Here is a 57,671-nt window from a genome sequence, read left to right as displayed (position 1 = left end):
TCGCTGACGCCGTCGTCCGCGGTCGCGCTCACGCTGCGCGCCGTCGGCGGGCTGACCACCCGCCAGATCGCCCGGGCCTACCTGGTGCCCGAGGCGACCATGGCGCAGCGCATCAGCCGGGCCAAACGCACCGTCTCCGGCGTGCGGTTCGATCAGCCCGGCGATGTCGCCACCGTGCTGCGCGTCCTCTACCTCGTCTTCAACGAGGGCTACTCCGGCGACGTCGACCTGGCCGCCGAGGCCATCCGGCTCACCCGGCAGCTCGCGGCCCGGGTCGACCACCCCGAGGCGGCGGGGCTGCTCGCCCTCATGCTGCTCCACCACGCCCGGCGCGCAGCCCGGACCGCGCCCGACGGGAGCCTGGTGCCGCTCGCCGAGCAGGACCGAGGCCGGTGGGACACCGGAACGATCGCCGAGGGCATCGGGATCCTTCAGGCCGCCCTCGCCCGTGACCGGCTGGGAGAGTTCCAGGCCCAGGCCGCCATCGCGGCACTCCACGCCGACGCGCCCACCGCCGCGGAGACCGACTGGGTGCAGATCGTCGAGTGGTACGACGAACTCGCGCGCCTGACCGACAGTCCGGTCGTCCGGCTCAATCGCGCGGTGGCCGTCGGTGAGGCCGACGGAGCGCGCGCCGGCCTGGCGGCGCTCGCGCCGCTGGACGATTCACTGCCCCGCCACACCGCGGCGGCGGCGTACCTCCATGAGCGCGACGGAGACCTGGCCACGGCGGCGCGTCTGTACGCCGAGGCGGCCCGCAAGGCTGTCGACCTCGCCGAGCGCGATCACCTGACGCGCCAGGCCGCCCGGCTCAACGCCCGTCGGCGTCGCTGACGGGGTATGCACGGACCCTCGCGGCACTGGTGCGGCCCCGCGGCCGACCCCGCCCGTGCTGAAGTGCCCGGATCGTGGAGTGCGTTCAGGCGGTGGGCGGTTCGGGGACGCGCATGGCGAGGATGGCCATGTCGTCGGAGGCCGGTTCGGCGGCGAAGCGCTCGACGGCCCGCAGGATGCGTGCCGCCACCGCGCCGGCCGTCAGTCCCGTACACGTGGCGAGGACGTCGGCCAGACCGTCGTCGCCGAGCATGCGGGTGCCCTCACGGCGTTCCGTGACGCCGTCCGTCACGCACAGCAGGACATCGCCCGGAGCGAGCGTCACTGTCTGCTCGTACAGGGCGAGGTCCTCCATGACGCCCAGCAGGGGCTGCGGCTCGGCCGCGGCCTTGACGGAGCCGTCCTGGCGCAGGCGCAGCGGCAGAGGGTGACCCGCGCAGACCACCTTCAGGAGAGCGCTGCCGTCCTCCTGGGGCCACAGCTCGCCGTAAAGGAGCGTCAGGAAGCGGCTGCGGGCGCCCTCGTCCAGGATCGCGGCGTTGAGGCGCTCCAGGACCGCCGGGCCGCCGAAGCCCTCGCGGGCGAGGAGGCGCAGGGCGTGACGGGCGAGGCCCGTGACGGCCGCGGCCTGCGGGCCCGTACCGCAGACATCGCCGATGGCGAAACCGTACGCGCCGTCGCGGATCGGGAACACGTCGTAGAAGTCGCCGCCGACCTCGTTGCCCTCGCCCGCCGCGCGGTAGATGACCTCGATCTCGACATTGGGGACCTCGGGCAGTTCAGGCGGCAGCAGACTCCGCTGGAGCGACTGGCTGATCGCCGTGCGCTCCGAGTAGAGCCGGGCGTTGTCCAGGGCGAGCGCGGCACGCCGGGACAGGTCCTCGGCCAGTTCCAGGCTCTCCTGGCGGAAGTGGTCGTCCGCGGGCTTTCCGAGCGTGAGCATGCCGATGACGCGGTTCCGGGCGACGAGCGGCAGGACCACGGTCTCGCCGCCCACCGCCGCCGCGGTGACGAGCGTCGTACCGATGCCGGGGCCCGGACCGCCGGGTTCGGACAGGCCGAGCGAGCGCATCGAGGTACGCAGGGCCGCCTGATGGGCCGCCTCGGACGGGGCGTGCCAGACGCGGGCGCCGGGGGTCGGCACGGGGTCCGGCGGGGCGATCCTGGAGAGCAGGGCCTTGAGCTCGTCGATGCGTTCCTCGTCCTCGTGCAGCACATAGGAGAGGTACGGGTCCGAGGACTGGTCGGCGATCGTGTAGACGGCGCACCAGGTGGCCAGGGTGGGGACCGTCATCTGTGCCATCAGCGCCAGGGTCTGGTCCCGGTCCAGGGTGCCCGCGAGCAGGTCGGACGCCTCGACGAGGAAGGACAGCGAACCGCGGCGCAGGCGCTCCAGCTCGCCCAGCCGGGCCGACTCGACGGCCAGCGCGATGCGGTCCGCGGCGAACTGCAGACGCAGAGCCTCCTCGTTGGTGTACCGGCCCGCGGCCTCCGCGGCGACGCCCAACGAGCCCGTCAGACGCCCCTCGACCTTGAGCGGCACGGTGACGACGGAGCGCATGCCCGTGCCCGCGAGCAGCGGGACGGCCCCGGGAAGCGTGTCCAGGTCCTCGTGGACGGCGGGCATCCGGGCGGAGCCGTAACGTCCTGTTCCGGCCTCCACCGGAACGCGGGCGAAACGCTGGCGGGCGGAGGGCAGGCCCGTCGTGGCCCGCACCTCCAGTTCCGTCTCGTCGTCCGTGGCGAGCAGCAGGAACGCCGAATCGGCGTCGAGCATGTCGCGTGCCCGCTCGACCGTGCGCTGGAGCAGGCCGTCGAGGTCGTCGGGGGCCGGGGAGCCGATGAAGATCTCGAACGGGTCCGCCTTGCGGTTCTCGGCGTTCGTGTCGGAGACCGGGGTGCGGGGCGGAGACTGGAGGACGGCGCGTTCGTAGTCCCGCACCAGCAGACAGACGGTGGACGGATCGCCGTGCGGATCGCGGACCCGCAGGTGGGAGGCGTAGACAGGGATGGTGCGGCCGTCGGCGCCCCGGATGCCGTAGCTGCCCTCCCAGCGCGACAGCCGCAGGGCTTCGGCGATGCCGGTGTTGGTGCCCGGTGTCTGCGGCCACGCCGTGAAGTCGGTGAGTTGTTTGCCGAGGACCTGGTCGGGGGCGTAGCCGAAGAGGAACGTGGCGTCCTCGTTCCAGGCGGTGACGCAACCGGTGCTGTCGGTCTGGACGACGGCCACTCGTACCCGTTCGTCGGCGACCGGGAGCAGGCCGACCGGGAGCTGCGGGCCGGCGGAGCGGATGCCGACCGGTCGCTCGGGCAGGTCCAGCTGGAACCAGACGTGCTTGTGGGTGGGGGAGTACTCGACGCCCCACCGGGAGGCCAGTGCCGCGCAGAGCAGCAGTCCCCGGCCGTTCTCACGGTCCGGGCCCGTGTGATCCGGGCCCGGGCGCCTGAGCGGGACCTCTCGCTCCGGATAGTGGTCGGAGACCTCGATCCGGACGCCGTCCTCCGTGCGCAGACAGAGCACGTCCGCGGCGGTGCCGGCGTGGACCACGGCATTCGTCACGAGTTCGCTGGTGAGGACGACCGCGTCGTCGACGACGTCCGTGTACCCCCAACCCTGGAGGGTGTCCCGGACGAAGGCGCGGGCCGCAGCGACCGAGCGCCCGACCGGGTCGAAGGTGGCTGCCGCGCGCGCGGTGATCACAGCACTCCCCATGTGATGTCTCGTCGCTTCCCCGAGTCCTGTGCCCGTTTCTCGCCGTTTCGATTCGCCAAGGTCCTGTCGTCGAACTGCCGCCTGCCGTGCGATGCCCGGCACGCACACTCGCCGCGTTGTCGGAGTCGTCCTCGTACGTCCGGTACGCGGACGGTCCTCCGCCTTGCGGTCAATGGGGTCTCCCCTGTTCGAGCGAAGCCGAGAACTCGGGGAAGCACCGGACGCCGCACGGCCCGGCCTCCGGCCGAACGACGCCACTGTGAAGACAGGACCCAGGACCTGCCGTCGTGCTGTGGCCGGGAAGGCTCACCGGCACGTGGCGTCCGGCGAATCTTCACGGCCACAGCACCAGCCAGGCTAGACGCTCGGTCCCGGTGCCCGGTACATGAGGTCCGACTTCGCGCAGGAACGGCCAGGATCGGGCAAGTGGGCGGACAAGTCCGGACTTCTCGACGGGGCCGTGGTGACAACCGGTGGAGGTCGCACTCCGATCGGGTCGGCCCTGGTACGTTTCAACGATTTGACGTCCGCATGGTCACCCCTCGACGGTGGGCAGTGGCGGTGAGCCAAAGAGGATCTGGGCAAGCTCCCAGACAGGACCCGAGCGAAACGGTCAACCCCTGCGGGAGGGACACGGTGGAGTCTGGCGTGGCGGCGCGGGGATCAGCAACGCGCACACAAGGCGGACAGTCCGTGAAGAAACAGCGCAATGGCACCATCGAGGTCGACGCGGCGGCGCTCAACAGACTGCAGGCCGGACTGGTGGCGATGCGCGACGGGAACTTCCGCCGGCGCCTGACCGTCTCCGGGGACGGCGTGATGGCGGAGATCGCGGCGCTGTTCAACGAGGTCGCCGACCGCAATCTCCACCTCACCGGGGAGCTGGCCCGGGTGCGGCGCGTGGTCGGGCGGGAGGGGAAGCTCACCGAGCGGCTGGAGACGGGCGCCTGCGAGGGGTCCTGGGCCGCCGCCATCGACGCCTCCAACGAACTGGTCGACGATCTGGCCCGCCCGGTCTCGGAGGTCGGGCGGGTGCTGGCGGCGGTGGCCGACGGCGATCTCGAACAGCGGATGGAGCTGCGGTCGTACACGGCCGACGGGGCGGTACGGCCGCTGCGCGGCGAGTTCCTGAAGGTCGCCCGTACGGTCAACAACCTGGTCGACCAGCTCTCGGCGTTCACCGAGCAGGTCACCAGGGTGGCGGTCGAGGTGGGGACCGAGGGCAAGCTGGGCGGGCAGGCCCAGGTGCGCGGGATGTCCGGGTCGTGGAAGGACCTCACGGACTCCGTGAACACCATGGCGTACCGGCTGACCGCCCAGGTGCGGGACATCGCCCTGGTCACGACGGCGGTTGCCAAGGGGGATCTGTCGCGGAAGGTCACCGTCCACGTGGCCGGTGAGATGCTCCAGCTGAAGAACACCGTGAACACGATGGTCGACCAGCTGTCGTCGTTCTCCTCCGAGGTGACGCGGGTCGCCCGCGAGGTGGGCACGGAGGGCGAGCTGGGCGGGCAGGCGCAGGTGCCCGGCGTCGCCGGTGTGTGGAAGGACCTCACCGACTCCGTCAACACGATGGCGGGGAACCTGACCTCCCAGGTGCGGGGGATCGCCGAGGTGACCATGGCCGTCGCCAACGGTGACCTGTCGCAGAAGGTGAGGGTGAGCGCGCGCGGCGAGGTCGCGCAGCTGGCCGAGACCATCAACCAGATGACCGAGACGCTGCGGACCTTCGCGGACGAAGTGACGCGGGTGGCGAGCGAGATCGGCGGCGAAGGGCTGCTCGGCGGGCAGGCGCAGGTGCCGGGGGCCGCCGGGACCTGGAAGGACCTCACCGATTCGGTGAACACGGTCTTCCGCAATCTGACGACGCAGGTGCGGGACATCGCGCAGGTGACCACGGCGGTGGCCAGCGGCGACCTGTCGCAGAAGGTCACGGTCGACGTGGCCGGCGAGATGCTGGAGCTGAAGAACACCGTCAACACGATGGTCGACCAGCTGCAGTCCTTCGGTTCGGAAGTGACGCGGGTGGCGCGGGAGGTCGGCGTCGAGGGCAGGCTGGGCGGCCAGGCCGAGGTGCCGGGCGCGGCGGGCACGTGGAAGGACCTCACCGATTCGGTGAACACCGCCTTCCGGAACCTGACGGGTCAGGTGCGCGACATCGCGCAGGTGACGACCGCCGTCGCGAACGGGGACCTGTCGCAGAAGGTCACGGTCGACGTCGCGGGCGAGATGCTGGAGCTGAAGAACACCGTCAACACGATGGTGGCGCAGCTCTCGTCCTTCGCCGACCAGGTCACGCGGATGGCGCGGGACGTGGGCACGGAGGGCCGGCTGGGCGGTCAGGCACGGGTCGACGGCGTCTCCGGCACCTGGAAGGAGCTCACGGACTCCGTCAACTTCATGGCCGGGAACCTGACGTCCCAGGTCCGTGAGATCGCCCAGGTGACGACGGCGGTGGCGCGGGGCGACCTGTCTCAGAAGATCGACGTGGACGCGCGCGGCGAGATCCTGGAGCTGAAGAACACCATCAACACGATGGTCGACCAGCTCTCCGCCTTCGCCGACCAGGTGACCCGGGTGGCCCGCGAGGTGGGCACGGACGGGCGGCTCGGCGGGCAGGCCCAGGTGCCCGGGGTGGCCGGTGTGTGGCGCGATCTGACCGACTCGGTGAACGGCATGGCCGGCAATCTCACCGACCAGGTCCGCAGCATCGCCCAGGTCGCCACGGCGGTGGCGCGGGGCGACCTGTCTCAGAAGATCGACGTGGACGCGCGCGGCGAGATCCTCGAGCTGAAGAACACCCTGAACACGATGGTGGACCAGCTCTCGAACTTCGCCGAGCAGGTGACGCGGGTCGCCCGCGAGGTGGGTACGGAGGGCATCCTCGGCGGCCAGGCCGAGGTGCAGGGCGTGTCCGGTACGTGGAAGGACCTCACCCAGTCCGTCAACGGCATGGCGAACAACCTGACCCTCCAGGTCCGCAACATCGCCGAGGTGACCACCGCGGTCGCCAACGGCGACCTCTCCAAGAAGATCACGGTCGACGCCAAGGGCGAGATCCTCGAACTGGTCACGACCGTCAACACCATGGTCGACCAACTGCTCAACTTCGCCGACGAGGTGACGCGGGTGGCGCGTGAGGTGGGCACGGAGGGCATCCTCGGCGGGCAGGCGCGGGTGCGCGGTGCCACCGGCATCTGGAAGGACCTCAGCGACAACGTCAACCTGATGGCCAACAATCTGACCAGCCAGGTGCGGAACATCTCCCGGGTGTCGTCCGCGGTCGCCAACGGGGATCTGACGAAGAAGGTCACCGTCGAGGCGCGCGGCGAGGTCGCCGAACTCGCCGACACCGTCAACACGATGGTGACGACGCTGTCCTCGTTCGCCGACGAGGTGACGCGGGTGGCCCGCGAGGTGGGCACGGAGGGCGAGCTGGGCGGCCAGGCGCGCGTGCCGGGGGTGTCCGGCACGTGGAAGGACCTCACCGAGTCGGTGAACTCGATGGCGTCCAATCTGACCGGCCAGGTGCGCCAGATCGCCGCGGTGACCACGGCCATCGCCAAGGGCGACCTCACGAAGAAGATCGACATCGACGCGCGCGGCGAGATCCTGGAGCTCAAGGACACCATCAACACGATGGTCGACCAGCTGTCCTCGTTCGCCGAGCAGGTGACCCGGGTGGCCCGCGAGGTGGGTACGGAGGGTCAGCTGGGCGGTCAGGCGCGCGTCCGGGACGTCGACGGAACCTGGCGCGATCTCACCGAGTCGGTGAACGAGATGGCCGGCAACCTCACCCGCCAGGTCCGGGCCATCGCGGCGGTCGCCACCGCCGTGACCCGGGGCGATCTCAACCTCAAGGTCGACGTGGACGCGGCCGGTGAGATCCAGGCGCTGCAGGACAACATCAATACGATGATCGCCAACCTGCGCGACACCACGGCCACCAACAAGGAACAGGACTGGCTCAAGGGCAACCTCGCGCGGATCTCCGGCCTGATGCAGGGCCGGCGCGATCTGGACGACGTGGCCTCGCTGATCATGAGTGAGCTGACGCCGGTGGTCTCCGCGCAGCACGGCGCGTTCTTCCTGGCCATGTCGACAGGGGACACCGACACGGTGGGGGTGGACGGCGACCAGGACGGTTCGTACGAGCTGCGCATGAGAGGCAGCTACGGGTACTCGGCCGGGACGATGCCGACCTCCTTCCGTCCCGGTGAGACGCTGATCGGGACGGCGGCGGAGGAGAAGCGGACCATTCAGGTGGACAACGTTCCGCCGGGGTATCTGAAGATCTCCTCCGGGCTCGGCGAGGCACCTCCCGCGCATGTGATCGTGCTGCCGGTGCTTTTCGAGGGCAAGGTCCTCGGCGTGATCGAACTGGCCTCGTTCCAGCCGTTCACACAGATCCAGCGGGACTTCCTCAACCAGCTCGCCGAAATGATCGCGACGAGCGTCAACACCATCAGCGTCAATACGAAGACCGAGAAGCTCCTCGAGCAGTCGCAGGAACTGGCCCAGCAATTGCGGGACCGTTCCAAGGAGCTGGAGAACCGGCAGAAGGCCCTTGAGGCGTCCAATACCGAACTGGAGGAAAAGGCCGAGCTGCTGGCCCAGCAGAACCGCGACATCGAGGTCAAGAACACCGAGATCGAGGACGCCCGGCAGGTCCTGGAGGAACGCGCCGAACAGCTCGCGGTCTCCATGCGTTACAAGTCCGAGTTCCTGGCGAACATGTCGCACGAGCTGCGCACTCCGCTCAACTCGCTGCTCATTCTCGCCAAGTTGCTCGCGGACAACGCGGAGGGCAATCTCTCGCCGAAGCAGGTGGAGTTCGCCGAGACGATCCACGGGGCCGGTTCCGATCTGCTTCAGCTGATCAACGACATCCTCGATCTCACGAAGGTCGAGGCGGGCAAGATGGACGTCAGTCCGACCCGGATCGCGCTGGTCCAGCTGGTCGACTACGTGGAGGCGACGTTCCGGCCGCTCACCGCGGAGAAGGGGCTCGATTTCTCCGTACGGGTCTCCCCGGAACTGCCCGCGACGCTGCACACGGACGAACAACGCCTGCTCCAGGTGCTGCGCAACCTCCTTTCCAATGCGGTGAAGTTCACCGACAGCGGGGCGGTCGAACTGGTCATCCGGCTCGCCGCCGACGACGTGCCGCACGCCATCCGCGAGCAGCTGCTGGAGGCCGGTTCGCTGCGCGACGCCGATGCCGACCTGATCGCCTTCTCGGTCACCGACACCGGCATCGGGATCGCGGCGAGCAAGATGCTGGTGATCTTCGAGGCGTTCAAGCAGGCGGACGGCACGACCAGCCGCAAGTACGGCGGCACGGGGCTGGGGCTGTCCATCAGCCGGGAGATCGCCCGGCTGCTGGGCGGCGAGATCCACGCGGCGAGCGAGCCGGGCCGCGGCTCGACGTTCACGTTGTACCTGCCGCTGCACCCGAGCGAGTTGCTGCCGCAGGGCTTCCCGCAGAACGGTCCGGAGGACGCCGAGGTGCCGGGAGCGGCGGCCGAGGAGGTGCCGCTCCCGGAGATCGCACCGGGTGCCGAGCCGATGACCGCCGAGCACGATCCGGCCGGTTCCGGCGGTGTCCAGACCGCTCCGGGGGCCGCCGGACCGGTCCGGCACCGTCACAAGGCGCTGGGCGGCACGGGGCGGCAGCCCGCGCTGCCGTCCCGCGCCTCGGCCACGGCCACCGGGCAGGAGTCGTGGGCTCCGAGCGTCCGGGAGGAGACGCAGGTCCGCAGGACGTTCCGGTTCCACGGGGAGAAGGTGCTGATCGTCGACGACGACATCCGCAACGTCTTCGCGCTCACCAGCGTGCTGGAGCAGCACGGTCTGTCGGTGCTGTACGCCGAGAACGGCCGTGTCGGCATCGAAGTCCTGGAGCAGCACGACGATGTGACGGTCGTGCTGATGGACATCATGATGCCGGAGATGGACGGCTATGCCACGACGGCGGCGATCCGCCGGATGCCGCAGTTCGCCGGGCTGCCCATCGTCGCGCTGACCGCGAAGGCCATGAAGGGCGACCGGGAAAAGGCGATCGAATCCGGTGCTTCCGACTATGTCACCAAGCCGGTTGATCCTGATCATCTCCTTTCCGTAATGGAGCAGTGGATGCGCGGAGAGTGATCATCGGGCAGAGTGAATTGCCGCGATTTCAAGATCGACTCTGCTCGTGGCGCGGGAGGGGGTGCGGCGGGAACCTTCCCGCCGCCTGCCGCGTTTTCGGTGTGTGCACAGTGACATCGCGGTGACAGGGTGTGGTGACGGGCAGGGTGCGGCTACCATGACCGGCACAAGGACGGACGGCGTAAGGGAGTCGTCCCCTGGGGCGGCGCCCGGTGCAATTCCGGGGCGAGGAGGACGGGCCATGGTGCAGAAGGCCAAGATCCTCCTGGTCGATGACCGGCCGGAGAATCTGCTGGCGCTGGAGGCCATCCTCTCTGCGCTCGATCAGACACTGGTACGGGCATCGTCAGGGGAGGAAGCGCTCAAAGCGCTGCTCACGGACGACTTCGCGGTCATTCTGCTGGACGTCCAGATGCCTGGGATGGACGGTTTCGAAACCGCGGCGCACATCAAGCGGCGGGAACGGACCCGGGACATCCCGATCATCTTCCTCACCGCGATCAATCACGGACCGCATCACACCTTCAGGGGCTACGCGGCGGGCGCGGTGGACTACATCTCGAAGCCGTTCGACCCATGGGTGCTCCGGGCGAAGGTCTCGGTCTTCGTCGAGCTGTACACGAAGAACTGCAAGCTGCGCGAGCAGGCGGCGCTGCTGCGGCTCCAGCTGGAGGGCGACGCCGAGGGAGGTGCCGGCCTGGACGGGGAGCCCGCCGGGCTGCTGGCCGAGCTCTCGGCGCGGCTCGCCGCCGTGGAGGAGCAGGCCGAAGCGCTCTCCAAGCAGCTCGACGACGAGTCGGCGGACGCCGCGGCCGTGGCCACCGCCGCCCATCTGGAGCGCAAACTGACCGGTCTGCGCCGGGCGCTCGACGCGCTGGAGCCGGGCACCGGCAGCGGAACGGCCGCCCTTCCCTCGTAGCGGGCCGGCCCCGACGGGCTGTGGGAAGCATGCCCACGTCGTAGGACAAGCGCGTCGTGTCGTCCGGCACTTCCCCGAGCTCTCGGCTTCGTTCGAGCAGGGGAGGACCCATCCGAGAGCTTTCGGCCGCCTTGCGATCGCACGCACCGGACGACGCTTCTTCCGGGCAAACCTTGCCGGTCACGGCACTGGACACCGGGGCAACGGGGCGCGGGTCGATTCCCGGCCGGGACACGGGCGATGGTCCGGACGTTCGCCCAACCGCCGCTCCATTCCGCCTCCCCGACGGCCCGTCACCAGGTGCGTCCGGTCGTGCGGTGGCGTGAGGACGTGTCAGTTTCCGGTCTCCGCCCGGCGACACGGTCGGGTGAAGCGGCAGGCGCACGTGTTCACGGCCGTCGGCACCGGTAACCTCGGCATCATGGCCTCACGTACGTCCGGCAAGGGTTCCCAGGGCACGGCGGGCACCGCGAAGCGCGTCGGCCGTACCGCGGGGCCCGTCAAGAAGGCCGCGCCGGCCAAGAAAGCCGCGCCCGCCAAGAAGCCCGCAGCAAAGAAGAGCGCGCCCTCGAAGAAGGCGCCTGCGAAGAAGGCACCTGCCAAGAAGGCGGCGAGGAGGCCGGCCGCACCGCGCCCGGCACCGTCGCCCACCAGTGGCGTGTACCGCCTGGCGCGCGCCGTCTGGCTCGGTGCCGCGCACGCCGTCGGCGCGATGTTCCGCGGCCTGGGACGCGGCGCCAGGGGACTCGATCCCGCGCACCGCAAGGACGGCATCGCCCTGCTCCTGCTCGGCCTGGCGCTCGTCGTCGCCGCGGGCACCTGGTCCAACCTGCGCGGTCCCGTCGGCGACCTCGTCGAGATGCTCGTCACCGGGGCCTTCGGGCGGCTCGATCTGCTCGTGCCGATACTGCTCGGCACCATCGCCGTACGGCTGATCCGCCACCCGGAGCGGCCCGAGGCCAACGGCCGCATCGTCATCGGACTCTCCGCCCTGGTCGTCGGCGTGCTGGGACAGGTCCACATCGCGTGCGGATCGCCCGGTCGGGGAGACGGCACGACGGCGATGCAGGACGCGGGCGGGCTCATCGGCTGGGCCGCTTCCAAGCCGTTGATCTACACCATGGGCGAGGTCCTCGCCGTACCGCTGCTCCTCCTTCTCACCGTCTTCGGGCTGCTCGTCGTCACCGCCACCCCGGTCAACGCCATTCCGCAACGGCTGCGCCTGCTCGGCACCAAGCTGGGCGTCCTGGATCCGCCGTACGATCCCGCGGAGGACGAGGAGAACGACGACGAGCGCTACGAGGAGCAGTGGCGCGAGGCCCTGCCCGCCCGCTCCCGACGTTCCTCCGCACGCCGTCCTGAGACCTCCGGGGAGTACGAACCCGAACAGGCGGAGGCCGAGGCGCTCTCCCGGCGCCGCGGCCCCCGCAGGCCCTCCGCGCAGCCCGCGATGAACCGCACCATGGACGCGGTGGACGTCGCCGCGGCGGCCGCCGCCGCGCTCGACGGGGCCGTGCTCAACGGCATGCCGCCCTCGCCGATCGTCGCCGACCTCACCCAGGGCGTCTCCGTCGACCGTGAACGCCCGGCGCCGCCGGTCCCGGGCGCCCGGGAGAGCGAGCCCGCCGCCGGGGGAGGGAAGCAGGCGAAGTCCCCGGTGCCGTCGGGCAGCGTGCCCGACCTGACGAAGCCCGCGCCCGACCGGTCGCAGTCCGAACCGCTGCCGGCCCGCGCCGAGCAGCTCCGGCTGTCCGGCGACATCACCTACGCGCTGCCCTCGCTCGACCTGCTGGAACGCGGTGGGCCCGGCAAGACCCGCAGCGCCGCCAACGACGCGATCGTCGCGGCCCTGACGAACGTCTTCACCGAGTTCAAGGTCGACGCCGCGGTCACCGGCTTCACCCGGGGCCCGACGGTCACCCGCTACGAGGTGGAGCTCGGCCCCGCCGTGAAGGTCGAGCGGATCACCGCCCTCGCCAAGAACATCGCGTACGCCGTCGCCAGCCCGGACGTCCGGATCATCTCCCCGATCCCGGGGAAGTCGGCGGTGGGCATCGAGATCCCCAACAGCGACCGCGAGATGGTCAACCTCGGCGACGTGCTGCGTCTCGCCGACGCCGCCGAGGACGACCACCCGATGCTGGTCGCGCTCGGCAAGGACGTCGAGGGCGGCTATGTGATGGCCAACCTGGCGAAGATGCCGCACGTGCTGGTGGCCGGTGCCACCGGGTCCGGCAAGTCGTCCTGCATCAACTGTCTGATCACCTCGATCATGGTGCGGGCGACCCCGGAGGACGTCCGCATGGTGCTCGTCGACCCCAAGCGCGTCGAGCTGACCGCGTACGAGGGCATCCCGCACCTGATCACGCCGATCATCACCAACCCCAAGCGGGCCGCCGAGGCCCTCCAGTGGGTCGTGCGGGAGATGGACCTCCGGTACGACGACCTCGCCGCCTTCGGCTACCGGCACATCGACGACTTCAACCAGGCCGTGCGAGACGGCAAGGTCAAGCCGCCGGAGGGCAGCGAGCGCGAGCTCTCGCCGTACCCGTACCTGCTGGTGATCGTCGACGAGCTCGCCGACCTGATGATGGTCGCCCCGCGCGACGTGGAGGACGCCATCGTCCGCATCACCCAGCTGGCCCGCGCCGCGGGGATCCATCTGGTGCTCGCCACCCAGCGGCCCTCGGTCGACGTCGTCACGGGCCTGATCAAGGCGAACGTGCCCTCACGGCTCGCCTTCGCGACGTCGTCGCTGGCCGACAGCCGGGTCATCCTCGACCAGCCCGGTGCCGAGAAGCTCATCGGGAAGGGCGACGGGCTGTTCCTGCCGATGGGGGCCAACAAGCCCACCCGGATGCAGGGGGCCTTCGTCACCGAGGACGAGGTCGCGGCCGTCGTCCGGCACTGCAAGGATCAGATGACGCCGGTCTTCCGCGACGACGTGGTGGTCGGCACCGGCAAGAAGAAGGAGATCGACGAGGACATCGGCGACGACCTGGACCTGCTCTGCCAGGCCGCCGAGCTGGTCGTGTCCACCCAGTTCGGGTCCACCTCGATGCTCCAGCGCAAGCTGAGGGTCGGCTTCGCCAAGGCGGGCCGGCTCATGGACCTGATGGAGTCGCGGAACATCGTGGGACCGAGCGAGGGTTCCAAGGCCCGCGACGTCCTGGTGAAACCCGACGAGCTGGACGGCGTGTTGGCGCTGATCCGCGGGGAACCCGCCTCGTAGGTGAAGTGCGGGCAACCGTTTCGTCGGGTCGTACGTCAAGTTGAGGGGAGGGACGGCAGGATGGTCCTTCCCGGGGCTGCTCGGCGGGTCCGAACGCGTTCGAGTCCGATGGCGTACAAAGTCCTTCCTCCCGGTTGCCCCACTCTTTCGTACCCCCCCTAGACTGAACATCCAGCAGGTGGCTCACGCTCGAAAGGCGCCCCCGTGTCCATCGGCAACTCCCCCGAAGACGACCGGCCTTCGATCGGTCGAGTGCTTCAGCAGGCTCGTATCGCCGCAGGTCTCACGGTCGAAGAAATCAGTACGTCCACGCGGGTGCGCATCCCCATCGTGCACGCGATCGAAGAGGACGACTTCTCCCGCTGCGGCGGCGACGTGTACGCGCGCGGCCACATCCGCGCGCTGGCACGCGCCGTCCACATCGATCCGGAACCCCTGGTCGCGCAGTACGACGACGAGCACGGCGGCCGCCCGGCACCCACGTCCGCGGCCCCGCTGTTCGAGGCCGAGCGCATCCGGTCCGAACCCCGCCGCCCCAACTGGACGGCCGCCATGGTCGCGGCGATCGTCGTCGTGGTGGGCTTCGTCGGCTTCACGGTCGTCAAGGGCGGCAACAACGACACACCCACGACCACGCAGGTCGCGGAGGGGGCGACCGCCAACACGGAGAGCCCCCGGCCCAAGGGCGGCAAGTCCGCGGACCCCAAGCCGGAGACCTCCGACAGCGCCATCGCCGCGGCCCCCCGGGACAAGGTGACGGTGAAGCTCAGCGCCAGCCAGGGCAAGAGCTGGATCTCCGCCAAGGACCACAACGGCCGGCTGCTCTTCGACGGCCTGCTGCTCCAGGGCCAGTCCAAGACCTTCCAGGATCAGGAGCGGGTCGACCTCGTCCTCGGTGACGCCGGGTCCATCGAGCTCTACGTGAACGGCAAGAAGGTCGAGGACAAGTTCCAGCCGGGCCAGGTCGAGCGGCTCTCGTACACGAAGGGCGACCCGGCGGTCGGCTGACGTACGGCCCCGGACGGCTCCACGGAGGCGGCGGGTGCCCGGCGACCGTGCCGGGCACCCGCCGCTCTCGTCACCGGACGTGACGAGGCAACGACGAGGGAACCCTGCACGGCAGGGCATGTGCCGGGACAAAGTAGTCTTGAGCCCATGCCCGAACGCCGTACCGTCGCCCTTGTCACTCTCGGCTGCGCCCGTAACGAGGTGGACTCGGAGGAGCTCGCAGGCCGCTTGGCAGCGGACGGCTGGGAGCTCGTCGAGGACGCCTCCGACGCGGACGTCGCCGTCGTCAACACCTGCGGATTCGTCGAGGCCGCCAAGAAGGACTCCGTCGACGCCCTGCTCGAAGCCAATGACCTGAAGGACCACGGCAGAACCCAGGCCGTGGTCGCCGTCGGCTGTATGGCCGAGCGCTACGGAAAGGACCTCGCCGAGGCTCTGCCCGAGGCGGACGGCGTCCTCGGATTCGACGACTACGCCGACATCTCCGACCGCCTCCAGACCATTCTGAGCGGCGGCATCCACGCCTCGCACACCCCGCGTGACCGCCGCAAGCTCCTGCCGATCAGCCCGGCCGAGCGGCAGGACGCCGCCGTGGCCCTGCCCGGACACGCGCAGCCGACCGCGCCCGCGCCGGCACCGGCGGACCTGCCCGAGGGCGTCGCACCCGTCTCCGGCCCGCGAGCGCCGCTGCGCCGGAGGCTCGGCACCAGCCCCGTCGCCTCGGTGAAGCTCGCCTCCGGCTGCGACCGCCGCTGCTCCTTCTGCGCCATCCCGTCCTTCCGCGGCTCCTTCATCTCGCGGCGTCCGTCGGACGTGCTGGGGGAGACCCGCTGGCTGGCCGAGCAGGGCGTGAAGGAGGTCATGCTGGTCTCCGAGAACAACACCTCGTACGGCAAGGACCTCGGCGACATCCGGCTGCTGGAGACGCTCCTGCCGGAGCTCGCCGAGGTGGACGGAATCGAACGGATCCGGGTCAGCTATCTGCAGCCCGCGGAGATGCGGCCGGGCCTCATCGACGTGCTGACCTCGACCCCGAAGGTCGCCCCGTACTTCGACCTGTCCTTCCAGCACTCGGCCCCCGGCGTGCTGCGGGCGATGCGCCGCTTCGGTGACACCGACCGCTTCCTGGAACTCCTGGACACCATCCGCGGCAAGGCACCGCAGGCCGGTGCCCGCTCCAACTTCATCGTCGGCTTCCCCGGCGAGACCGAGGCCGACCTGGCGGAGCTGGAACGCTTCCTCACCGGTGCCCGGCTCGACGCCATCGGCGTCTTCGGCTACTCCGACGAGGAGGGCACCGAGGCGGCCGGTTACGAGAACAAGCTGGACGCCGACGTTGTCGCGGAACGGCTCGCGCACATCTCCCGGCTGGCCGAGGAACTGACCTCGCAGCGGGCCGAGGAGCGCCTCGGCGAGACCCTCCAGGTGCTCGTCGAGTCCGTGGACGACGAGGACGGCGCGGTGGGGCGCGCGGCGCACCAGGCGCCCGAGACGGACGGCCAGGTGCTCCTCACGACACGCGAGGGCCTCGTGCCCGGCCGTATGGTCGAGGCAAAGGTCGTCGGTACCGAAGGAGTGGACCTGGTGGCCGAGTGTTCCGAGTTCGTGGAGGCGGCCAGATGACGGGAGTCCCGGCATCCGCGGCAGGCGGCTCCGGCGCGAAGCCGGTCCGCGGCGGCAAGCTGGGTTCCGCGGCCGTCAACCAGGCCAGTCTGTGGAACATCGCGAATCTGCTCACCATGCTCCGGCTGGTGCTGGTGCCCGGCTTCGTGCTGTTGCTGCTGCACAACGGCGGCTACGACCCGGCCTGGCGGTCGTTCGCCTGGGCGGCGTTCGCCATCGCCATGATCACCGACCTGTTCGACGGCCACCTCGCACGCACGTACAACCTGGTCACCGATTTCGGGAAGATCGCCGACCCGATCGCGGACAAGGCGATCATGGGCGCGGCACTGATCTGCCTGTCGTATCTGGGCGACCTTCCCTGGTGGGTCACGGGCGTGATCCTCTTCCGCGAGACAGGCATCACGCTGCTGCGGTTCTGGGTGATCCGGCACGGGGTGATTCCGGCCAGTCGCGGCGGGAAGATGAAGACGCTGGCTCAGGGCGTGGCGGTCGGCATGTACGTGCTGGCGCTCACGGGCCCGCTCGCCACCCTGCGCTTCTGGGTGATGGCGCTGGCCGTCGCGCTGACGGTCGCCACCGGGCTCGACTACATACGTCAGGCCGTCCTGCTGCGGCGCAGGGGGCTCGCGTCCGAACGGGCCGCTGCCGCGGCTTCGAGCCGTACGGCCTGGGCGTCCGGGACTTCGGGGGAGTCGGGCGACCGCGGTTCCGCGGGGGCGGAGCGGTGACGGCCGCCGCCCGGGCCCTGGAACTGCTCGCGCAGCGCGGCGAGACGCTCGCCGTCGCCGAGTCCCTGACCGGTGGTCTGGTCGCGGCCGAGCTGACGTCCGTACCGGGCGCCTCGCGTTCCTTCCGGGGGTCCGTGACGGCCTACGCGACGCCCCTGAAGCGGGAACTGCTCGGTGTGGACGGTGCCCTCCTGGCGGAGCGCGGCGCGGTCGACGCGGACGTGGCGCGGCAGATGGCGACAGGTGTGCGGCGCGTTCTCGGTGCAGACTGGGGAGTGGCGACCACCGGCGTCGCGGGCCCCGACCCGCAGGACGGAAAGCCCGTCGGCACGGTCTTCGTCGCGGTCTCCGGGCCGGACGGCGCGGAGAATGTGGACACGCTGCGGTTGAACGGCAGCCGTGCGGACATCCGTAAAGAGAGCGTACGGAACGCTCTCATACTGCTTTCCGACGAACTCGGCAAGAATGCAGGCGCACAGGATACGGAACAGAACGGGGGGAATTGATGTTTGCAGCCCTGAGTGAACACGACATCGCTCCCCGCACGGCCGCGGCGCAAGGCGGTACGGTGGGGCGTGAAGGATGCGGCTACGCGGTCCGAGGAGGGAGCCACCGATGATTCTGCTCCGTCGCCTGCTTGGTGACGTGCTGCGTCGGCAGCGCCAGCGCCAAGGCCGTACTCTGCGCGAAGTCTCCTCGTCCGCCCGAGTCTCGCTCGGCTATCTCTCCGAGGTGGAGCGGGGGCAGAAGGAGGCGTCCTCCGAACTGCTCTCCGCCATTTGCGACGCGCTTGACGTACGGATGTCCGAGCTCATGCGTGAAGTGAGCGATGAGCTGTCGCTGGCCGAACTGGCCGAGTCGGCAGCAGCCGGCGATCCGGTGCCCGTGCCGGTGCGTCCGGTGCTCAACTCCGTCTCCGTGACGTCGGTGGCGGGTGTGCCGACGGGGCGGGTGACCATCAAGGCGCCCACGAAAGCGGTGGATGTCGTCGCCGCCTGACCGCGCGGTCCGGTGTACAGGGAAGGCCCTGGTCTCTCATGGGGCCGGGGCTTCTGTGCGTCTCCGTGCGGCTTCCGTGAGTCTGCCTGACCGCGGTAGTCCCGGGACGGTTCGGTCCGGGCGTCGTTGATCCGGGCGTCCGAGGTCTGAGACCTTCGTTCCCCCGCGCCGAGCCCTGTCCGGGACGGTGAGGGTTCTGCCGGGCTTCCGGTGCCGCCGCGGGCGTATGGAACGGCCGGGACGCCGCTCGGGGGCCGGCGGAAACACCGTTCCCGGAGCCATTCGGTGGCCGCTCCGGGCGCCGCCGCTTCGGGTGGGCGTGTTCGGGTGGGGCCTGCCGTCGCTCTGGATGCGGTCGGGGCTTCGGCGCGCCAGACTTCGAGGAGAGGGCGTCGGGCGGTGAGGGCGCCCCGGACCGTGTCCGGCCCGTCACGTCGCACGCCAGGCACGCCCTGGTGGACCGGAGCATGGTTGGTGCGGCCGGGCCGGTAGCGGAGGGGCCTCCGGCCGGGCGGCCCACGAACACCGATCCGCACAGCACGCTCGGGGAACTCCAGGCGAGAGCGCACAACGCGCTACGGCCCGCAGACCGCGCGCCGGTGGCGCATCGGTGCGCCCTCGCGCCGGGCGAGCGCGCCGAACTAGGTTCGGGCGGAGGAGGCAGCCATGGTGCGGCGATGGGTGCCGGCGCTCGTTCTCGGCGGGGTGTGGTGGTGGGCCGTGCTGCGGCTCGCGCTGGAACCGGCTCATGTGGGGCTCGTCGAGGGCGCGGTGGCGGCGGGCGGATGGGGACTGAGTCTGTTGCCCGTGCACGCGGCCGCGACGGCGGGGCGGGTGGGGGCGAGTACGCCGGAAGGGTGCATGAGTGCGGACGCCGCCGACGGGGGCGGGGGTACGGCCTGGTCGTCCCGGATCCGCGCCTGGTGCGTGGGTGGAGCGAGCGGGATGGCGGCGTGGTGTCCGGACGGCTGGTGCCGTGTCCGGGCGCGCTGGGTGAGCTGGTGGTCCGGGACCGGGTGGCCGTGCGTGGTCCGGTGGCGGGCCGTCGCGCTGCGGTGTGCGAGGCGGTGGTCGTGTGCCGGGGCGCGTCGAGTCGGGTGCTGGTCGGGTGCCGGTCTGCGCCGCCTGGTTCCGGTCCGGCGGATTACCAGGGCATGGTCGCGCCGCCGTTCGGGCGAAGGATCTGGCCGGTCATGAAGGACGACGCGTCGGAAGCGAGATGGAGCACGGTGTGGGCGACATCCTCGGGCTCCCCGACCCGGCCCAGCGGTGATGCGCGACTTAGAGGTCGCGCGCATAGGTGGGTCGGCGTCGCACCTATGCGCGCGACCTCTTACAAGGAATCGGCATGTCTTCCGGGAGGGATCCCGTTCGGTGCGCGCGAGCGGGAGATGGGTGGGAGCCCGGGCGGCGGAGCCTCCGAGCCGCGCCGGGAGGGGTGGCTGCGACGCGGGATTGAGGCTGGGCGTGCGGGGGGTCAGGCCGTGGGGCCCGCCTGGCAGAGCGGGCACCAGTAGGTGGGGCGGGCGTCCTGCTCGGCCATGCGGATCGGTGTGCCGCAGCGCAGACAGGGGCGGTTGGTCCTGCCATAGACCCAGAGCCGTTCCTTCGAGCCATAGGGGCGGGCCACGACCTTCGGGCCATGGGTGCGGGCCACGAATCCTGAGCGCTTGTTCGCCGCCGTGCTTGTAGTCGGCATGGTTGTCGTGGTCGTCGTGCGTACGGGGCGGTCGCGGTTGGCTTCGAGGAGTTGCTTGGCCGTGGTGACGAGGCGCGAGGCGGTGGCGGTGGGCAGTTCGCCGATGGGGAGCCACGGGGTGGCGCGGGCGAGGAAGCAGAGCTCGGCCTTGTAGACGTTGCCGATTCCCGCCAGGTTGCGCTGGTCCAGCAGGGCCTCGCCGAGGGGGCGGGACGAGTCGGCCAGCAGATTGCGCAGGGCGGTGTCGGGATCCCAGTCGGGGCCCAGGAGGTCGGGGCCGAGGTGGCCGACCGCTCGCTCCTCCTCCCTGGTGCGGAGGAGTTCCAGAACCGGCAACCGATAGCCGACGGCCGTGTGGTCCGCGTTGGCGAGCACCACACGGATCTGGTGGGCCGGCCCGCCGCGCCAGCGCTCGCCCGGTGCGTAGACCTGCCAGGAACCGTCCATCCGCAGATGACTGTGGAGGGTGAGGCCGCCCTCGATGCGGGTGAGGAGGTGCTTGCCGCGCGAGATGACGTCCAGCACCGTCCGACCGGTGAGGTCGGCGGTGGCGAACCGGGGGACGCGCAGGTCGGAGCGGGTGAGGACCCGGTCGGCGAGGGCGGCGTGCAGACATCGTGCGGTCTGCAGGGCGGTGTCTCCTTCGGGCATGTCTCCATGATGCGGCCCGCGGGCTCGGTCCGGCTCGGTCCGGTCCGGACGGAGCCGGACGGGAGTTCCGGGCGGCCCACGGGCCGCGACGGCGCGGTGTCGCGTACGGAGTGCGAGGGGCGGCAGCTGTACGGCGCGAGGGCTGGGGTGCGAGGGGCGGGGGCCGTGAGGACGTGGGAGGGAGGGATGTCAGGCGCGGAGGCGGAGCCCCCTGGGGGTGGCCAGGAATCCGGCCGCCTCCAGGACGCGGCCGAGCGGGGACGTCAGCGACGACGCGCCGTTGGCGCGCTCCACCGTGACCGTGCCGAGCGCCCCCGCGCGGGCGGCTGCCGCCAGCGCCCCCGCTGCCGCGACGAGTGCCGGATCCTCCGGATCGGTGGGCCAGGCCAGCAGCGACTTGCCGCCACGTTCCATGTACATCGCCAGTTCGCCGTCGACCAGCACCACCAGGGCACCTGCCTTGCGGCCCGGCTTGTGCCCGGCTCCGTCCGGCGACTCCGGCCACGGCAGCGCAGCGCCGTACGCGTTGGCCGGGTCCGCTGCGGCGAGCACCACGGCGTGGGGCGCGACGCCCGGCTCGGCCCGGTCGCGCGCGGTGGACACCGCGCGCAGCCGGTCGACCGCGCCGTCCATCGCGAACTGGGCCGCCCCCAGTCCTTCGACCACATAGCCGCGCCGGGCCTGTCCGTTGTCCTCGAACGCGGAGAGCACGCGGTACGCGGCGGAGAACCCGCCCTCGACCCCCTCGGCCTGCACCGTCCCCCGGGTCACCACGCCGTGGCGGTCGAGGAGTGTGCGGGCCAGGGCGTGAGCGCGGTGGGTGGGGTCGGGCTCGGCGGCGGGCAGCAGGGACCAGCGGCCCGAGACCGTGGGTGGTCCGGTGCGGGAAACGGGGCGGGCGGCGGCCGTGAGCGAGCCGTAACGCCCGCGCGGGACGCTCCGTCTCGCACGGTGGGCGGTCGACCCCGCCGTGCGGCCGGAGCCGAGGAGCGAGCGCAGCGGGGCGAGCGTGTCGTTCGTGAGCCGACCTGACCAGGCCAGGTCCCAGACGGTGTCGGCCAGTTGCGGATCGGTGCAGTCGGGATGGGTGGTGGCGCGGACCTGGTCGGCGATCTGCCGGAAGAACAGGCCGTACCCGCCGCTCAGCGCCGTCAGAACCGATTCGTGCAGCGCGGTGAGTTCGAGGGGGTGCGGGGGCGGGACGAGCAGGGGCGCGCTGTCGGCGAGGTAGAGCGACAGCCAGCCGTCCTTGCCGGGCAGCGCCCCCGCGCCGGCCCAGACGACCTCGCCGGTGGTCGTCAGCTCGTCCAGCAGCGCCGGGGTGTAGCCGCTCACCCGGCTCGGGAGGATCAGTTTCTCCAGGGCCGACGCCGGAACGGGCGCCCCCTGCAACTGCTCGATGGCGCGGGCCAGTCCGTCGATCCCGCGCAGGCTGCTGTCGCCCAGGTGCTGCCATTGCGGAAGGAAACCGGCGAGCGCGGCGGGCGGGACGGGTTCCAGTTCGTGGCGGAGCGTGGCGAGCGAGCGTCGGCGCAACCGGCGCAGAACGGTGGCGTCGCACCACTCCTGGCCGATTCCGGCGGGGTGGAACTCGCCCTGGACGATCCGGCCGGTGGCGGCCAGCCGCTGGAGGGCGCCGTCCGTGACGGCGGCGCCGAGACCGAAGCGGGCGGCGGCCCCGGCGGAGGTGAACGGGCCGTGCGTACGGGCGAATCGGGCGAGGAGGTCGCCGAGGGGATCCTTGACCGGCTCGGTGAACGCCTCCGGGACGCCGACCGGGAGGGCGGTGCCCAGGGCGTCGCGCAGGCGTCCGGCGTCCTCGATCGCCGCCCAGTGGTCCGCTCCGCCGATCCTGACCCGGATGGCCCGGCGTGCGGTCGACAGCTCCGCGGCCCACTCCGGCCCGGCACCCCGCTCGGTCAACTCGGCTTCGGTGAGCGGCCCGAGGACGCGGAGGGCGTCGGCGACCCCTTCGACGTCTTTGACCCGGCGGTCGTCGGTCAGCCACTGGAGCTCCCGCTCCAGCTCGGTCAGGACGTCCGCGTCGAGCAACTCGCGCAGCTCCGCCTGGCCGAGGAGCTCTGCCAGCAGATGCGAGTCGAGGGAGAGGGCCGCGGCCCGCCGCTCGGCGAGCGGCGAGTCGCCCTCGTACAGGAACTGGGCGACGTAACCGAACAGGAGCGAGCGGGCGAACGGAGAGGGCTCCGGGGTGGTCACCTCGACCAGCCGGACCCGGCGTGCTTCGAGGTCGCCCATCAGTTCCGTCAGCCCCGGGACGTCGAAGACGTCCTGGAGGCATTCGCGGACCGCTTCCAGGACGATCGGGAACGATCCGAACTCCGAGGCGACCTGGAGCAGTTGTGCGGCACGCTGGCGCTGCTGCCAGAGCGGGGTGCGTTTGCCGGGGCTGCGGCGAGGCAGCAGCAGGGCGCGGGCCGCACACTCGCGGAACCGCGACGCGAAGAGGGCCGAACCGCCGACCTGGTCCGTGACGATCTGGCCGATCTCGCCCTGATCGAACGTCACATCGGCAGCACCGACGGGTGGTTGCTCACTGCCGTACGACAGGCCCGGCAACGGGGGCGGGGAGCCGGACGGGTCCTGGGCGGTGTCGAGGTCGAGGAGGTCCATACCCATCAGATCGGCGTCGGGCAGCCGCAGCACGATGCCGTCGTCGGCATGCATCACCTGGGCGTCCATGCCGTACCGCTCGGCGAGGCGGGCGCCCAGCGCCAGCGCCCACGGGGCATGCACCTGCGCGCCGAACGGGGAGTGGACGACGACCCGCCAGTCGCCCAGTTCGTCGCGGAACCGCTCGACGAGGATGGTCCGGTCGTCGGGGACGTGACCACAGGCGCGACGCTGCTCCTCGATGTACGACAGGGTGTTGTCCGCGGCCCGGGTGTCGAGCCCGGCGGCGAGCAGGCGCAGCCGGGCGTCCTCCGGCGGCATCCCGCCGATCTCCCGGAGGAACGCGCCCAGCGCCCGTCCCAGCTCCAGCGGGCGGCCCAGCTGGTCGCCCTTCCAGAACGGCAGCCTGCCGGGAACCCCGGGGGCGGGCGAAACGAGGACCCGGTCGCGGGTGATGTCCTCGATCCGCCAGGAGGTGGTGCCCAGCGTGAAGACGTCGCCGACCCGGGACTCGTACACCATCTCCTCGTCCAGCTCACCGACCCGGCCACCGCCCTTCTTGGGGTCGGCCCCCGCGAGGAAGACCCCGAACAGCCCGCGGTCGGGAATGGTCCCCCCGGAGGTCACGGCCAGCCGCTGGGCGCCCGGGCGGCCCGTGACCGTACCGGCGATCCGGTCCCAGACCACACGGGGACGCAGCTCGGCGAAGGCATCGGACGGATAGCGGCCGGCGAGCATGTCCAGCACCGCCGTGAACGCCGACTCCGGCAGCGAGGCGAAGGGCGCGGCACGGCGGATCACGGCCAGCAGGTCGTCCACCTGCCAGCTGTCCAGGGAGACCATCGCGACGAGCTGCTGGGCCAGCACGTCCAGGGGGTTGGACGGGACCCGGAGTGCCTCGATGGAGCCCTCGCGCATCCGCTCGGTGACCACGGCCGCCTGCACCAGATCGCCCCGGTACTTGGGGAAGACCACCCCGGTGGAGACCGCGCCGACCTGATGTCCGGCCCGGCCGACGCGCTGCAGCCCGGAGGCGACCGACGGCGGCGACTCCACCTGGATCACCAGGTCGACCGCCCCCATGTCGATGCCCAGCTCCAGACTGGAGGTGGCCACCACGGCCGGCAGCCGGCCCGCCTTGAGGTCTTCCTCGACCTGGGAGCGCTGTTCCTTGGAGACCGAACCGTGGTGGGCGCGGGCCAGCAGTGCGGGAGCGCCCTTCGCCGCGCCGGACTGGGCCATGATTTCGGCGGGGGAGTGCGCCTCCGGCGGCCGCCGTACGGAACCGCCCTCCCCGGGCGGGGCACCGGGGGCCCCGAAGACGGTGCCGGTGGCCCGCTCGTACGCGATCTCGTTGAGCCGGTTGCACAGTCGCTCCGCCAGACGGCGGGAGTTGGCGAAGACGATCGTGGACCGGTGTTCCTGGACGAGATCGACGATGCGTTCCTCGACATGGGGCCAGATCGACGGCTTGTCCGCCCGGCCCGCCCCGTCCGCGTCGGACACGGGGGAGCCGCCGAGCTCGCCCAGGTCCTCGACCGGAACGACCACCGACAGATCGAACCGCTTGGCGGAGGGCGGCTGGACGATCTCGACCCTCCGCCGGGGCGAGAGGAAACGCGCCACCTCGTCGACCGGCCGGACCGTGGCCGACAGGCCGATCCGCCGCGCGGGTGCGGGCAGCAGTTCGTCGAGCCGCTCCAGGGAGAGGGCGAGATGGGCGCCCCGCTTCGTGCCCGCCACGGCGTGCACCTCGTCGAGGATGACCGTCTCGACACCGGAGAGCGCCTCGCGGGCCGACGACGTCAGCATCAGGAACAGCGATTCCGGCGTGGTGATCAGGATGTCCGGCGGGCGGGTCGCCATGGAGCGGCGCTCGGCGGGCGGGGTGTCGCCCGAGCGGATGCCCACCCGGACCTCGGGCTCGGGAAGCCCGAGCCGCACCGACTCCTGGTGGATGCCGGTCAGCGGTGAGCGCAGATTGCGCTCGACGTCGACCGCGAGGGCCTTCAGGGGGGACACGTAGAGCACTCGGCAGCGCTTCTTCGCGTCGGCCGGCGGCGGGACGGACGCCAGCCCGTCCAGCGCGGCGAGGAACGCCGCCAGGGTCTTGCCGGAGCCGGTCGGCGCGACGACCAGCACGTCCGCACCCTCGGCGATCGCGCGCCAGGCGCCTTCCTGCGCGGCCGTGGGCGCGCTGAAGGCTCCCGTGAACCAGCCGCGGGTCGCGGGGGAGAACGAGTCGAGCACGGAACCGGCCATGTCCCCCATCGTGCACCCCACCACTGACAACGGGCCGTGACGGCCGTCGCCGACCGTGCCCGGCAGCCCGCGACCGTTCCGGGCACCGGACGGTCGACCGCCGACGATCGCCCAGCCACCTGCGAGAATTCGTCCATGGGTGTGATACCGGAGCCGGCAGCGGGGGAGTGGGCGAGGCACTGGCAGTACGCGGAGCTGCCCGACCTCGATCTGCTGCGCGCCCGGTACGTGCGCCATGCCTTTCCGCGCCACAGCCACGAGGGGTACGTCTTCGGCACCATCACCCACGGAGTGGAGGACGTGGGGCTGCCGGGCGGCACCGTCCACGCGGGTCCCGGCGTCGTCGTCATGATCAACCCGGAGGTGCCGCACACCGCCCGGGCGGGTGTCCCGGAGGGCTGGGTGTACGCCACGCTGTACCCGTCCGCGCAGGTGATCAACGACATCGCGGCCGAGACGACGAGTCTGCGCGGCACCGTCGGCTTCACCGAGACAGGCGTCGTGGATCCGTACGCGGCCCGGCTGATCGGCGAGGTGCACCGCGCGGCCGAGGAGGGCAACGCGCTCGCCGCGGACACCGTGCTGCGCGTCATGGTCGCGCGGCTGGTCGGTCGGCACGGCGGCGTGCTGGGCACGCGCGCGCCCCGCTCGGCCGGTTCGCTTCACGCGACGCGTGCCCGGGCCGTGCTGGAGGACCGGATGGCCCGCCCGCCCACTCTGGACGCGCTGGCCGCGGAACTCGGCACCGGTCCGTTCGCACTGCTGAGGGCTTTCAAGAAGCAGTACGGGATGCCGCCCCACGCCTGGCTCACGGATGCCCGGGTGCGGGCCGCGCGCCGGTTGCTGGACGCGGGGAGACCGCCCGCGGAGGTGGCCGCCGAGGTGGGCTTCACCGATCAGCCGCACCTCAACCGTCATTTCACCCGGATCGTGGGAGTGCCCCCGGGCGCGTACCAGCGCGAACGTGCAGGAACGTACAAGACCGGTCCCGCTCCGGGCACGTAGCGTTCCGGACGTGGCAGAACAGACAGCACTCCCAGAAGGCCACGGCGAAGCGGCCGGGACGAGCCCCCATGCGCCCGATCCGAGGGCGCGCACGATCGGGCCGGAGACGGATGCCGTTGGCATGAGGGCGGATGCGGCCGGTCCGGAGGCGGACTCGGTTGGTCCGAGGCCGGATGTGACCGGTTCGAGGTCGGATGCGGCAGGTTCGACGGCGAATGCGACTGGTTCGACGGCGAATGCGACCGGGCCGAAGCCGGACGCGGCCGTGATACGTGACGCGCTCGGCGTCGGGACGGCGGTCGGGCTCTCCGGTTTCGCCTTCGGCGTGACCGCGGCCGGTTCCGGGCTGAGCCTGCTGCAGACCTGCGCGCTCAGTCTCGCCGTCTTCACCGGCGCCTCGCAGTTCGCCCTCGTGGGAGCTCTCGCGGCGGGAGGCAATCCGTACACCGCGGCCGCCGGAGCCTTCTTCCTCGGCGTACGCAACTCGTTCTACGGTCTGCGGCTGTCGCAGCTCCTCGCGCTCCCGCGCGCGCTGCGGCCCTTCGCCGCCCAGTGGGTCATCGACGAGACGACCGCCGTGACCCTGTCGCAGCCCACCCGACGGGCCGCGAGGATCGGCTTCGCCGTCACCGGACTCAGCCTCTACGTGCTGTGGAACCTGACGACACTGCTGGGCGCCCTCGGCGCCGAGGCACTCGGAGACACCGATGCCTGGGGGCTGGACGCGGCATCACCGGCGGTGTTCCTCGCCCTTCTCGCGCCGATGCTGAAGACCACGACGGAGCGCTTCACCGCCGCGCTCGCGGTCCTGCTCGCGCTCGGGCTGCTGCCCGTACTGCCGGCGGGCGTCCCCGTCCTGCTGTCCGCGCTCGCCGCACCTGTGGTCCTCTTCCTGCGCGGACGCGGGAACGGAGGGCCCTCCTGGGGACGCGACAAGGGCACGACCCGGGGTACGGCCAGGACGGAGGCGGGCCGATGAACGTCTGGATCGCCATCGCGCTGACCGCCGTCGGCTGTTACCTCGCCAAACTGCTCGGCCTGCTGGTGCCCGCTGGCGTGCTGGAACGCCCGCTCATCCGGCGGCTCGCGGCACTCCTGCCCGTGGCGCTCCTGGCCGCCCTCACCGCACAGCAGACGTTCGGCGACGGCCGGGGCCTGACCCTGGACGCCAGGGGCGCGGGGCTCGCGGCAGCGGCGCTCGCCCTGGCGTTGCGCGCTCCCTTTCTCGTGGTGGTGGGCACCGCCGTGGTCGTCACGGCGCTGGTGCGCGCCCTCGCCCCGGCACTCTGGTGACAGCCGCGCGAGCGATGACCCGACCGACGGGGCACTCGTGAGCGACGGTCGGGCCGGAGCGACGGCCGGGCCATGAGCGACGGCCGGGACATGCGCGATGGTCGGGGTGCACCGGGCCGCGTGGTGCCCTAGGGAGGTACCGCGGCGACCCCGGGCGTTCTCAGCCGATGTCGCGCCCGTGGGCCCGCAGGGTCAAAAGTGCCTTGAGGGTCACGAGGGGCCGCCCCTCCAGGGCCGTCCCCGGGGCCCACCGGCGCCAGTTCACCGGCCAGCCGCCGTCCGCCTGCTGCTCGGCCGCGAGATGGTCGAGCGAGCGTTCCAGCTCCTCGTCGGTGAACCAGGCCCGCGCCAGTGAATCGGGCGTCCGGGCGTAGTCGTACGGGAAGTGCTGCTCGCCCGGCGCGTACCCGGCCGCCAGAGGGTACTCCGCACGCCGCTCCGGATTCAGCACGACGAGCCGCTGTTCCCGTACCAGCCGTCCCAGCCGGTCGGCCGCCGCCTCGGCACGGGCCCGGTCCGGAGCACCGTCCAGGAAGGCGAGCGCCGCCTCGATCTCGTACGGATGCGACCGGTCCAGGGCCTCGACCGCCGACCAGCAGAAATCCGTGGCCCGGAACAGCCAGGCGTGCCACACGGCGTTGCGGTGCAGGAGCCCGACCACGGGACCGGTGGCCAGCAGCTCCGCGGGCGGATCGTCGACGATCGGGATGAACGGCGCGGCCGGGTAGCCGCGCTGTGTCGGCAGCAGGGCGGGCAACGCTCCCTCCTTGGTCGACACAGCGGTCAGGAAACGGCAGATCCGTTCCACCCGTGGCCCGCCGCAGCGGCCGATCGAGTCGAGGACGTTGAGGGCGTGCGCGGTGTGCAGCGGCTGACTGACGGGTCCGCGCAGATCCGGTTCGAGCGCGTGTCCGTATCCGCCGTCCTCGTTCAGGTGGGCGGCGAGCGCGGTCTCCACGGCGTCCGCGCTTCCTCCCAGGAAGTGATGGGCGAACCGCCGCTGTTCCAGGACACGGGCCGTGAGCCAGATGAACTGCTCGGCACGGTTGAGGGGACTTGTTCCGGTTCCAGCCATGGACCGACCGTAGGGCGGTAAGCGCTCTCGGCAAGCCGTAGCGGCCGGGCTGCACCCTCAGGAGCGGGATGCTGCACCCTCAAGAGCGGGATACTGAGGTCATGCGGTTGACGATTTTCTGGGAACGGATGGCGGACCACTTCGGCGCGGGGTACGCAGACTCCTTCGCACGCGATCATGTGATGGCCGAACTCGATGGGCAGACAGTGCACCAGGCGCTGGCCGCCGGCTGGGAGGCGAAGGACGTCTGGCGAGGGGTCTGCGCGGCGGTCGGCATCCCCGCCGAAAAGCGCTGATCCCTCCCCGCCAGCCGCTGGACCTGTGCCGTTGCGTGGGGCGGACCGCCGTTTGTCACCGTGGTGGGTGAGACTGGAGCGGTGCCATCTGCAGACGAGACAGCCCAGACGACCCAGCCAGTCGCCCCAGCCCGGACAGCTCAGGCGGCTCAGCCCCAGGCGCCTCACACCCGGACCGCCCCGTCGGACCCGCCGGTGGCGGCGGCCGACCACCGGCCGGCGACCCGTATGCCCGTGTGGCTGCCGCGCGCCATGGTGCTCGCCCTGGCGCTCTACGCCTGCTTCCGGCTCGGCAGCTGGGCGTTCGACCAACTCGTCGGGCTGCTGATCAACGTACTGATCTCGTTCTTCCTGGCGCTCGCCATCGAGCCCGCGGTGAGCCGCATGTCCGCACGTGGAATGCGCCGTGGTGTCGCCACCTTCCTGGTCTTCCTCGCCGTGCTGATAGCCTCCACCGGCTTCGTCGCGCTGCTCGGCTCGATGCTCGCAGGCCAGATCGTCGACATGGTCGAGGAGTTCCCGAAGTACCTGGACTCGGTGATCAACTGGGTCAACCAGAACTTCCACACCGAGCTGTCCCGGGTCGAGGTCCAGGACAGCGTGCTGCACTCCGACTGGTTGCAGAAGTACGTCCAGAACAGCGCGAGCGGGGTGCTCGACGTCTCCACCACCGTGCTCGGCGGGCTCTTCCGTCTCCTGACGGTCTTCCTGTTCTCGTTCTACTTCGCCGCCGACGGCCCCAGGCTGCGGCGCGCCCTGTGCTCGGTCATGCCGCCCGCCAGGCAGGCGGAGGTCCTGCGGGCCTGGGAGATCGCGGTCGACAAGACGGGCGGCTACCTCTACTCGCGCGGCCTGATGGCACTCGTCTCCGGAGTCGCGCACTACATCGTGCTGGTGATCCTCGGCGTTCCCTACGCGCCGGCGCTCGCCATCTGGGTCGGCCTGGTCTCCCAGTTCATACCCACGATCGGCACGTATCTGGCGGGAGCCCTGCCGATGCTGATCGCGTTCACCGTGGACCCCTGGTACGCGGTGTGGATGCTCGGCTTCGTCGTGGTCTACCAGCAGTTCGAGAACTACGGCCTGCAGCCCAAGCTCACCTCCAAGACCGTCGACATCCATCCGGCCGTCGCGTTCGGATCGGTCATCGCGGGCACGGCGCTGATGGGCGCGGTGGGCGCGTTGATCGCGATCCCGGCCGTCGCCACCCTCCAGGCGTTCCTCGGCGCCTATGTGAAGCGGTACGACGTGACGGACGACCCCCGGGTGCACGGCTCCCGTCGGCGACGTGGTGAGGCGCCGCTCACCCGGCTGCGCCGCCTCTGGCGGACGGACGGGAACGACGCGGGCCACGACGGCCGGGCCGGTGCCGGGGAGGTGGAGAGTCCGGAGAGCGCCTGACCGGGAAGGGGGTGTCGGGAGGCCCGGGAGTGCCCCCTGGGGTGCGTGACGGTGCGGCCCCGCGGGTGCCCGGCGGTCCCGGCCGGACACCCTCCCGGCTGCGCGGACCGACCGCGCCTTCCCGCGGGGGCCTCCGGGCCGGAGCCGGGGACCGGCACCTGGATCACCGGAGGCCGCGGTCGTCGTGCCAGGGGGACGAACTCGCGTCCTGGCCGGTCGGGCGCGTCGCGAACGTCCGCAACCGCGTAGCCGTGCGCGACCAGGTCCCTCTCGGCCTCTTCCCGCTCACGGAAGCGCAAGGCCGAGTCCGAGGGCGGCGTCGAGCGGATCCTGGATCGCGGCGAGCCGTGGAAGCCCGAAGCACTCGTCAGCCATGCGCCGAACGTGTGCGGAGCTGTGCCCGGACAGCTACGACGGCACCGGCAGTGCCGTCAGCGGATTGCCTGTCCGGCCTGCCCGGGCGGTAGGGGTGCCCGGTGGTCCGCGGTCCGACCGCGGAAGTTCCGCGCCGATCGGCCCTGACGGCAGGGGGCGGGGCGCGATGACAAAGGACGGTCACAGGAGGTGGCCCGGTCCGGCGCGGTGCGCTTGACACTGAAATCGAACATCCATTCTTATGGGATTCCGGCCGGGTTTTCCCGGGCCCGACCGTGGAGTTATCCACAGGCCGGGAGGACGTCGAGGCCCATTGTCAGTGGCAGGGGTTAGCGTCTTTGACGTGAAGCGATCGACACAAGCAAATCGGGTGGAACCCATGGCAGGAACCGACCGCGAGAAGGCGCTGGACGCCGCGCTCGCACAGATTGAACGGCAATTCGGCAAGGGCGCCGTCATGCGCCTCGGCGAGCGGCCGAACGAGCCCGTCGAGGTGATCCCCACCGGGTCCACCGCTCTCGACGTGGCCCTTGGCGTCGGTGGTCTGCCGCGCGGCCGTGTGGTGGAGGTGTACGGGCCGGAGTCCTCCGGCAAGACGACGCTGACCCTGCACGCCGTGGCGAACGCGCAGAAGCAGGGCGGCTCGGTGGCCTTCATCGACGCGGAGCACGCCCTCGACCCCGAGTACGCGAAGAAGCTCGGCGTCGACATCGACAACCTCATCCTGTCCCAGCCGGACAACGGCGAGCAGGCCCTCGAGATTGTGGACATGCTGGTCCGCTCCGGCGCCCTCGACCTGATCGTCATCGACTCCGTCGCCGCGCTCGTGCCGCGCGCCGAGATCGAGGGCGAGATGGGCGACTCGCACGTGGGTCTTCAGGCCCGCCTGATGAGCCAGGCGCTCCGCAAGATCACCAGCGCGCTCAATCAGTCCAAGACCACGGCGATCTTCATCAACCAGCTGCGCGAGAAGATCGGTGTGATGTTCGGCTCTCCCGAGACCACGACCGGTGGCCGTGCGCTGAAGTTCTACGCCTCGGTGCGCCTCGACATCCGCAGGATCGAGACGCTGAAGGACGGCACCGAGGCCGTCGGCAACCGCACCCGCGTCAAGGTCGTGAAGAACAAGGTCTCGCCGCCCTTCAAGCAGGCCGAGTTCGACATCCTCTACGGGCAGGGCATCAGCCGCGAGGGCGGTCTGATCGACATGGGTGTGGAACACGGCTTCGTTCGCAAGGCCGGTGCCTGGTACACCTACGAGGGCGACCAGCTCGGCCAGGGCAAGGAGAACGCCCGTAACTTCCTCAAGGACAACCCCGACCTCGCCAATGAGATCGAGAAGAAGATCCTCGAGAAGCTGGGTGTCGGCGTCAGGGCGGAGGACAACGCCGCCGAGACCGGCTCGGGAGGCGGCGCCGCGGCTCCGGCCGAGAGCGCGAAGCCGGTGCCCGCTCCGGCCGGCAAGACCAAGCCTGCCAAAGCCGCGGCAGCCAAGAGCTGACCCATGACGCGTCGTACGGAGTGGCCGGTGGGCGCCACGGACCCGGGCGCCGGCCCCGGTTCAGGGTTCGCCGTCGGGCATCTCGCCGAGTCCGGGTGCGAGGGCGAGCGCGGGTACGAAAGCGCGTACGGGTACGAGGGCGCGTACGGGCCGGAGGCCGGGGGCGGCCATGGTCCGGGCCCGGGTCGCGGTTCGGCCTCGGGTTCCGGCGAGGGGGCGGGGCGGCATGCCCGCTCCCGTTCCAGAAGCGGCGGTTCCCCCTCCTCGTCGAGGGCCGAGAAGGGGGAGCCGCGAGATCCGGTCGAGCAGGCCCGCAACATATGCCTGCGGTTGCTCACCGGGACCCCGCGCACCCGGAAGCAGCTCGCGGATGCCCTGCGCAAGCGGGAGATCCCGGACGAGGCGGCCGAGCAGGTGCTGTCCCGCTTCGAGGACGTGGGACTGATCGACGACGCCGCCTTCGCGGATGCCTGGGTGGAGTCCCGGCACCACGGCCGGGGGCTCGCCCGCCGGGCGCTCGTCCGTGAGCTGCGCACCAAGGGGGTGGACTCGGCCGTGATCGACGAGGCGGTCGGGCAGCTCGACGCGGAACAGGAGGAGGCGACGGCCCGTGAACTGGTGGCGCGCAAACTGCGTTCCACTCGCGGGCTGGACCGTGACAGACGGCTGCGTCGCCTCGCGGGCATGCTCGCTCGCAAGGGGTACGGGGAAGGCATGGCGCTGCGCGTGGTGCGTCAGGCGCTGGAGGAGGAGGGGGAGGACACGGAGGGGCTGGACGAGCCGTTCTGATCGGCGCCGGACGGTGGTGGGCGATGCGGCGGTTCCGAGAGATTCGCATGTGACGGTGGCCGGCGGTTGAGGCGCGCAGGGTGCCGACAGCGGGGCACCGGAAGAGGCTGGTGGCCACTGCGGCGAATCGGCGGGTCGGCACCACGGCGCGGCGGTTGCCGAACAGGCGGAAGACCACCCGTCAGACCTCGGCCCGCGTGACCTGGGCGCTCTGCGCATTCTGTGGGAGCTGCGCGGTCCGTGTGGCTGTGGCGTGCCCGGTCGCGGCTTGCCCGGGGACGGCGTGCTCGAGTGTGGCGGGGGAGGCTTCGCCTCCGGTGCGAGGGACGGCGCGGGCGGCCGGGACGACACCGGCGATGAGCGCGGCGACGAGCGCGATGCCGCAGCCGATGACCAGGCCGGAACGGAAGCCGCTCTCGGAGGTGAAGGTGTGGCCGCCCATGGTGCTGGTCATCTGAGAGAGGACCACGCCCATCACGGCGGCGCCGACCGAGGTGCCCAGTGAACGCATGAGGGCGTTGAAGCCGTTGGCGGCGGCGGTCTCGGCGAGCGGGACCGAGCTCATGATCAGCGCGGGCATCGAGCCGTACGCGAGCCCCACGCCGCTGTTGATGACCACAAGGGCGAGCATGAGGCCCCATGCGGAGCCCATGAGCACGAGCGACAGGCCGTACCCGACGGCCAGTACCAGAACGCCGCAGATCAGGGTGAATTTCGGGCCGCGGGCGTCGGTGAGCTTCCCGCCGAACGGCGAGACGATCATCATCATGATGCCTCCGGGTGCCATCCACAGACCGGCGGCGAGCATCGACTGACCCAGCCCGTAACCGGTGGCCTCCGGGAACTGGAGCAGCTGCGGTACGACCAGCATGCTCGCGTACATGCCGAAGCCGACGAAGACGGAGGCGACGTTGGTGAGCAGCACACGCGGGCGGGCCGTGGTGCGCAGGTCGACCAGCGGATCCCTGGTGCGCAGCTCCCAGGCGCCCCAGGCGGGCAGGATCACGACAGCCGCGGCGAACAGCCCGAGGGTGGTCGCGGAGGTCCAGCCCCAGTCGGCACCCTTCGACACGGCGAGCAGCAGGCAGACCAGTCCGGCGGCGAGCCCGACCGCCCCGGGGACGTCGAAGCGCTGACCCCTGGCCCCGGCGGGGACCTCGGGGATGAGGAACCAGATCGCCGCGCCGATCAGTACGGCCAGGACGGTGGAGCCCCAGAACAGCACCCGCCAGTCGGCGTACTGGGCCACCGCCGCCGCGATCGGCAGGCCGAGCCCGCCGCCGATCCCCATGGAGGCGCTCACCAGCGCGATGGAGGAGCTGAGCTTCTCCGCGGGGACCACGTCGCGCAGCAGGGCGATGCCGAGCGGCACCATGCCCATGCCCATCCCCTGTAGCCCGCGTCCGATGATCATCGGCACGACGGAGGTGGCGAGGGCGCACACCAGTGAGCCGGCCGCCAGCGGTACGGAGCATGCGAGGAGCATGCGGCGCTTGCCGATCAGGTCGCCGAGCCGTCCGGAGATCGGTACGCAGATCGCTCCCGCCAGCAGGGTGACGGTGATCACCCATACCGCGTTCGACGACGTGGTGTGCAGGATCTCGGGCAGCTCCGCGATGAGCGGTGTGACCAGGGTCTGCATGATCGCGGCGGTGATGCCGGCGAGGGCCAGCGTGGCGACCACACCACCGGTGCGGGCCGTGGGCTGGGGGGCGTCCATTCGGGACTCCAGGAAGTGAGGGGCCGGCGGACTCGATTCGCTCGCCCTGGGCCATAAGTAAACATCTGCTTACATAGACGCTAGGGCAGGCCCGGGCATGTGGTCAACATTTGTTTACATCGCGGTGGACGTACCGTTCGGGTGGAGAGAGGACAGCAATGAGAACCAGCAGTTCCCCGGACGCCCCCTCGCCCGAGACGTCGACGAGCGGTCCCGCGCCGTCCGCCGGTACCGCGTCGTCGGCCAGTGCGCCGCAGACAGCCCGGCGGGGCACCGGCACCAGGACCCGCGCGCTCCTGCTCGAATCGGCCCGTCGCCGCTTCGCGCACGACGGATACGCGGCCACCACCGTCCGCGACATCGCCGACGACGCCGGTGTCAACGTCGCACTCATCAACCGCTACTTCCGGTCCAAGGAAGGTCTCTTCGAAGCCTGCCTGAAGGCGGTCATCGGCGAACTCTCCCGCGAGGCGGGCGCGGTCGCCGACCTGGAACAGATTCCGCAGATCATCAGCGGCCACACCGCGGGTGCGCTCGCCTCGGAAGCTCCCGGGGACGCGCTCCTCCTGCTGCTGCGTTCCTCCGGCGACGAGCGCACCGAGCGGATGCGCACCGGCCTGCTGCGAACGTTCAGCGAGCGGCTCGCCTCGGCGGCCGGATGGCGGCCCGACGCCCCCGGCGGCGACCAACTGCTCCTGCGCGCGCAACTGGTGCTGTCCGTGGCCTTCGGCATCACGGTGCTGCGTGCCTCCCGCAGCCTGGAGCCGCTCGCGTCGGCCACCGAGAAGGACCTCGGAGACCCGCTGCGCGACGTGGTCGACGCCCTGCTCACCCTGGGCGCCACCGGGGCGTGACGCAGCGGCTGTGCCGGGACACGGCTCCGTGTCCCGGCCGTCGTCGTGGACCGGGCGCCTTCACTGACCGGCGCGGGCGGCGCGGGCGATGGCGGCGTCGACCAGGGCGAGTGCCTCCTCGGCGGTACGGCCGGGGTGGCGGTTCCACGGACCGATCAGGCCGGTCCAGCCCCGGGAGCGGAGCTCGGTGACGAGCCAGGCGCCCGCCCGGTCCACGGTGTCCAGGGAGCCGTAGCCCAGGCGGTGCGCGGCGAGGAGGGCGCCGCAGACGCACCGCGCCCCCCGGGCGTTGCGGAGTTTGTAGGGCGTGTTCTGCCAGCCCCACTCGGTCAGGATCCTTCGCGCGTGGGCGAGATGAGTGGAGGGTCGCACATCGGGCTGTCCGATGCGGCGCCAGGAGTGCAGCCGGTCGGGCACGATCGCGCCCAGCCGCCCGGGAAGGGGCCGCTCGCGCGGCGCGGCGGCGGGCAGGGCCCGGACGGATTCGGCGATGAGTCGGTCGACCGGTACGGACAGCAGGGCGCGCCAGTCCGTCGGTCCAGGTCCTGGCGCCTGCTTCGAGGCCCCGGGGGAGGGCAGGGGCACGGGCTCGGGGGCGGTGCGAGCCCAGCCGGAGACGATCTGCCGCCATGCCTCGGTGTCGTACAGGTGCACGGCCTGGGCATCGAGCAGATCGGGGGTCGGGGCGGGAGCGGGGGTGGTGGAGATGGGGGTCGGCATGGGCGCGGTGCCTCCGTCACGTCGTCTTCGGCGTTGTGCCGAATGTCCGCCGTGAATGGAGATCGCTCCACCGGAGTGCGGCGTTCGGGTGTGTCACGACGGATTCGAGGGGACGGACGAGGGATACGGAGCTGCCGCCCGTGGAGCGTGGGCCCGGACGCTTCGGATGGTTCCGGATCCACGCGGCGCACGTGCACGGCGCCGATGGTGGCCGCGACTCCGCCCGCCCGTGTACCGCGCCGCCCGCGCCCCTCACCCGTCCACGGGAAGCCCCGCCGCGCGCCAAGCCCGGAAGCCGCCGACCAGGTCCGTCGCCCGGTGCAGCCCGAGCTGCCGCAGGGACGCGACGGCGAGACTCGACGCGTAGCCCTCGTCGCAGACCACCACGATCCGCAGGTCGTGGCCCACTGCCTCCGGCAGCCGGTGGCTTCCCCACGGGTCCAGCCGCCACTCCAGTTCATTGCGTTCGACGACCAGAGCTCCGGGGATCAGTCCGTCCCGCTCCCGCAGTTGTGCATAGCGGATGTCGACGAGCAGCGCCCCGTCCTCGGCCGCGGCGGCGGCCTCCCGCGGACCGACCCTGACGAACCCTGACCGGACACGTTCCAGCAGTTCATCGATGCCGACGGGGCCCGATCCGCCCTCGCGGCCAATCGGTTCCGATCCGCTCGCTCGGCCGATCGGTTCGGAACCGGCCGCGCGACTGTCGCTCACTGCCAGTCCTCCGGCCGTTCCACCTGTTCGAGGCGGAGCACGGAACCGGTCCGGCTGTAGCGCCGGATCCGGGGCAGCGGTGGGAAGTACGCGTGGACGGAGACGGCGTGCTCCGTGGTGGACTCGTTCAGCACCTCGTGGACGTGGTGACGGCCCAAGGCCCTGCCCTGACCGGCGGTCAGCACACGGGAACGGTCGATGCCCTCGGTGAGCTCCAGGGTCTTCCAGCCGTCGGTGGGCAGCCGGGCGGCGAGCGAGCACTCCTTGAGGGCGCCGGTCGCGGTGGTGAAGGCGCCGATCGAGTCGGCGTGGTCGTGCCAGCCGGTGCCGCTGCCCGGTGGCCAGCCGATCAGCCACGCCTCACTGCCGCCGGGGCCGCCGAGGGGGAGCCAGGTGCGCCCTTCGGGATCGAGGGGGAGCGAGGCGACGATGCGGGGGTCGGCGGCCACCCGGCGGACGAAGTCGAGCAGTTCGGCGGCCGACGGACCGGTGCCGGAACCGGCCGTCGGCCCGGTGACGGACCCCCTACCGGTGGCCGTCGTACCGGAACCCGTACGGGCCGACGAGCCGGAAACGGACTCGGTACCGGTGGAGGCGGGCAGGGGTGCGGAGGCTGAGGAAGGAGCAGACAAGGAGAGCCGTCCTGAAGGTTCGCGCGGGCGCGCGCCGTACGTGAAGAGCGCACGGCGCGGCAGGAGAGGGGCGAGTCAGCAGGACGGGCGACACACGCAGCCCGCATAGCGGACGAGGTCCATATGGACCCTCCGCCACAGGCGCACATCGGTGTCGGTCACGTTCCGGAGTACACCACGCGGACCGGCAGCGGTCAATTGACGTCCACCGGCCGGTCGGAACGCTCGGCGGTGTGCACCGCCCCGCCGCGTACCGTGTCCGCCGCCGCGTGGAGCTCCCGGGGCCGCACCCCGTCGAACGACGCCACGAGATGACCGTCGGGCCTGATCAGCAGGACGGTGTGCGCCGACGCTCCCGGATAGCTCTCCGTCACCAGAAGCTCGCTCCGCACCGGCAGCCCGTCGACCGCCGTGGCGAGTCGGGGCATGACCCCCGCGGTCATCCAGTGCCGCCGGTCCCACACCCCGGTGCCGGGCGCCACCAGGAGCACCAGCAGATTCCCCAGCCCCAGCCGCTCACGCAGCCGTACGGTCGTGCCGTCGGGCGCAGTCACCCGCACATCGATGACCGGCGCACCGGGGGGCGTACCCACGGAGGTGTGCGCCTCGGTATGCGCGGGCGCAAGGGGCGAATGCGAGTACGAAGGGGGCGCGCCGAGGGGGCCCCGGCCCAGATGCCCGTCCATGAGCAAGGAGTCGTGCCCCCGTGCGCTCCCCGGGACCAGGGTCCGCAGCCCCCCGCCGCCGCGCAGGACCGGCAGCGACTGGTCAGCGGCCCGCAGCCGCGCGGCCACCGCAGCCCGCCGCTCCGCCTGATAGCTGTCGAGCAGTACGTCCGAGGCGCCCTGGTGCCAGGCGTGCGCCAGCTTCCAGGCGAGGTTCTCGGCGTCCCGCACCCCCTCGTCGAGCCCCTGGGTGCCCAGCGCGCCCAGCAGATGGGCGGCGTCCCCGGCCAGGAAGGCCCGGTCGGCCCGCCAGCGCAGGGCGAGCCGGTGGTGCAGTGTGTACACGCCGGTGTCCAGCAGTTCGTACGGCGGTGTCTCGCCGCACCAGCTCTCCAGGGTGTCCCTGATCCGGGTGATCAGGGCGTCCGGGGTGACCAGTTCGCCGCGCGGCGGCAGCAGCCAGTCCAGCCGCCAGACGCCGTCCGGGAGCGGACGCGCGGTCACCTCGGCGCCGCCGGTACGCCACGGCGGCAGCCGGTGCAGTACGGCATGCCCCGGCCAGGGGAGTTCGGTGCGCAGGGCTGCGACGGCATGACGCTCCACCGCCGTGCGCCCGGGGAAGCGGATGTCGAGGAGCTTGCGCACGGTGGACCGGGCGCCGTCGCAGCCCACCACGTAACTCCCGCGCCACCACGTGGCGTTCGGCTCCCTGGTGTGCACCGTGACGCCGGTGGCGTCCTGTTCCAGCCGGTCGACCCGGCTGTACGGCACCACCCGTACGAGTTCCTGCGCGGCGACCGCGTCCCGCAGTCCGCGCGACAGGGTGTGCTGCGGCAGGTGGACGGGAGAAGGGAGCGGCGGATCGCCGTCGGCGAGGTCCTCGCCCCGGTCCCGGCCTTCGCCCGCGTCGAGGGGCAGTTCACGCACCAGTTGCCTGCGCCGCACGGACCGCCACCCGGACCACCGCGCGCCCTCGCGCCGGAGCGCCGTGCAGCCCAGCCGTTCGACCAGGTCAGCGGTGTCCTCGCGCAGGACCACGGTCCGGGCCGGGCGCGTCTCGTCCCGGCCGGGGTCCTCGTCGAGGAGGACGGAGGGCACACTCTGGGCCGCGAGGGCGAGCGACAGCGCCAGGCCGACGGGCCCCGCGCCGACGACGATCACCGGGTCCACGGGGCGGCTCCTCGAATCCGTACGGACGATGTCGACGCCGATCCTGCGGCCGACGCGGCTCCCGTCGACGCGGACGAGAGGGACGAACGGCTCGGAAGCGGGCCGGGAGGCGGAGGAGGTGTGGTGGCGGCGGGGGAAGGGGGCGCGATCACAGAACGTATGCAACCTACTGCCGGTGCCCGCGTCAAGCGACGCCGGACGACGGCGAGGGGCGGTGGCTGATCAGCCACCGCCCCTCAGGCACACGATGCGACGAACCGTCAGACGGCGCGCCCGTCGTCGACGACGAGCGCCGGCTCACCGACGGCCTTCGGTGCGCCCCCCGGTGCGGTTCCCTTGCTCTTCTTGTTGCGCCGCAGCCACCGCTCCAGCCAGCTCGCGAACGAGGTGAGCGCGAAGTTCAGCGCGACGAAGATCACGGCCACGACGGTGAAGCACGCGATGGTGTTGGCGCCGTAGTTGGCGCTCATCGGGCGGACCGACGCCAGCAGTTCGGGGAAGGTCATCATGGCGCCACCGAGCGCGGTGTCCTTCACGATGACGACGAGCTGGCTGACGATCGCCGGGAGCATGGCCGTCACCGCCTGCGGAAGCAGCACGAACACCATGACCTGGCTCTTGCGCATGCCGAGCGCCTTGGCCGCCTCCGCCTGGCCCTTCGGCAGGGACTCGATGCCGGCCCGCACGATCTCGGCGAGCACCGAGAAGTTGTACAGCACCAGACCGGTCACCACGGCGTACAGCGGACGCACATCGGTGTCGATGGTGGTGTACTCCGCGTACACCGCGTTCGCGACGATCATCAGGATCAGTACGGGGACGGCGCGGAAGAGCTCCACGACGAATCCGGCCGGCATCCGCACCCAGCGGTGGTCCGACAGTCTGCCGATACCGAACAGGGCACCCAGCGGCAGCGCGATGATCAGGGCGAAGAACGCCGCCTTGAGCGTGTTCTGGAGACCGGGCCAGATGAACGTCTCCCACGGCTGGGAGCTGGTGAAGAAGGGCTTCCACTTGATCCAGTCGAGCTGGCGCTTCTCGGCCAGGCCGTCGTACACCCACCACGCCACGGCTGCGGCGCCCAGGACGAACAGCACCGTGTACAGGACGTTCCGCTGCTTGGCGCGCGGCCCCTGGGCGTCGTAGAGGACCGAGGAACTCATCGCTTCACCGCCACCTTCTTGCTCACCCAGCCGAGGATCAGGCCGGTCGGGAGGGTCAGAACGACGAAGCCGAACGCGAAGACCAGTGAGATCAGGATCAGCTGGGCCTCGGCCTCGATCATGTCCTTCATCAGGTACGAGGCTTCGACGACCCCGATCGCGGAGGCGACCGTGGTGTTCTTCGTCAGAGCGATCAGCACGTTGGACAGCGGGTTGACCACCGCACGGAACGCCTGGGGGAGGATGATCAGCCGCAGCACCTGCGTGAAGCTCAGCCCGAGCGCACGGGCCGCCTCCGCCTGGCCGACCGGCACCGTGTTGATGCCGGAGCGCAGCGCCTCGCACACGAAGGCGGCGGTGTAGGCGACCAGGGCGAGCACGGCCAGACGGAAGTTGACGTCCTCGGTGCCCTCGGCACCGAGCTTGACGCCCAGCGTCGAGTACAGACCCAGGGACGAGAACAGGATGATCACGGTCAGCGGAATGTTCCGGACCACATTGACGTACGCGGTGGCGAAGCCGCGCATCAGGGGGACCGGGCTGACCCTCATGCCGGCCAGTAGCGTTCCCCATATGAGGGAGCCGAGGGCGGAGTAGACGGTGAGCTGCACCGTCACCCAGAAGGCCCCCAGCAGGTCGTAACCTTCAAGAAAGTCGAACACGATCTCCCGCGCTTCCGCGTGTCGGAGGGAGGGCACGGCGCGCCGTCGTTCACGGACGGCGCGCCCGGTCAGCCCTGCTTCACTTGACGACGTTGCCGATCTTCGGGGCGAGCTCGTTCTTGTAGTTCGCCGGGCCGAAGTTGTCCTTCACGGCCTTGTCCCAGGAACCGTCCGAGACCATCTTGGTGAGCGCGTCGTTGATCTTCTTCTTGAGGTCGGCGTCGCCCTTCTTCAGGCCGATGCCGTAGTTCTCGTTGGTCATCTTGAAGCCGGCCAGCTTGAACTTGCCCTGGAACTCCTTCTGCGAGGCGTAGCCCGCCAGGATGGAGTCGTCGGTGGTCAGGGCGTCGATGACCTTGTTCTCCAGGCCGGTCAGGCACTCCGAGTAGCCGCCGTAGGTCTGGAGCTCCGCCTTCGGGGCCAGCTTGTCCTTGACGTTCTGCGCCGAGGTGGAACCGGCGACCGAGCACAGGTTCTTGCTGTTCAGGTCCTTCGGCGACTTGATGGAGTCGTCGTCGGCGCGGACCAGGATGTCCTGGTGCGCCAGCAGGTACGGGCCCGCGAAGTCGACCTTCTGCAGCCGCTCGTCGTTGATCGAGTAGGTGGCGGCGATGAACTTCACGTCGCCGCGCTCGATCGCCGTCTCGCGGTCGGCGCTCTTGGTCTCCTTGAAGACGATGTCCTTGGCGTCGTAGCCGAGTTCCTTGGCGACGTACGTGGCGACATCGACGTCGAAGCCGGTGTACTTGCCGTCCGGCGTCTTCAGCCCCAGACCGGGCTGGTCGATCTTGATGCCGATGGTGATCTTGCCGCTGCCCGAACCGTCCGAACCGCCGCCCTTCTTGTCGGAACCACAGGCGGTGGCGGTCAGGGCGAGAGCGAGCACGGCGGCCGAGGCGGCGGTGACCTTACGAAGCTGCATGATGACATTCCCTAAAGTTGACGCGATGCGGGTGACCGGCCGGTTCACGGACCGGCGGTGAGGAAGCGATCGGCTCGGGCCGACCGGTTCCGATCAGTGGTGAAGGATCTTCGAGAGGAAGTCCTTGGCCCGGTCGCTGCGCGGGTTGCTGAAGAACTGGTCGGGCGCGGCCTCTTCGACGATCTTGCCGTCCGCCATGAAGACGACCCGGTTCGCGGCCGAACGCGCGAAGCCCATCTCGTGCGTGACCACGACCATCGTCATGCCCTCCCGGGCGAGCTGCTGCATGACGTCCAGCACCTCGTTGATCATCTCCGGGTCGAGCGCGGAGGTCGGCTCGTCGAAAAGGATCACCTTGGGATCCATCGCCAACGCCCGGGCGATGGCCACGCGTTGCTGCTGGCCGCCGGAGAGCTGGGCCGGGTACTTGTCGGCCTGTGTCGCGACTCCCACCCGCTCCAGCAGTGAACGGGCCTTGTCCTCGGCGGCCTTCTTGTCCGTCCTGCGGACCTTGATCTGACCCAGCATCACGTTTTCGAGCACAGTCTTGTGCGCGAAGAGATTGAACGACTGGAAAACCATCCCGACATCGGCACGCAGCCGTGCCAGCTCCCGGCCCTCCTGCGGCAGCGGCTTGCCGTCGATCGAGATGTCGCCCGAGTCGATCGTCTCCAAGCGGTTGATCGTGCGGCACAGCGTGGACTTTCCGGACCCGGAGGGCCCGATGACGACCACGACCTCGCCGCGGGCGATGGTCAGGTCGATGTCCTGGAGCACATGCAGCGCGCCGAAGTGCTTGTTGACGTTGCTCAGTACGACAAGGTCGTTCGCCGCAGGTGCGGCGTCCTCGGCGCCCTTGGTCACTGAAACTCCGCTCATCGGCTTCTTGCTCCGTCCTCCTCGGTTGGGAAGGACCCTAGGGTTGCGGTGCGACCAGCGTCATCACATCTGAGCGAGAATTGAGGATAACGATCCGGTGGCGCCCGGACACGACCTGTGACCAGGGATGCGGGCGGGACACCCCGGGCGTACCGGGTGGATAACAGATGGCCCGATGTGACGGGCGGGCTCTTGACTGGCGTACCGCTCATCGGAGTGGATGCCCTGGTACGCCATCACGTGAAACACCTCCGTACGGGGAAGTCACCAGAGGCGTACGAAACACGACACCGGGAGCGGCACGGGCTTCGCACGCGCGCCGCGCGGACCCCCGTGGCCGCGGACGCCCCGCGGCACCCGGCACCGCACCATGGAAGGAGGGCGCATGAGACTGCTGCTCGTCGAGGACGACAACCACGTCGCGGCCGCGCTCTCCGCGATCCTCGCCCGGCACGGCTTCCAGGTCGTGCACGCACGCACCGGCGAGGACGCGCTCCAGGCGCTGCTGCCCGCGGACACGGAACCCTTCGGTGTCGTGCTCCTCGACCTCGGCCTGCCCGACCAGGACGGCTACGAGGTGTGCGGGAAGATCCGCAAGCGCACGTCCACACCGGTCATCATGGTGACCGCCCGCGCCGATGTCCGTTCGCGGATCCACGGCCTCAACCTCGGGGCCGACGACTACGTGGTCAAGCCGTACGACACCGGCGAACTCCTCGCCCGCATCCACGCCGTCAGCCGGCGCACGTCGGCCGGTGAGGACACCGTGTCCACACCGGTCGCCGCGCTGCGCCTGGGGGACGTCCGGATCGAGCTGCCGACCCGCCGGGTCAGTGTGGACGGTTCGGAGATCCAGCTCACCCGCAAGGAGTTCGATCTGCTCGCGCTGCTGGCCCAGCGGCCGGGCGTGGTCTTCCGCAGGGAGCAGATCATCAGCGAGGTGTGGCGCACGAGTTGGGAGGGCACGGGCCGTACGCTCGAAGTGCACGTCGCGTCCCTGCGTTCCAAGCTGCGGCTGCCCGCACTGATCGAGACGGTGCGCGGGGTGGGCTACCGCCTCGTCGGCCCGGCCGCGTAGCGGCGGCGGAGACGAACAGAGGCATACGTCCCAGGTGCGCACCCGGCTGCTTCCCCTCCTCATCGTGCTCATGGCGAGCGTGCTGCTCGCCCTCGGCTTCCCGCTGGCCGTGAGCGTGGCCAACGCCGAGCAGCAGCGCGTCGTCATCGACCGCATCGACGACGCCGCGCGGTTCGCCGCGCTCGCCCAGTTCGTCGCCGAACGCACTCCCGGCTACGAGGAGCGGCGCGACATCCTGAGGGGCGAACTCGACACCTACGACTCGGTGTACGGCATCCACGCCGGTGTCCTCTATCGCGACGACAGCGCCATGGCCAAGGCCCCGGCGGACTGGCAGCTGCCCCTGGAGGGGGAGGGGCGGGAGGCGTTCAAGGAGGCGCTCCTCGGGCGTCGCAGCCACGATCCGCAGCAGGTCTGGCCCTGGCAGCGGAGCAGGATCGTCATCGCCTCGCCCGTCGTACGGGACGGCGACGTCGTCGCCGTCGTGGTCATCGACTCGCCCACGTCCGAGATGCGCGCGCGCACGCTGCGCGGCTGGCTGCTGATCGCCGCGGGCGAGGCGATCGCCATGCTGGTGGCGGTCGGCGCCGCGATCAGACTCACCGGCTGGGTGCTGCTGCCGGTACGGACCCTGGACGCGGCCACGCACGACATTGCCAGCGGCCGGATGAGATCGAGGGTCGCGGCCTCCGGCGGCCCGCCCGAACTCAGGCGTCTGGCCCGCTCGTTCAACGAGATGGCCGACAACGTCGAGAACGTGCTGGAGCAGCAGAGCGCCTTCGTCGCCGACGCCTCGCACCAACTGCGCAACCCACTCTCCGCGTTGCTGCTGCGGATCGAGCTCCTCGCGCTCGAACTTCCCGAGGGCAACGAGGAGATCGCCTCCGTGCGCACGGAGGGCAAGCGCCTCGCTCAGGTCCTGGACGACCTGCTCGACCTGGCGCTCGCCGAGCACGCCGCGGCCGACCTGCGGCTCACGGACATCGGCGCGCTCACCGAGGAACGCGTCGCCTCCTGGCGTCCGGTCGCCGACGACAAGGGGGTACGGCTCCGGTCGGGCGGACCGGCCGCGGTGACGGCCTGGACGGACCCCATCGCGTTGTCGAGCGCCCTCGACGCCGTCATCGACAACGCGCTCAAGTTCACCCCCGCCGGGGAGGAGGTCCTGGTCACGATCGGTTCCGGACGCGACGACGTCACGGTGGTCGTCGCCGACCACGGCCCCGGCCTCACCCCGCAGGAGCTGGAACGCGTCGGGGACCGGTTCTGGCGCAGCACGCAGCACCAGAACGTGAAGGGATCGGGTCTCGGACTCTCCATCTCCAAGGCCCTCCTGGCCGCGGGCGGCGGCTCCCTCGACTACGCGGCCAACGAACCGCACGGGCTGCGCGTGACGGTGACGGTGCCGCGCAACGACCCGCAGGGCTGAGCGGCCGTACCGTGTGCGCGGTCACGGCCCGACCGGGCGGGACCCGTGCACGGGCCGGTGCGCGGCACGGACCGAGGGGCACGAGCCATGGACCACGGACCACCGATCACGGCTTGACCGAGCGGTAGTACCGCTTGGCCCCCTCGTGCAACGGCAACGGATCGGTGTAGATCGCCGTCCGCAGGTCCACCAGTTGGGCCGCGTGCACCTCGCGCCCGATCCGGTCCCGGCTGTCGATCACGGTCCGGGTGAACGCTGCGGTCATCGACGGATCCGTGCGGTCGGTGGTCACCAGGACATTGGCGATCGCCAATGTCGGCACCGCCTGGCCCTGCTGCGCGCTGCGGTAGGCGTCGGCCGGCATCAGGGCCGACCGGTAGTGGCGGGCGGCCCCGCCCACTGCCTGAAGCTCCTTGACCAGCGACGCCTCCAGCGGCACCAGCCGGACCGCGAACCGGTCCGACAGTTCCTGCACGGCGGAGGTGGGCAGTCCGCCCGACCAGAAGAAGGCGTCGAGCCGGCCGGTCTCCAGATGCCTCGGCATGGTGTCGATGCCGTCGGGCACCGGTGTGACGTCGTCGTTCGGGTCCAGCCCGGCGGCCGCCATCACGCGATCGGCCACCAGCCGCACCCCCGATCCCGGCTGCCCCACCCCGATGCGCAGGCCGCGCAGGTCGGAGACCTGGCGCACCGGCGAGTCCCGGGGCACCACCAGCTGGATGTAGTCGTCGTACAGCCGCACGCAGCCCCGCAGCCGGTCGGCGCCCGGACCGCGGTCGCGCAGATAGGTGGCGAGGGCGTCGGCGGTGGCGATGGTGAAGTCGGCCTTCCCGGTCGCCACCCGCGCGATGTTCTGCTGGGAACCCTCACTGGTCTGCAGCCGGATCGACACCTGCGGCAGATCCCTGGCGAGGTCGCCTATCAGCCGCTCGCCGTAGCGCTGGTAGACCCCGCTGCGCACCCCGGTGCTGAACGTCAGCGTCCCGCTCGGCGTCGGCTTCCCGAGCGGCAGCAGCCACCCCAGCAACAGCCCGAGCACGACGGCGAGGACGGCACCCGCCCGGAGGGCGCGCCGGCGGCCGATACGGGAGAGCGACTGGAGCATGGCGGCGATCCTGCCAGCCCGTCCCCGCGATGACCAGGGCCGGGGCTCCGGAGCGGGAGGCGCTCCCGGGACCGCCTACCCTTGAGGGATGACCAGCAGCAGCGACCGGAGCCTCGCAGTGGACGTCCAAGCACCCAAGAGCTACGAAATCCGCACCTACGGGTGCCAGATGAACGTCCACGACTCCGAGCGGTTGTCCGGTCTGCTGGAGGGCGCGGGTTACGTGCGGGCCGCCGAGGGCTCCGACGGGGACGCCGACGTCGTCGTCTTCAACACGTGCGCGGTGCGGGAGAACGCCGACAACAAGCTCTACGGCAACCTCGGCAGGCTCGCCCCGATGAAGGCCAGGCGCCCCGGCATGCAGATCGCCGTCGGCGGCTGCCTGGCGCAGAAGGACCGGGCCACCATCGTCGAGCGGGCCCCCTGGGTGGATGTCGTCTTCGGCACGCACAACATCGGCAAGCTGCCGGTGCTGCTGGAGCGCGCCCGCGTCCAGGAGGAGGCCCAGATCGAGATCGCCGAGTCCCTGGAGGCGTTCCCCTCCACCCTGCCCACGCGTCGCGAGTCCGCCTACGCGGCGTGGGTCTCCATCTCCGTCGGCTGCAACAACACCTGCACCTTCTGCATCGTCCCGGCGCTGCGCGGCAAGGAGAAGGACCGCCGCACCGGTGACATCCTCGCCGAGATCGAGGCACTGGTCGCCGAGGGCGTCTCGGAGATCACCCTGCTCGGCCAGAACGTGAACGCGTACGGCTCGGACATCGGCGACCGGGAGGCGTTCTCCAAGCTGCTGCGCGCCTGCGGGACGATCGAGGGTCTGGAACGGGTCCGCTTCACCTCGCCGCACCCCCGCGACTTCACGGACGACGTGATCGCGGCCATGGCCGAGACGCCCAACGTGATGCCCCAGCTGCACATGCCGCTGCAGTCCGGCTCGGACACCGTGCTCAGGGCGATGCGCCGCTCGTACCGACAGGAGCGCTTCCTCGGCATCATCGAGAAGGTGCGCGCCGCGATGCCGGACGCCGCCATCTCCACCGACATCATCGTGGGCTTCCCCGGCGAGACCGAGGAGGACTTCGAGCAGACCCTGCACGTGGTCCGCGAGGCGCGCTTCGCCAACGCCTTCACCTTCCAGTACTCCAAGCGCCCCGGGACCCCGGCCGCCGAGATGGAGGGGCAGATCCCCAAGGAGGTCGTCCAGGAGCGCTACATGCGCCTGTCCGCCCTCCAGGAAGAGATCTCCTGGGAGGAGAACAAGAAGCAGGTCGGCCGGACGCTGGAGATCATGGTCGCGGAGGGCGAGGGCCGCAAGGACGGCGCCACGCACCGCCTCTCCGGCCGCGCCGCCGACAACCGCCTGGTCCACTTCACCAAGCCCGACGAGGAGGTGCGCCCGGGCGACGTGGTGACGGTGGAGGTCACGTACGCGGCCCCGCACCACCTCCTCGCCGAAGGACCCGCGGTGGGCGTGCGGCGGACCCGGGCCGGGGACGCCTGGGAGAAGCGCAACGCCGCCGAGACGGCCAAGCCGGCCGGAGTGATGCTGGGGCTGCCCGGCATCGGCGCTCCGGCCCCGTTGCCGGCCGCGGCGGCCCCCGGCTGCGGCTGCGACTGAGCGCCTGCCGGGCGACCTCTGACCGGGCGGTCACACCCTGGCACGCGCCTCCAGCGCTGCTGAAATGTCCGCGTAGCTCCACTACGCGGACATCCCGGCGCCGCGCCCGCTCCGGCGGTGACGGCGGACCGGAGTCGTGGGCTCACGCAGTACGCTGCCGACCATGCTTGTCGCCGCCGCTGTCTGCCCCTGCCCGCCCCTGCTGGTACCCGAGGTCGCCGCCGGTGCCGCCCCCGAGCTCGACGCGCTGCGCAAGGCGTGCGCCGATGCCGTGGACATGCTCGCCACCGCCCGGCCCGACCTGCTGGTCGTGGTCGGGCCCGCCGCCCTCGCGGGCCGGGGACCGCACTCCGAGGGTGCCACCGCCACGTTCCGGGGCTTCGGCGTCGACCTCGGCGTACGGCTCGGGCGCGACCTGGGCCGGGTGGCGGCCCGTCCGCTGCCGCCGTCCCTGGCCGTGGGCGCCTGGCTGCTCGCCGACACGCGCTGGTCGGACGCGCCCGTCGAAGGTCTCGGCGTGGGGGAGCCCCTGGAGACCGAACGCTGCGTGAACTCGGGACGGGACCTGGCCGCCCGGGCGGACCGGGTGGCGCTGCTGGTGATGGGTGACGGCAGTGCCTGCCGCACGCTCAAGGCCCCCGGCTACCTGGACGAGCGCGCCGAGGCGTTCGACGCCGCCGCCGCGCGCGCCCTGGGCGCGGCCGATCCGGACGCCCTGATCGCACTGGACGAGTCGCTCGCGTACGAACTGAAGGCGGCCGGCCGCGCGCCCTGGCAGGTCCTCGCGGGCGCGGCCGAAGGGGCCGGCCTGCGAGGACGGCTGCTGTACGACGACGCCCCGTACGGCGTCGGCTACCTGGTCGCCGCCTGGTCCTGAGACCCGTACGGGAGCCGTACGTCAAGTGCGGCGGGCGGCCGTGCGGTCCTTGCGCCGCGCGGCCGCCCGCCGGCGCGGTCCTCCCGTTCCGCCGGACGCCCCGGTCGGCGGGACGCCACGAAGCGGCCGAGTGTCACGAAGCGGGCGGTGGCGCGCTCGGTGGCGTGTCGTCCCCGCGCTCGGGCGCACCGTCCTCGTGCTTGTGGGACAGGCGTTCGACCGCTTCCTTGGCCTTTCTCGTGCCGGACTCGATCTTCTCGCTGTACTTGCCCTTGGTCTTTTCGTCGACCGTCCGTGCCGCCTTGTCGAGCCCGTGGTCGATCTTCTCCCCGTGCTGATGCGCGAGTTCGCCGACCTTTTCCCTGGCGGGGCTCAGCTTGGCCTTCAAAGTGTCCAGGAAGCCCATCGGGCACCTTCCCTGCTGGAAGAAACCATGGCCGGGCGTCCTGTCCGGTCGCCGACCGCCTCGCCCACCGGCTTCGCGGTCGAATTACAAACCATGAAAAACGCCCGTATTCACGTACAAATTCTACTGGTGTGAGCGAGGATTCGCGCCGTTCGGCGCCGCGGGGCCGGCGCCCGCCCAGGGCCGCCGCACTCGTTCGGGAACACGGCGGAAGGTTTGCGAGACTGGGGCGGTGACAAGCTCAGCTCCCGCACCGCGGGTCATCACCGTCGTCGGCCCCACCGCTGCCGGAAAGTCCGATCTGGGGGTGTTCCTCGCTCGGCGGCTCGACGGCGAAGTGATCAACGCCGACTCCATGCAGCTCTACCGGGGCATGGACATCGGCACCGCGAAGCTGACGCTCCCCGAGCGCGGGGACGTCCCGCACCACCTGCTGGACATCTGGGACGTCACGGAGACCGCCAGCGTCGCCGAGTACCAGCGACTGGCCCGCGCGGAGATCGACCGGCTGCTCGCGGCGGGGCGCACCCCCGTCCTGGTCGGCGGCTCCGGCCTCTACGTGAAGGGTGCCATCGACGCCCTGGAGTTCCCCGGCACGGATCCGCAGGTGCGGGCCAGGCTGGAGGAGGAGCTGACCGAGCGCGGCCCCGGGGTGCTGCACGCCCGGCTCGCCGCCGCCGACCCCGAGGCGGGCCGGGCCATCCTGCCGAGCAACGGCCGGAGGATCGTCCGGGCCCTCGAAGTCATCGAGATCACCGGCAGACCCTTCACCGCCAACCTTCCGGGTAACGATGCGGTGTACGAGACCGTCCAGATCGGCGTCGACGTGGCCCGTCCCGAGCTCGACGAACGCATCGCCCTGCGGGTGGACCGGATGTGGGAGGCCGGACTCGTCGACGAGGTGCGCGACCTGGAGGCGCGCGGTCTGCGGGACGGACTGACCGCGTCCCGGGCGCTCGGCTACCAGCAGGTCCTGGCCGCGCTGGCCGGGGAATGCGCGGAGGAGGAGGCGCGTGCCGAGACGATTCGCGCCACCAAACGATTCGCGCGCCGCCAGGACTCGTGGTTCCGCCGCGACCCGCGGGTCCACTGGCTGAGCGGGGCCGCCCGGGACCGCGGGGAACTCCCGGACCGGGCTCTCGCGTTGGTCGAACGAGCGGTTACAGCCTGATCACGTGATGGCATCGGGACGCCCCGCCCGTCATTCCGGTGCCTCGGGGCGTGCCATCATCGAGCATCGATCGATCAGTGGAGTTCGAGTTGGGAGGGCGCGTGGCGATGGAGGCCGGCCCTCGCGACACGGAAGACGACGCACCGGACAAGCGACACGCGCCCGCGCACGACCCGGGTCACGAACCGGGGCGTCTGAGCCCCGACGGGCCCGACGAACTCGACGTGCCTGCCGAGGTCGAGATCGAGCTGCGGCCCGCCCGGCGGATGCGCATCTGGCAGCTCGCACCGATCGTCGTGCTCGCCGCGGTGGGCTCGTTGATGTTCGCCTTCCCGCTCGCCTTCGAGTTCGGCGACGGCGGCGCGGTCGTCGCCATGCTGGGCCTGCTGATCAGCGGCTGTGCCGCGGGCTGGGGCATGATGGCCGCCCGCCGTGTCGGCTACACCTGGCCCGGACTGCCGCAGCGGGGCACGGGCGAACGGCCCGACTGGCGTGTGGTCGCCCTGTACGTCGCCGTCTGCCTCGTACTGGTCGCCCTGGCCGTCGGGCGCGTGGCCCGGCTCCGCTGACCTGCTCCGACGGCCCGTCCGGCGCTGCCCGACGCGTGCCCGGCGACCGGCCTTCCCGTTCCCGCCCCGCCCCGGCGCTCCGCCCGGCCCGGCTTCGGCGGGCGTCGCCGCCGCCTCGTACAGTTGCCCTGTGAGCACCTCGCAGATCACCTTCCTCAAGGGCCACGGCACCGAGAACGACTTCGTGATCGTTCCCGACCCGGACGACGCCGTGGACCTGCCTCCCGCGGCCGTCGCCCGGCTGTGCGACCGCCGGGCCGGTATCGGCGGGGACGGGCTGCTGCACGTCGTACGGTCCGCCGCGCATCCCGAGGCGCGTGCCATGGCGGACGAGGCCGAGTGGTTCATGGACTACCGCAACGCCGACGGCTCCGTCGCCGAGATGTGCGGCAACGGCGTACGCGTCTTCGCCCGTTATCTGCAGCGCGCCGGGCACGCCGGGGCGGGTGACCTCGCCGTCGCCACCCGCGGCGGCGTCAAGAAGGTGCACATCGCCAAGGACGGCGACATCACCGTCTCCATGGGACGCGCGACCCTGCCCGAGGACGGGGTCACGGTCACCGTGGACGGCCGCGGCTGGGACGCCCGCAACGTGAACATGGGCAATCCGCACGCCGTCGCCTTCGTCGGCGAACTGGAGCACGCCGGCGCCCTGCTGGCCACCCCGTCCTACAGCCCCGCGGCCGTCTACCCCGAGGGCGTCAACATCGAGTTCGTCGTCGACCGGGGTCCCCGCCATGTGGCCATGCGGGTCCACGAGCGCGGCTCGGGGGAGACCCGCTCCTGCGGCACGGGCGCCTGCGCCGTCGCCGTCGCCACGGCCCGCAGGGACGGCGTCGACCCCGCGCGGACCGGTACCCCGGTCACGTACACGGTCGACCTGCCCGGCGGCACCCTCGTCATCACCGAGCACCCGGACGGCGAGATCGAGATGACCGGCCCCGCAGTGATCGTCGCCGAGGGCGTCATCGATGCGGCCTGGCTTGCCGCCCGGCCCGCGTAGAGCGTGTGCCGAAAGGAGCGTCGTCCGCCCGACGGGCGGGGCGGGCCGGACGGGACTTTCGAAACACGCCCTGGACGGCCCGAGCGGACGCCACCGCCCCGTACCGGCCGGGCGCGTACGGGAGATGCCTGACATGACCGAAACGGCAAGGCCCAAGGCTTCGCTCGAATGGGTGATCCGTTTCACGCTGGGCAAGAGCGGGACTCCGCCACGTGGTGGGCTCGGTAGCATCAAGCACCGGCCCGGAGGTGCGACCGCGCCTTCACCCTGCCGGTCGACGCCGCCGGAGGTACCCCCCATGAGCGCAGAGGCCGCCAACCCTGGTACTCCCTTCCGCAGGCGGGGCCGCCCCCGGATCGACCTCCGCAGGCTCGGCCGCGTCGCGCTCCTCGGCTCCGTACCCCGTGACCGACTGCCCGACGCGATCGGCCATGTCGCCGAGGCGCACCGCGCCCACCACCCCGATGCCGACCTCTCCATCCTGCACCGCGCCTATCTGCTCGCGGAGTCCTCGCACCGCGGACAGATGCGCAAGAGCGGCGAGCCGTACATCACGCACCCCCTCGCCGTCACCCTGATCCTCGCCGAACTCGGCGCCGAGACCACGACACTGACCGCCTCGCTGCTCCACGACACCGTCGAGGACACCGAAGTGACGCTCGATCAGGTGCGGGAGCAGTTCGGCAAGGAGGTCTGCTACCTCGTCGACGGCGTCACCAAACTGGAGAAGGTCGACTACGGCGCGGCGGCCGAACCCGAGACCTTCCGCAAGATGCTGGTGGCCACCGGCGACGACGTCCGGGTGATGTCGATCAAGCTCGCCGACCGGCTCCACAACATGCGGACCCTCGGCGTGATGCGTCCGGAGAAGCAGGCCAGGATCGCCCGGGTCACCCGTGACGTGCTGATCCCGCTCGCCGAACGGCTCGGCGTGCAGGTGCTCAAGACCGAACTCGAAGACCTCGTCTTCGCGATCCTCCACCCCGAGGAGTACGAACGGACCCGGGCGCTGATCGCCGCCGCCGGACCCGACCCGCTCGCCCCCATCGCCGAGAACGTCGCGGCGGTGCTGCGGGAGGCGGGCATCCCCGCCGATGTCCTCATCAGACCGCGCCACCACTTCTCCGTGCACCGGGTCAGGACCAAACGCGGCGAACTGCGCGGCACCGACTTCGGACGCCTGCTGGTCCTCGTCGGCGAGGACGCCGACTGCTACGCCGTGCTCGGCGAGCTGCACACCTGCTTCACCCCGGTGATCTCCGAGTTCAAGGACTTCGTCGCCGCGCCCAAGTTCAACCTCTACCAGTCGCTGCACACCGCGGTCGTCGGCCCCGAGGGCGCGGTCGCCGAAGTCCTCATCCGCACGCACCGGATGCACAAGGTCGCCGAGGCCGGCGTCATCGCCCTCGGCAACCCGTACGCGGCGGACGGCGGCTCCGGCCCCCAGGCCGCCGAACCCGCGGACGGGGAACGCGCCGACCCGACCCGGCCCGGCTGGCTGTCCAGGCTCCTGCAATGGCAGCAGTCGGCACCGGACCCCGACACGTTCTGGACCACGCTCCGCGCCGACCTCGCCCAGGACCGCGAGGTCACGGTCTTCCGCACCGACGGCGGCACGCTCGGACTGCCCGCCGGAGCCAGCTGCGTCGACGCCGCCTACGCGCAGTACGGGGACCGGGCGCACAACTGCGTCGGCGCCCGGGTCAACGGCCGGCTCGCCACCCTCGGCACCGTGCTGAGCGATGGTGACACGGTGCAGCCGCTGCTCGCCGAGGACGCCGGGTCCGGCCCCTCGCGCGCCTGGCTCGACCACGCCCGGACCCCCGCGGCCCGGATCGCCATCACCGGCTGGCTGGAGGCCCACCCCGAGCCTCCCCAGGGCCCGTACGGCGGCCGGCCGTCCGGGCCCAGGCCCGAACCGCAGCCCCAGGAGCCCCCTGCGACCGCGGGCGACCGGGCCCGCACCGCGAGCGCCGTGGTGGACCGGCCGGACGCCGGCGTGCGCCTCGCGGGCTGCTGCACGCCCGTGCCCCCCGACGACGTCACCGGCTTCGTCGTCCGCGGCGGCACGGTCACCGTGCACCGGCGGGAGTGTCCCGGGGCGGCCCGGATGCGGTCCACCGGCCGGACACCGGTCGGCGTGCGCTGGGGCGAGGAGGCCGCGTGCCGGGTCACGCTGGTCGCCGAGTCGTTCGGCCGCCCCCGGCTGCTCGCCGACCTCACCGAGGCGATCGCGACGGCGGGGGCGGCCGTCGTGTCCGCCACCGTCGAACCCCCCAGCGAGCAACGCGTCCGGCACACCTACACGCTCGAACTCCCCGACGCCGCCGGACTTCCGGCGCTGATGCGCGCGATGCGCGACGTAGCGGGGGTGTACGACGTGAGCCGCGCCCGGCACCCCGCGGGCGCCGTCTGATCCCCGCGGCGCGCCGCGGGGACCTCGTTCGAGTGGTGCGGCGCGCGCCGCGCCTGCCCGCCCGGACGTCGCTGATAGCGGTAGTCCATGCCGTTCATCTCCCGCCGTGCGCGGGCGGCTCTGCTGGCCGCCGCGTCCGCCGCCCTCGTCGCCGCCGCCCTCCCGTCGCCCGTGCCGCTCGGCATCGGCGACCGGCTCTTCCCGCATCTCGGCAACCCCGGATACGACGTCCTCTCGTACGACATCGGACTGACCTACCACGGCAACAACAGCCGGCCGATGGACGCCGTCACCACCATCGACGCCCGGACCACCGAACCGCTGGACCGGATCAACCTCGACTTCACCCACGGCACCGTCCGCGCGGTCGCGGTCAACGGTCTGCGCAGCGAATTCGCCACCGCGGGCGAGGACCTGGTCGTCAGCCCGCCCAGCCACCTCCCGCCCGGAGCGCCGCTGCGCATCACCGTCCACCACACCAGCGACCCCGGCGGTGCCCAGGACGCCGGAGGGTGGGTGCGCACCGCCGACGGCCTGGCCATGGCCAACCAGGCCGACGCCGCCCACCGCGTCTTCCCGGGCAACGACCACCCCGCCGACAAGGCGTACTTCACCTTCCGGGTCACCGCACCCAAGGCCCTCACGGCGGTGGCCAACGGACTGCTCGTCGCTGCCGCCCGGCACGGCGACACGACCACCTGGACCTATCGCACCGAGCACCCCATGGCCACCGAACTGGCCCAGGTCGGCATCGGCCGGTCCACCGTGCTGCACCGCACCGGACCGCGCGGACTGCCGGTGCGCGACGTGGTCCCGACCGCCGACCGCGAGCGCCTGGAACACCGGCTCGGCAAGACCCCGGAGCAGATCGCGTGGATGGAGCGGCAGGTCGGACGCTACCCCTTCGAGACATACGGACTGCTCGTCGCCGACACCCGGACCGGCTTCGAGCTGGAGACCCAGACGATCTCCCTCTTCGAACGGTCCCTGTTCGCGGGGGACGCCTACCCCGACTGGTACGTCGAATCGATCATGGTGCACGAGCTGGCCCACCAGTGGTTCGGCGACAGCGTCTCGCCCCGGACCTGGTCCGACCTGTGGCTCAACGAGGGACACGCCACCTGGTACGAGGCACGCTACGCGGAGGAGCACGCCGGGAAGTCGCTGGAGAGCCGGATGCACGACGCCTACGTCCGGTCCGACGGCTGGCGTGCCGCGGGCGGCCCGCCGGCCCGCCCCACGACGCCCGAGCCGGGCAAGAAGCTCAGCCTCTTCCGGCCGGTGGTGTACGACGGAAGCGCGCTGGTCCTGTACGCCCTGCGCCAGGAGATCGGCGCGAGCGCGTTCGACCGCCTGGAGCGGAGCTGGGTGAGGAAGCACCGGGACTCCACCGCGGACACCGCGGACTTCGTCCGGCTGGCGTCGCGGATCGCGGGCCGCGACCTGACCTCGTTCCTCGACGGCTGGCTGCACGGCGAGAGGACCCCGCCGATGCCGGGACACCCCGACTGGCGCAGCGCCGCCCCGGACGGCCGTTGACGCGGGGCGCACGGGCGGCCGCGAGCGCGGCCCGGCCGGGGTAAATCCGGGTGACGAGCCCGGAGCGGCCGTGCCACTATCGACGGGTCGCCACGGCGGCCGGACCGTTGATTCGCCGCACCGGGAATCATCGGCAGAGGTCACACGTTGTGACAGACGTAACGGAATTCCATCGACGTAAGGATCCAATGACCTCCTCTTCTTCCCTTCCCCAGGACGCGCGGTACGCGCGGAGTGCTACGGAGAACACCACCGAGAGCCTCACAGAGGGCCTTCGGGCCGACGCCCTGATGGAAGAGGACGTCGCCTGGAGCCACGAGATCGACGGAGAGCGGGACGGCGACCAGTTCGACCGCTCCGAGCGCGCCGCGCTGCGACGGGTGGTCGGTCTCTCCACCGAGCTGGAGGACGTCACCGAGGTCGAGTACCGGCAGCTGCGCCTGGAGCGCGTGGTGCTGGTGGGCGTGTGGACCTCGGGGACCGCCCGCGAGGCGGAGAACTCCCTGGCGGAGCTCGCCGCGCTGGCGGAGACGGCGGGAGCCCAGGTGCTCGACGCCGTCTACCAGCGTCGCGACAAGCCCGACCCGGCCACCTACATCGGGTCCGGCAAGGCGCTGCAGCTGCGTGACATCGTCCTCGAATCGGGGGCCGACACCGTCGTCTGCGACGGTGAGCTCAGCCCCGGCCAGCTGATTCATCTGGAGGACGTCGTCAAGGTCAAGGTGGTCGACAGGACCGCCCTGATCCTCGACATCTTCGCCCAGCACGCCAAGTCCCGAGAGGGCAAGGCACAGGTATCCCTGGCGCAGATGCAGTACATGCTGCCGCGCCTGCGCGGCTGGGGTCAGTCGCTGTCCCGGCAGATGGGCGGCGGTGGTTCCAGCGGCGGCGGGGGCATGGCGACCCGCGGCCCCGGTGAGACCAAGATCGAGACCGACCGGCGCCGGATCCGCGAGAAGATGGCGAAGATGCGCCGGGAGATCGCGGAGATGAAGACCGGCCGCGAGATCAAGCGCCAGGAGCGCAAGCGCAACAAGGTGCCATCGGTCGCCATCGCCGGTTACACCAACGCGGGCAAGTCCTCGCTGCTCAACCGGCTCACCGGGGCGGGCGTCCTGGTGGAGAACGCGCTGTTCGCCACCCTGGACCCGACCGTGCGCCGGGCCCAGACG

Annotated in this window: 43 protein-coding genes and 3 pseudogenes (2 of these 46 cut by a window edge); 28 read left to right on the top strand and 18 right to left on the bottom strand. The window is 71.3% G+C overall.

Annotation, left to right across the window (positions count from 1 at the left end; all coding sequences use genetic code 11):
- Positions 1 to 834, top strand: the 3' portion of a protein-coding gene (locus ACFYXM_RS25600; RefSeq protein ID WP_389292674.1) for an RNA polymerase sigma factor. 312 nt of this gene lie to the left of the window's left edge; the window shows 834 of its 1,146 coding nt (coding positions 313-1,146); the start codon falls outside the window, past its left edge; the stop codon is at positions 832 to 834.
- Positions 835 to 919: 85 nt separating this feature from the next.
- On the opposite strand, the gene ACFYXM_RS25595 is transcribed toward ACFYXM_RS25600, so the two are convergent.
- Positions 920 to 3,547, bottom strand: a complete 2,628-nt coding sequence (locus ACFYXM_RS25595; protein ID WP_389292673.1) for a SpoIIE family protein phosphatase — start codon at positions 3,545 to 3,547, stop codon at positions 920 to 922.
- 693 nt (positions 3,548 to 4,240) lie between these two features.
- Between ACFYXM_RS25595 and ACFYXM_RS25590 the strand changes: the two genes are divergently transcribed.
- The 9 genes and pseudogenes from ACFYXM_RS25590 to ACFYXM_RS25550 form a co-directional block, all read left to right on the top strand.
- Positions 4,241 to 9,697: a HAMP domain-containing protein gene (locus ACFYXM_RS25590; protein WP_389292671.1), complete on the top strand. Its 5,457-nt coding sequence runs from the start codon at positions 4,241 to 4,243 to the stop codon at positions 9,695 to 9,697.
- Positions 9,698 to 9,938: 241 nt separating this feature from the next.
- Positions 9,939 to 10,616 (top strand): two-component system response regulator, encoded by a 678-nt coding sequence (locus ACFYXM_RS25585; protein WP_389292669.1) that lies wholly within the window; start codon positions 9,939 to 9,941, stop codon positions 10,614 to 10,616.
- 421 nt (positions 10,617 to 11,037) lie between these two features.
- Entirely contained in the window at positions 11,038 to 13,848 is a 2,811-nt protein-coding gene (locus tag ACFYXM_RS25580; protein WP_389292667.1) for a DNA translocase FtsK, read from the top strand.
- A 204-nt stretch (positions 13,849 to 14,052) separates the two neighbouring features.
- A complete protein-coding gene (locus ACFYXM_RS25575; protein WP_389292665.1) occupies positions 14,053 to 14,856 on the top strand; it encodes a helix-turn-helix domain-containing protein in 804 nt (267 codons plus the stop codon).
- A 147-nt stretch (positions 14,857 to 15,003) separates the two neighbouring features.
- Positions 15,004 to 16,479, top strand: coding sequence for a 30S ribosomal protein S12 methylthiotransferase RimO (rimO, locus tag ACFYXM_RS25570; protein WP_389292664.1), 1,476 nt, complete (start codon positions 15,004 to 15,006; stop codon positions 16,477 to 16,479).
- Complete coding sequence (pgsA, locus tag ACFYXM_RS25565; protein ID WP_389292663.1) at positions 16,476 to 17,210, top strand: CDP-diacylglycerol--glycerol-3-phosphate 3-phosphatidyltransferase; 735 nt, start codon at positions 16,476 to 16,478, stop codon at positions 17,208 to 17,210. The genes rimO and pgsA overlap by 4 nt, the downstream gene beginning before the upstream one ends.
- On the top strand, positions 17,207 to 17,716 hold the full coding sequence (locus tag ACFYXM_RS25560) for a CinA family protein (protein WP_389292662.1): 510 nt from the start codon (positions 17,207 to 17,209) through the stop codon (positions 17,714 to 17,716). The genes pgsA and ACFYXM_RS25560 overlap by 4 nt, the downstream gene beginning before the upstream one ends.
- Positions 17,717 to 17,825: 109 nt before the next feature.
- Positions 17,826 to 18,209, top strand: coding sequence for a helix-turn-helix domain-containing protein (locus ACFYXM_RS25555; protein WP_389292660.1), 384 nt, complete (start codon positions 17,826 to 17,828; stop codon positions 18,207 to 18,209).
- A 666-nt stretch (positions 18,210 to 18,875) separates the two neighbouring features.
- Positions 18,876 to 19,133, top strand: a pseudogene (locus ACFYXM_RS25550) (hypothetical protein); the annotation flags it as partial.
- Between the two features lie 220 nt (positions 19,134 to 19,353).
- On the opposite strand, the pseudogene ACFYXM_RS25545 reads toward ACFYXM_RS25550, so the two are convergent.
- The 3 genes and pseudogenes from ACFYXM_RS25545 to ACFYXM_RS25535 all read right to left on the bottom strand — a co-directional run.
- Positions 19,354 to 19,488 (bottom strand): annotated as a pseudogene (locus ACFYXM_RS25545) (SDR family oxidoreductase); the annotation flags it as partial.
- Between the two features lie 198 nt (positions 19,489 to 19,686).
- Positions 19,687 to 20,559, bottom strand: a complete 873-nt coding sequence (locus ACFYXM_RS25540; protein WP_389292659.1) for a DNA-formamidopyrimidine glycosylase family protein — start codon at positions 20,557 to 20,559, stop codon at positions 19,687 to 19,689.
- A gap of 189 nt (positions 20,560 to 20,748) precedes the next feature.
- Positions 20,749 to 25,452, bottom strand: coding sequence for a DEAD/DEAH box helicase (locus ACFYXM_RS25535; protein ID WP_389292658.1), 4,704 nt, complete (start codon positions 25,450 to 25,452; stop codon positions 20,749 to 20,751).
- Between the two features lie 135 nt (positions 25,453 to 25,587).
- On the opposite strand from ACFYXM_RS25535, the gene ACFYXM_RS25530 reads away from it, so the two are divergent.
- From ACFYXM_RS25530 to ACFYXM_RS25520, 3 genes are all read left to right on the top strand, one after another.
- Positions 25,588 to 26,457 (top strand): AraC family ligand binding domain-containing protein, encoded by an 870-nt coding sequence (locus ACFYXM_RS25530; protein ID WP_389292656.1) that lies wholly within the window; start codon positions 25,588 to 25,590, stop codon positions 26,455 to 26,457.
- Positions 26,458 to 26,578: 121 nt separating this feature from the next.
- Positions 26,579 to 27,436, top strand: coding sequence for an AzlC family ABC transporter permease (locus tag ACFYXM_RS25525; protein ID WP_389292654.1), 858 nt, complete (start codon positions 26,579 to 26,581; stop codon positions 27,434 to 27,436).
- Positions 27,433 to 27,750, top strand: a complete 318-nt coding sequence (locus tag ACFYXM_RS25520) for an AzlD domain-containing protein (RefSeq protein WP_389292652.1) — start codon at positions 27,433 to 27,435, stop codon at positions 27,748 to 27,750. Before ACFYXM_RS25525 ends, ACFYXM_RS25520 begins: the two co-directional genes overlap by 4 nt.
- A 160-nt stretch (positions 27,751 to 27,910) precedes the next feature.
- On the opposite strand, the gene ACFYXM_RS25515 is transcribed toward ACFYXM_RS25520, so the two are convergent.
- Positions 27,911 to 28,825: a hypothetical protein gene (locus ACFYXM_RS25515; protein ID WP_389292650.1), complete on the bottom strand. Its 915-nt coding sequence runs from the start codon at positions 28,823 to 28,825 to the stop codon at positions 27,911 to 27,913.
- Positions 28,826 to 28,926: 101 nt separating this feature from the next.
- Between ACFYXM_RS25515 and ACFYXM_RS25510 the strand changes: the two genes are divergently transcribed.
- Both ACFYXM_RS25510 and ACFYXM_RS25505 read left to right on the top strand, forming a co-directional pair.
- A complete protein-coding gene (locus ACFYXM_RS25510; protein ID WP_389292649.1) occupies positions 28,927 to 29,121 on the top strand; it encodes a DUF3046 domain-containing protein in 195 nt (64 codons plus the stop codon).
- Between the two features lie 228 nt (positions 29,122 to 29,349).
- Entirely contained in the window at positions 29,350 to 30,522 is a 1,173-nt protein-coding gene (locus ACFYXM_RS25505; protein ID WP_389292647.1) for an AI-2E family transporter, read from the top strand.
- Positions 30,523 to 30,698: 176 nt separating this feature from the next.
- On the opposite strand, the pseudogene ACFYXM_RS25500 reads toward ACFYXM_RS25505, so the two are convergent.
- A pseudogene (locus ACFYXM_RS25500) lies at positions 30,699 to 30,833 on the bottom strand (SAM-dependent methyltransferase); the annotation flags it as partial.
- A gap of 443 nt (positions 30,834 to 31,276) precedes the next feature.
- On the opposite strand from ACFYXM_RS25500, the gene recA reads away from it, so the two are divergent.
- Both recA and recX read left to right on the top strand, forming a co-directional pair.
- Positions 31,277 to 32,398: a recombinase RecA gene (gene recA / locus ACFYXM_RS25495; protein ID WP_389292645.1), complete on the top strand. Its 1,122-nt coding sequence runs from the start codon at positions 31,277 to 31,279 to the stop codon at positions 32,396 to 32,398.
- 3 nt (positions 32,399 to 32,401) lie between these two features.
- A complete protein-coding gene (recX, locus tag ACFYXM_RS25490) occupies positions 32,402 to 33,187 on the top strand; it encodes a recombination regulator RecX (RefSeq protein ID WP_389292644.1) in 786 nt (261 codons plus the stop codon).
- Positions 33,188 to 33,368: 181 nt separating this feature from the next.
- Here recX and ACFYXM_RS25485 read toward each other — a convergent pair whose 3' ends face one another.
- Complete coding sequence (locus tag ACFYXM_RS25485; RefSeq protein WP_389292642.1) at positions 33,369 to 34,907, bottom strand: MFS transporter; 1,539 nt, start codon at positions 34,905 to 34,907, stop codon at positions 33,369 to 33,371.
- Positions 34,908 to 35,065: 158 nt separating this feature from the next.
- Here ACFYXM_RS25485 and ACFYXM_RS25480 point away from each other — a divergent pair, with 158 nt between their 5' ends.
- Positions 35,066 to 35,761, top strand: a complete 696-nt coding sequence (locus ACFYXM_RS25480) for a TetR/AcrR family transcriptional regulator (RefSeq protein WP_389292640.1) — start codon at positions 35,066 to 35,068, stop codon at positions 35,759 to 35,761.
- Positions 35,762 to 35,821: 60 nt separating this feature from the next.
- Here the strand turns inward: ACFYXM_RS25480 and ACFYXM_RS25475 are convergent, their stop codons facing one another.
- The 9 genes from ACFYXM_RS25475 to ACFYXM_RS25435 all read right to left on the bottom strand — a co-directional run bounded on the left by ACFYXM_RS25475 (position 35,822) and on the right by ACFYXM_RS25435 (position 43,288).
- Positions 35,822 to 36,481, bottom strand: a complete 660-nt coding sequence (locus tag ACFYXM_RS25475) for a hypothetical protein (protein ID WP_389292639.1) — start codon at positions 36,479 to 36,481, stop codon at positions 35,822 to 35,824.
- A gap of 252 nt (positions 36,482 to 36,733) precedes the next feature.
- Entirely contained in the window at positions 36,734 to 37,162 is a 429-nt protein-coding gene (locus ACFYXM_RS25470) for a rhodanese-like domain-containing protein (RefSeq protein WP_389292686.1), read from the bottom strand.
- 29 nt (positions 37,163 to 37,191) lie between these two features.
- Positions 37,192 to 37,665 carry a cysteine dioxygenase gene (locus ACFYXM_RS25465; RefSeq protein ID WP_389292684.1) on the bottom strand — a complete coding sequence of 158 codons (474 nt, stop codon included), beginning with the start codon at positions 37,663 to 37,665 and terminating at the stop codon, positions 37,192 to 37,194.
- A gap of 237 nt (positions 37,666 to 37,902) precedes the next feature.
- Positions 37,903 to 37,974 carry a putative leader peptide gene (locus ACFYXM_RS25460; RefSeq protein ID WP_309544753.1) on the bottom strand — a complete coding sequence of 24 codons (72 nt, stop codon included), beginning with the start codon at positions 37,972 to 37,974 and terminating at the stop codon, positions 37,903 to 37,905.
- A 47-nt stretch (positions 37,975 to 38,021) separates the two neighbouring features.
- Positions 38,022 to 39,662 carry an FAD-dependent monooxygenase gene (locus ACFYXM_RS25455; protein WP_389292637.1) on the bottom strand — a complete coding sequence of 547 codons (1,641 nt, stop codon included), beginning with the start codon at positions 39,660 to 39,662 and terminating at the stop codon, positions 38,022 to 38,024.
- 260 nt (positions 39,663 to 39,922) lie between these two features.
- The gene (locus ACFYXM_RS25450; RefSeq protein ID WP_389292636.1) at positions 39,923 to 40,825 is read right to left on the bottom strand and encodes an amino acid ABC transporter permease; all 903 of its coding nucleotides are present in this window, start codon (positions 40,823 to 40,825) and stop codon (positions 39,923 to 39,925) included.
- Complete coding sequence (locus ACFYXM_RS25445) at positions 40,822 to 41,487, bottom strand: amino acid ABC transporter permease (RefSeq protein WP_389292682.1); 666 nt, start codon at positions 41,485 to 41,487, stop codon at positions 40,822 to 40,824. The genes ACFYXM_RS25450 and ACFYXM_RS25445 overlap by 4 nt, the downstream gene beginning before the upstream one ends.
- A gap of 79 nt (positions 41,488 to 41,566) precedes the next feature.
- The gene (locus ACFYXM_RS25440) at positions 41,567 to 42,409 is read right to left on the bottom strand and encodes a glutamate ABC transporter substrate-binding protein (RefSeq protein WP_389292634.1); all 843 of its coding nucleotides are present in this window, start codon (positions 42,407 to 42,409) and stop codon (positions 41,567 to 41,569) included.
- Between the two features lie 93 nt (positions 42,410 to 42,502).
- Positions 42,503 to 43,288 carry an amino acid ABC transporter ATP-binding protein gene (locus ACFYXM_RS25435; protein ID WP_389292632.1) on the bottom strand — a complete coding sequence of 262 codons (786 nt, stop codon included), beginning with the start codon at positions 43,286 to 43,288 and terminating at the stop codon, positions 42,503 to 42,505.
- Between the two features lie 385 nt (positions 43,289 to 43,673).
- On the opposite strand from ACFYXM_RS25435, the gene ACFYXM_RS25430 reads away from it, so the two are divergent.
- On the top strand, positions 43,674 to 44,366 hold the full coding sequence (locus tag ACFYXM_RS25430; RefSeq protein ID WP_389292630.1) for a response regulator transcription factor: 693 nt from the start codon (positions 43,674 to 43,676) through the stop codon (positions 44,364 to 44,366).
- A 34-nt stretch (positions 44,367 to 44,400) separates the two neighbouring features.
- On the top strand, positions 44,401 to 45,795 hold the full coding sequence (locus tag ACFYXM_RS25425) for an ATP-binding protein (RefSeq protein WP_389292628.1): 1,395 nt from the start codon (positions 44,401 to 44,403) through the stop codon (positions 45,793 to 45,795).
- Positions 45,796 to 45,901: 106 nt separating this feature from the next.
- Here ACFYXM_RS25425 and ACFYXM_RS25420 read toward each other — a convergent pair whose 3' ends face one another.
- A complete protein-coding gene (locus ACFYXM_RS25420; protein WP_389292626.1) occupies positions 45,902 to 46,900 on the bottom strand; it encodes a TAXI family TRAP transporter solute-binding subunit in 999 nt (332 codons plus the stop codon).
- Between the two features lie 88 nt (positions 46,901 to 46,988).
- On the opposite strand from ACFYXM_RS25420, the gene miaB reads away from it, so the two are divergent.
- Entirely contained in the window at positions 46,989 to 48,518 is a 1,530-nt protein-coding gene (gene miaB, locus ACFYXM_RS25415; protein WP_389292624.1) for a tRNA (N6-isopentenyl adenosine(37)-C2)-methylthiotransferase MiaB, read from the top strand.
- Positions 48,519 to 48,681: 163 nt separating this feature from the next.
- Positions 48,682 to 49,395, top strand: coding sequence for a class III extradiol dioxygenase subunit B-like domain-containing protein (locus ACFYXM_RS25410; RefSeq protein ID WP_389292622.1), 714 nt, complete (start codon positions 48,682 to 48,684; stop codon positions 49,393 to 49,395).
- Positions 49,396 to 49,528: 133 nt separating this feature from the next.
- Here the strand turns inward: ACFYXM_RS25410 and ACFYXM_RS25405 are convergent, their stop codons facing one another.
- Complete coding sequence (locus ACFYXM_RS25405; protein ID WP_389292620.1) at positions 49,529 to 49,801, bottom strand: antitoxin; 273 nt, start codon at positions 49,799 to 49,801, stop codon at positions 49,529 to 49,531.
- A 232-nt stretch (positions 49,802 to 50,033) separates the two neighbouring features.
- Here ACFYXM_RS25405 and miaA point away from each other — a divergent pair, with 232 nt between their 5' ends.
- The 6 genes from miaA to hflX form a co-directional block, all read left to right on the top strand.
- The gene (miaA, locus tag ACFYXM_RS25400) at positions 50,034 to 50,972 is read left to right on the top strand and encodes a tRNA (adenosine(37)-N6)-dimethylallyltransferase MiaA (protein ID WP_389292618.1); all 939 of its coding nucleotides are present in this window, start codon (positions 50,034 to 50,036) and stop codon (positions 50,970 to 50,972) included.
- A 107-nt stretch (positions 50,973 to 51,079) separates the two neighbouring features.
- Positions 51,080 to 51,541 (top strand): hypothetical protein, encoded by a 462-nt coding sequence (locus ACFYXM_RS25395; RefSeq protein ID WP_389292680.1) that lies wholly within the window; start codon positions 51,080 to 51,082, stop codon positions 51,539 to 51,541.
- A gap of 130 nt (positions 51,542 to 51,671) precedes the next feature.
- On the top strand, positions 51,672 to 52,544 hold the full coding sequence (gene dapF / locus ACFYXM_RS25390; protein ID WP_389292616.1) for a diaminopimelate epimerase: 873 nt from the start codon (positions 51,672 to 51,674) through the stop codon (positions 52,542 to 52,544).
- 298 nt (positions 52,545 to 52,842) lie between these two features.
- On the top strand, positions 52,843 to 54,960 hold the full coding sequence (locus ACFYXM_RS25385; RefSeq protein ID WP_389292614.1) for a RelA/SpoT family protein: 2,118 nt from the start codon (positions 52,843 to 52,845) through the stop codon (positions 54,958 to 54,960).
- Positions 54,961 to 55,047: 87 nt separating this feature from the next.
- Complete coding sequence (locus ACFYXM_RS25380; RefSeq protein WP_389292612.1) at positions 55,048 to 56,499, top strand: M1 family metallopeptidase; 1,452 nt, start codon at positions 55,048 to 55,050, stop codon at positions 56,497 to 56,499.
- A 188-nt stretch (positions 56,500 to 56,687) separates the two neighbouring features.
- Positions 56,688 to 57,671, top strand: the 5' portion of a protein-coding gene (gene hflX, locus ACFYXM_RS25375; RefSeq protein ID WP_389292610.1) for a GTPase HflX. 537 nt of this gene lie beyond the right edge of the window; 984 of the gene's 1,521 nt are visible here — the first part of the coding sequence; it begins with the start codon at positions 56,688 to 56,690; the stop codon falls past the right edge of the window.

Origin of the sequence: Streptomyces sp. NPDC002476 (genome assembly GCF_042889785.1) — a bacterium.
Taxonomy (GTDB): Bacteria; Actinomycetota; Actinomycetes; order Streptomycetales; family Streptomycetaceae; genus Streptomyces.
The sequence above is the reverse complement of the archived record's forward strand: the minus strand, read 5'-3'. Positions and strand labels throughout refer to the sequence as shown.

Excerpts from the sequence above, each read along its gene's own strand:
- ACFYXM_RS25595 (WP_389292673.1), bottom strand. The coding sequence starts at position 3,547 with ATGGGGAGTGCTGTGATCACCGCGCGCGCGGCAGCCACCTTCGACCCG.
- ACFYXM_RS25585 (WP_389292669.1), top strand. The coding sequence starts at position 9,939 with ATGGTGCAGAAGGCCAAGATCCTCCTGGTCGATGACCGGCCGGAGAAT.
- ACFYXM_RS25580 (WP_389292667.1), top strand. The coding sequence starts at position 11,038 with ATGGCCTCACGTACGTCCGGCAAGGGTTCCCAGGGCACGGCGGGCACC.
- rimO (WP_389292664.1), top strand. The coding sequence starts at position 15,004 with ATGCCCGAACGCCGTACCGTCGCCCTTGTCACTCTCGGCTGCGCCCGT.
- pgsA (WP_389292663.1), top strand. The coding sequence starts at position 16,476 with ATGACGGGAGTCCCGGCATCCGCGGCAGGCGGCTCCGGCGCGAAGCCG.
- ACFYXM_RS25555 (WP_389292660.1), top strand. The coding sequence starts at position 17,826 with ATGATTCTGCTCCGTCGCCTGCTTGGTGACGTGCTGCGTCGGCAGCGC.
- ACFYXM_RS25540 (WP_389292659.1), bottom strand. The coding sequence starts at position 20,559 with ATGCCCGAAGGAGACACCGCCCTGCAGACCGCACGATGTCTGCACGCC.
- ACFYXM_RS25535 (WP_389292658.1), bottom strand. The coding sequence starts at position 25,452 with ATGGCCGGTTCCGTGCTCGACTCGTTCTCCCCCGCGACCCGCGGCTGG.
- ACFYXM_RS25530 (WP_389292656.1), top strand. The coding sequence starts at position 25,588 with ATGGGTGTGATACCGGAGCCGGCAGCGGGGGAGTGGGCGAGGCACTGG.
- ACFYXM_RS25525 (WP_389292654.1), top strand. The coding sequence starts at position 26,579 with ATGAGGGCGGATGCGGCCGGTCCGGAGGCGGACTCGGTTGGTCCGAGG.
- ACFYXM_RS25520 (WP_389292652.1), top strand. The coding sequence starts at position 27,433 with ATGAACGTCTGGATCGCCATCGCGCTGACCGCCGTCGGCTGTTACCTC.
- ACFYXM_RS25515 (WP_389292650.1), bottom strand. The coding sequence starts at position 28,825 with ATGGCTGGAACCGGAACAAGTCCCCTCAACCGTGCCGAGCAGTTCATC.
- ACFYXM_RS25510 (WP_389292649.1), top strand. The coding sequence starts at position 28,927 with ATGCGGTTGACGATTTTCTGGGAACGGATGGCGGACCACTTCGGCGCG.
- ACFYXM_RS25505 (WP_389292647.1), top strand. The coding sequence starts at position 29,350 with ATGCCCGTGTGGCTGCCGCGCGCCATGGTGCTCGCCCTGGCGCTCTAC.
- recA (WP_389292645.1), top strand. The coding sequence starts at position 31,277 with ATGGCAGGAACCGACCGCGAGAAGGCGCTGGACGCCGCGCTCGCACAG.
- recX (WP_389292644.1), top strand. The coding sequence starts at position 32,402 with ATGACGCGTCGTACGGAGTGGCCGGTGGGCGCCACGGACCCGGGCGCC.
- ACFYXM_RS25485 (WP_389292642.1), bottom strand. The coding sequence starts at position 34,907 with ATGGACGCCCCCCAGCCCACGGCCCGCACCGGTGGTGTGGTCGCCACG.
- ACFYXM_RS25480 (WP_389292640.1), top strand. The coding sequence starts at position 35,066 with ATGAGAACCAGCAGTTCCCCGGACGCCCCCTCGCCCGAGACGTCGACG.
- ACFYXM_RS25475 (WP_389292639.1), bottom strand. The coding sequence starts at position 36,481 with ATGCCGACCCCCATCTCCACCACCCCCGCTCCCGCCCCGACCCCCGAT.
- ACFYXM_RS25450 (WP_389292636.1), bottom strand. The coding sequence starts at position 40,825 with ATGAGTTCCTCGGTCCTCTACGACGCCCAGGGGCCGCGCGCCAAGCAG.
- ACFYXM_RS25440 (WP_389292634.1), bottom strand. The coding sequence starts at position 42,409 with ATGCAGCTTCGTAAGGTCACCGCCGCCTCGGCCGCCGTGCTCGCTCTC.
- ACFYXM_RS25435 (WP_389292632.1), bottom strand. The coding sequence starts at position 43,288 with ATGAGCGGAGTTTCAGTGACCAAGGGCGCCGAGGACGCCGCACCTGCG.
- ACFYXM_RS25430 (WP_389292630.1), top strand. The coding sequence starts at position 43,674 with ATGAGACTGCTGCTCGTCGAGGACGACAACCACGTCGCGGCCGCGCTC.
- ACFYXM_RS25420 (WP_389292626.1), bottom strand. The coding sequence starts at position 46,900 with ATGCTCCAGTCGCTCTCCCGTATCGGCCGCCGGCGCGCCCTCCGGGCG.
- miaB (WP_389292624.1), top strand. The coding sequence starts at position 46,989 with ATGACCAGCAGCAGCGACCGGAGCCTCGCAGTGGACGTCCAAGCACCC.
- ACFYXM_RS25410 (WP_389292622.1), top strand. The coding sequence starts at position 48,682 with ATGCTTGTCGCCGCCGCTGTCTGCCCCTGCCCGCCCCTGCTGGTACCC.
- ACFYXM_RS25405 (WP_389292620.1), bottom strand. The coding sequence starts at position 49,801 with ATGGGCTTCCTGGACACTTTGAAGGCCAAGCTGAGCCCCGCCAGGGAA.
- ACFYXM_RS25395 (WP_389292680.1), top strand. The coding sequence starts at position 51,080 with ATGGAGGCCGGCCCTCGCGACACGGAAGACGACGCACCGGACAAGCGA.
- ACFYXM_RS25385 (WP_389292614.1), top strand. The coding sequence starts at position 52,843 with ATGAGCGCAGAGGCCGCCAACCCTGGTACTCCCTTCCGCAGGCGGGGC.
- ACFYXM_RS25380 (WP_389292612.1), top strand. The coding sequence starts at position 55,048 with ATGCCGTTCATCTCCCGCCGTGCGCGGGCGGCTCTGCTGGCCGCCGCG.